Source organism: Youhaiella tibetensis, from assembly GCF_008000755.1.
Classification (GTDB): domain Bacteria; phylum Pseudomonadota; class Alphaproteobacteria; order Rhizobiales; family Devosiaceae; genus Paradevosia; species Paradevosia tibetensis.
Genome location: NZ_CP041690.1, coordinates 3,142,578 through 3,199,002 on the forward strand (window position 1 = coordinate 3,142,578; position 56,425 = coordinate 3,199,002).

The window sequence follows — 56,425 nt, forward strand, 5'->3', positions numbered from 1 at the left end:
TTTCCGAGCTCTTGTCCGGCACGTACTTGCCCAGCCGCGGCTCGATCATGCGGTTGTTGATGAAGGCGATCAGCACCGTCAGGAACAGCACCGAGACGATCGAGAACCAGAGGTTCGAGGCCAGCCCGACATTGGCATTGGGGTCGACCAGCCGCGCCGCGTCATTGGTGAATTCCACCAGCACCGCATCGAGCGGCTTGATGAGCATGTTGACCGTGAAGGCGGCTGCCACCGAGGCGAAGCCAAGCGCCAGGCCGGCCAGCGGGTTGCGCCCCACCGTCAGGAACGCCACGCCGGCCAGCGGCAGCAGCACGAGGTAACCGGCATCGGCCGCGATGCTCGCCATGATACCCGCGAACGCCAGGATATAGGCCAGCGCCCAGCCGGGCGCCACGATCACCAGCTTGCGGATCAGCGCCGAAACCAGCCCGGATTCCTCGGCCACGCCCGCGCCGATCATGGCCCCGATCATCAGCCCCACGGCGGTGAAACTCATGAAATTCGGGATCAGCGACACGTAGAGGAAGCGGATGCCGTCTCCGTCCAGAAGGCTGCGGATGGCGACCGTGTTCTGCTCGATCTCGTTGGTTTCGGGATTGATCACTTCCGATGTCACCGAGACCCCGAAAAGGCTCAGGAGCACCGAGAGCACCATCACGATGCCAATCAGGATCAGGAAGATGATGACCGGGTGCGGCACCATGTTCCCCACTCGCTCGACCGCGTCGAGGAACCTCTGCATGACTGTCTTGGGAGCTGTGTTCGACGCCGACATTGACCCACCGCCTCACTGAGTTGGCTTATCTCGACTGCACCTGGAATTCCCAATTACGGCAACGCGTTAATTCAAGTCAAGAACAGCACTGTGACAACAGTTCATTGAGACGCCAGGCAAAATCGGGGGACATTTGCCCATACCCGGCGATCGATCGCGCGCATATTCTCTATCGATCTATAGTAGCGCCGCGCCACTGCACCGGCCAGCGCCTATGATCATACGACGCCATGCGTCGTACACTGATGAATTCTTGCATTTACTGCGCCGTCGTCGCGGTAGTGCGCGATGTTTTCTGTCTTGTGTTTCCCCGGAGTGTCCCCACTGGCTCCCAGGTTTCTCGCTGAGAGGTGCCCGCAGAAATGACCACCGCGGGCGAGTACTGGACGCTTCCCACCGAAAGCGAGCAGCGGCTTGAGGACTTCCTCCCCCTGACCCTGGCGGAGATGCGCGTCGTCGCTGGACTGCGCTCGGGCGATTTCGAGCGTATCGGGGAAGGCCTGCCGTCCGAAGAGCTCGCGCCCGAACGCGAAGTGCGCGCCGATCTCCTGCGCTTCCTCATCCTGGGAGGCGACGAGGGTCACCGCCTGCACGAAAAGGGTTTGCGCCTGAGCGGCGCGCAGGTAACCGGGGTCCTCGATCTGGAAGGCTGCCGGATCCCGCGCGATATCGGCCTCAAGGATTGCCGCTTCGACGCCACGCCGGTCCTGCGATCGGCCATCATCGACAATCTCTTTCTCGATGGTTCGGTCCTGCCGGGCCTGCGCGCCGATGGGCTTGAGGCGCGTGGCGGCCTCACCCTGCGCGGTGCCACCATCGCCGGCGAGGTGCGCCTGATGCGCCTGCGCCTGGGCGGCAATATCGAGGCCGATGGCAGCACCATCACAGTGCGCGACGGCTTGGCCATCGACGCCGATGGCCTGGAAGCGCGCGGCTCCATTCTGCTTCGCGGCGCCAGCGTGCGTGGCGGCATCAACTTCTCCGGCGTTCGCCTGGGCGCCGACGTCAACCTGGCCGGCGCCAGGATCGAGCGGCCCGGAGAGGTTGCGCTCAATTGCGACGGCATCGACGCGCGCGGCGACCTGGTCTTGCGCGCCGCCACGCTCGAGGGCGAGACCACTGTGCTCGGGGCTCATTTCGGCGGCAACATCGATTGCAGCTCGACAAAGCTCATCCGCCCCGATGGCTTTGCGCTGCGCCTCAACCGCACCCGCATCGAGGGGGCCTTTTTCCTGCGTAAGCAGGCCAACGTGGATGGCAATCTCGATCTCACCGCTGCCACCATCGGCGCCATTCACGACGACAAGTCCTCCTGGCCTGCTCCGGGCCGCCTGCTCCTCAACCGCTGCCAGTATGGCGCCTTCATCGGCGGTCCCGTGGACGCCGCCAGCCGGCTCGATTGGCTGGCGCGCCAGGTGCCAACCCTTTGGGAGGAGGATTTCTGGCCCCAGCCCTACGAACAGCTCGCCAGCGTCCTGCTCGACATGGGGCACGATGAAGACGCGCGCGCCGTGCTCATCGCCAAGGAGAAACTCCAGCGTCGCGCCCGCCGCCGCCGTGCCCGCAACTGGCCGCTGCAGGCAGCCCTCCTCCTTAATGACAGCATCCTTGCCGTCACCGTGCGCTATGGGCGCCAGCCGCTCTACGCCTTCCTCTGGCTGTTCCTGTTCTGGATGATCGGCATCGGGGTTTTCGGCCGGGCCGCTGTCGATGGGTCGCTCAAACCCAACAGCCCCGTGGTGCTGCGCTCGCTCGAGTGGACCATGTGCAACCTGGGCCAGGACCAAACCCGCTACATGCCCTCGGTCGGCGAGGTGCTTCCGGGCCGCGCCCTTCCGGGCCAGAACCAGCTCACCTGCTTCCTGTCCCAGCCCGAGGCATCGAGCTATCCCGAGTTCATCCCCTGGATATATTCGCTCGACACCCTGCTGCCGGTGACCGAGCTCGGGCAGAAGGAATACTGGCGGCCCGACCCTTCCCAGCCCAATGGCGCCCTTCCGCTCAACTACTATTTCTTCCAGTCCGTGGCCGGCTGGGCCCTGAGCCTGCTCGCCGTTGCCGGCTTCTCCGGCCTCGTCAAATCCCGCTGAATAAAAAAGCGGGCCACCTTCTGGCGGCCCGCTGAGCATTCAATTGGCTTTCTCGGAGTGGCAAGCCTTTGTTTGCTCTTAGATATTGTGCGTGATCACCGTGCTGTCGAGCAGGATACGGATGATGTCGTCGTGGTTGGTCAGGTTGCTTCCGGTGTCGTGGATCGTCGCGACATCGGTCCAGGTCCCCGAGACATTCACCTGCAGCGTCACATCTCCGTTGACGCCCGGCGCGCTGCCCGAATGGGACAGCAGTTCGGTCGCCCCGTTGGCGTACTCGAAGCGGACCAGGTCGGCCTTGTTGCCGCTGGCGCCCGAGAGCAGTTCGGAAAGGTCGATGATGTCCCCGTTGCTGCCGGTCTGGAAGTCGGAGATGTAGTCCACCGCCCCGCCGGTCAGGTCGCCGGGCTGGAACTTGAACGTATCCACGCCCCATCCGCCCGTCAGGGTGTCAGAGCCGGCCCCGCCGATCAGCAGGTCGTCACCCGATCCGCCGTCGAGCTTGTCGTTGCCGGCGCCGCCCAGCAGAATGTCATTGCCGTCCTCGCCATAGAGGAAGTCGTTGCCATTGCCGCCAAGCAGGATGTCGTGCCCGGTGCCGCCATGGATGGTGTCGTTGCCGTTGCCGCCATCCAGGAAGTCGTTGCCGTCATCGCCGTCGATATAGTCGTTGCCACCCTGGGCGTAGACTGCATCGTGACCAGTTCCACCGCGGATGTCGTCACCGCCGCTCGAGCCGATGACCACGTCATCGCCGTCGCCTGCCTTGACCGTCTTGTTGATATTGTCACCGATGAGGATCAGGTCGCCATCACCATTGTGATCGTTTGCCCAGCCAACCCCATTATCATTACCTTTGCCGTTGTCGGTCAGGTCATAAATCCGACCCGAGTCTTCGATGGCATTGAAGGCGACATAGGTCGACACCTGGTGGCCGGACGCGTCGGTCGCGGTCACCTTGTACATGTACATCCCGTCGTCATCCCAGTAGCTGCTGAGATAGTCCGCCGGGTTGCCGCTGACGGTGTCGCCGTTGCGATTCAACCAATCGTCGTAGTTGCTGGTGTAGACCTTCTCGAGCGTGTAGGTCAGCGCGCCCGCGCCGCCGCCGAAGAGGCTGGCGAGGTCGAAGTTGATCGCGTTGGGCGACATGTAGTCCTTGACGAAAGCATACCGTCCCGCCGCGCTGGTCGTGTCGTCAACTGTCGGCGGATTGGTCACTACCACCTCGTTGGCACCCACGATGTTCACGGTCAGCGAGTTGCTTGTCTGCGCCTGGCCGTCCGAGACCTTATAGGTGAGCGTCAGCTCGTCACTCTCGCCGTCATTGAGCGCATTGAACTTGGCAAAGCCCGCTGCCGTCAGCGCGAAGACGCCGTTGGTGACCGTGTAGTCCGTGCCGAGCAACAAGGTACGCAAACCCGAAGTCGTGACCGAAGTCGCGACATCCTGGACTGAAAGCGCATCGCCATCCGGATCGCTCGCGCTGGCGAGCAGGTCCTGCGAATAGGACGGACCGTCCTCACCCACCGAGCCGGTAAGGGCCGTGGCCTCCGGAGCGTCGTTGACCGGATCGACCGAGAACGTGAACTCACCCTGCACTGCCGGGCTGCCGTCCTCGTTGCCGTCCTCGACCGTCACGGTGAAGCCGGCCGAGTTGCCTTCCGAACCGTCATGCTCGAAGGTCACGCGGCCGTCGATGACCGCCTGTGCCGTAAAGCTCTCCGAGAGAATGCCGTCCAGCAGCACGCGGCCATGCGTGGCGCTCACGATCTTGAAGGCGACGCCACCGGCGTTGTCGTCAGGATCGCTGAAGCCGAGTTCGGCCAGGGTCAGCGTATGGGTGCCGCCCTCGGCGACTTCGGCGTGCATGGTGCCCGCGAAGACCGGCTTGTCGTTGAGCGGAATGACATTGACCGTCGTGGTGTGGGCCACGCTGTCGTCCATGCCGTCGTTGACGACCACGGTCAGCTCGCGCCCGCCCGAAGTCGGGTTGTCGCTGCCGTTGTTGTAGATGATCCCGTTGAGGACCGTCTGGTAGGTCGCCACCGACGCGTCACCCGAGATCACGAACCCGCCATCGGCGGTCGCGGTAACGATGAGGCCCGCTGCGGCAAGCGCAGTGCTTGCCGCCGTGTTGAACGAGAGGACCTCGGCCGAGCCATCCGGACGCGTGGCGAACGCCACCGTCATGGAGTGCAGGTTGCCGGTGTCGGCATCGCTGATCTTGGCGCCCGAGAAGATCCACTGGTCGAGCTGCTCGACGGCGGTCACCGTGGCATCCTGGCCCGCGGCGTCCCCGTTGAGGTCCACGACCGGCAGATCGTTGGTGCCGTGCAGCTTGATCTGGACGACATGGGTGTCCGTCCCGCCATGCCCGTCATCGACCTGGATGGTGTAGCTCAGCACCGATTCCCAGCCCTTGGGCAGGAAGTTGAAGGCTTCCCCGTTGGAGTCGAACGTCCAGCTGATGTCGCCGGCCGTATGCGTGCCGTCGATCACCGGGTTGGTGCCGACCTTGAAGAACTCGAGGAGCTGCGCTTCCGTGAACAGGTTCTCGATGCCCGAGCCAGAGGCGGTGACGCCCAGGACCGTCGCGGTAACGGCGTCCTTGACGTCCGCGTCGGCGACGCTGAGCGTGCCGTTGGCTTGCTGGCCCGCGTCGGTTTCGGTGAGGAACACGTAGTCGGAGTTCCCCTGCTCCACCGAGATCACCGGCGTGTCGTTGGTGCCGACAAGCGTGATGGTGATGTCGCGGGTGGTCTGCGAGCCGTGGCCGTCATCGACCGTGACCTGGAAGACTTCGGTGCGGGTCTCTCCGGCCTGGAGCGGATTAAGGTCCGCGTCCGAGATGTGGTAGTGCCAGGTAACCAGCCCCACCCCGTCATTGACCGTTTCTTCGCTCACCGAGGCGGTCAGGTAGCCGAGCGCGCCCGACGGGCTCGTGATGCTCAGCGTGTGGCTGTCGCCCTGGTCGTCATAGATGTAGAACGCACCGCCATTGTAGCCGGCATGGCCCGGCTCGGCGTCGAACACAGTCCGGTCGTCGGTCGAGTTCGCGGCCGGGTTGGTCTCGTCGTACTCGGTGATCGTGCCGCCGTCGGGGAAGGCCTCCGAGGTGGTGACCGCATCGTTCTTGCCCACGACGGTGAGCTGGTAGATGCCCGTGGTCGTGTCCCCGTCGCCATCCGTCACGGTGAACGGAATGCTCAGCGTGGCGATCTCGCCTTCGCTCAGGCCGTTGAAGCCCCAGCCCGGAGCCACCGTCAGCGTGCCCGTGGCCGCGTCATAGATGAGATCGGGAACCGCAAGCGTGGTGCCGGTAGGCGTGGTGATCACGGTCGCGTCCTTGTCGAACGCCACCGAGCCGGCGCCGTCTGCGCCGAACGAGTAGCTGCTGCCTTCGGTGAGGACCACCGTGGCATTGCCCTCGTCTTCACCGATCGTGCCGTAGATGACCGGAGCCGAAACCATGTCGGACGGAGCCAGGCCGACATTGGCGAGGTAGGTGCCCGTATTGTCCGGAGTACCCACTTCCTTGAACGAGATGACGCCATGGCCCTGCGCGTCCGGCAGCAGGTCCGCGATGGTCATGGTGGTCATGGTGCCGGTCGGCACGAAAGTGCCCACGAGATGACCGTTCCAGTAGACTTCCAGCTTGGACGAGGCCGTGTCGGGCGAACCGATTTCGAAGGTCAGCGTATAGGGCTTGTCCGTCGCCAGGCCCGCGATCGACTGCGAGATGGTGATGTTGCCTGCGGTCGAGCCGAGGTCGACCATCTGGCCATGGGTGGACGAGCTCATGCCGAGATAGTTGTCCTCGACGCGTTCGAGCTGGACGGTACCGGTGCCGGTGATCTTCCAGCCGGTGGCCTCGGTCGCCCAGTCGCCCCAGCTTTCGGCATGCGGCCAGGAGCCGTTCGAGAAGTCGCCGTTGGTCAGCAGGTTGACCGCCGCGCTCGCCTCGTGGATCACCGGCGCGTCGTCATCCACCGTCACGGTGAACGAGCCACGGCCCGTCTTGTCTCCGTCCGAATCCCCGGCGCGGAAGCTGAACGTCAGCTGCAGGTCGTCTTCCTGGTTGGCCACCGGATGGTCGAGGCTGCCCAGCAGGTCGAACGTGTAGCTGCCATTGGTCGCGGTCGGATCGAGCGTGAGCTTGAAGACCTGGTTGGCCTCCACGCTGGCGTCGGTGCCGTCCTTGTAGGCGGTCAGCACATAGCCGCCGTTCCAGTGACCCTGGCTGTCGAGCATGTAGTCGATGCGATAGTCGAGGCCCACGCCGTCCGACTTGAGGTCGGCAAAGCCCGCGCCGAGCTGGGCGGCATTGACCACGCCGACGCCGAGCGTCTGCGCCGAGCCGCTGGCCCGCACGAACTCGACCGTGCGGCCGATCGGATCGTCAACCGTGCCGATATTACCGCCCGGGGTCAGCGCCTCGGACTTGAGATCGGCATCGGCGCCCCAGTTGATGCCCAGCGACACCGCGCCGGTATTGGTGGCTTCCCCGGCAAGGTCGGAGCCGGCATAGGGAGCAGGCGCACCCGGGTTGCCGTTGAGCCCGTCCTCGTCGACGCTGGCATTGGTGGCGCCGCCAAGCGAGGGGCTGTCGTCGAGGACAACCACGACGAAGCTGCTGTTGACGCCGTCACCGTCGCCATCGATCGCCGTGAAGTTGAAGCCCAGGCTATCGGACGCGCCGTGGCTGTCGATATTGTCGAGCAGGGTGAAGGTGTACGAGCCGCTGCCGGTGTCCGACAGGGTCACCGTGAACACACGGGCCGCGTCGGCCGGGCTGGTCCCCAGGTCTTCCCCGTTCGGGCCGACATAATGGCCGTTCTCGAAGCGGTAGGCGGTCAGCAGCGTGCCGTTCTCGCCCACTTCATAGCGCACATGCGCGCCATTGGAGGTGAGCCACGACGGCGCATTGTTCTGGCCGAACACCACCGCGCGATCGCCGTCGAGTCCGGTATTGCCGCCATCGACCACCGAATTGCCGAGGTCCGAACCCCAGAAGATCCCGAGGGCGCCGGTCTGGGCGGCATCGGCCGAACCGATATCGCCTTCGTCGACCGCCACGGGCTGGTTGATCAGGACCACCGGCGTGTCGTCATCGATCGAAACGTTGAACGAGGACGAGACTGCGTCGCCATCGGCATCGGTCGCGGTGAAGCCGAAGTTGAGAACGGTGTTGTTCTCTTCGCCGCCGCGAGCCTGGTCGATGTTGTCGAGCAGGGTGAAGGTGTACGAGCCGCTGCCCGATTCCGAGAGACCGACCGTGAACACGGCGGCCCCGGCCTTGCCGGCTGCGGTGAGCACTTCGCCATCGGCGCCGATATAGTTGGTGCCGTCGAACCGGTAAGCGGTCAGCATCGTGTTGCCGGCGCTGTACTCGTAGACCACGGCGATGCCGTTCGAGGTCAGGTCGGCCGGAGCCGAAATCGCGGCGGTGTTGAACGTCACCGAGCGGTTGGAGCCGTCATCGGCGCCCCAGGAGATCGCCAGGCTGTGGCTGTCGATGGTACCGGCCAGGAACTCGTCCCCGCCCCCGAAGATCGGGCCGGGATTGCCGGCGCCCGATTCCAGCTGCGGGAAGCCGTCTTCGTCCACCACGCCCGTGTGCTGGCTGCCGATCACCGGCTTGTCGTCGGCAATGGTCACCATGAAGGAGCTCTTGCCGGTGCTGTCGCCGTCGGCATCCGCGCCGCGGAACCCGAAGGTGAGCGTGGCCGAGTCCGAATTGGCCGCGTGGTCGAGCTCGCCCACCAGGTCGAACTTGTAGCTGCCGCTCGTCGAGGTCGGGTCCAGGGTGACCTTGAAGATCACGTCGCCGCCGACTTCACCCTTGTAGGCCGTCAGGATCTGCCCGCCATTGGCGGTGTTGACCACCTGGTAGACCAGCGCCACGCCATTGGAGGTCAGCGTGCCGCCCGAGACCGAAAGGCCGACCAGCGCCGCATCGGTGAAGGTCTGCGCCGAAACCACGCCCGCATTGGTGGAGAAGCCCACGCTGCGCCCGAAGGTGTCGCCCGCCCCGGTCCGGATATCGTCGTCCGCACCCCAGGAAATATTGAGCGCCTGCGTGGTCGACTTGCCGGCATCGCTGAACGGCGTACCGTCCGTCTGCGGCCAGCTCGAGATATCATCCTCGTTCACCGACCCGGTCGTGGCTTCGCCCGCGACCGGCTTGTCGTCATTGACGGTCACCTTGAACGACCCTGCCGGGGCATTGTCGCCATCGGCGTCGGTGCCGCGGAAGTTGAAGTCGAGGTCGAGCTTGTTCGAGTTGGCAGCGTGGTCGAGCTCACCCTTGAGCTCGAACGTATAGCTGCCGTTGGTCGCGGTCGGATCGAGCTCGATGGTGAAGATCACCTCGCCGCCCGCACCCTTGGTGGCGGTGATGGTCTGGCCGCCATCGTCATTATCGGTGACCACGTAGACCAGCTTGACGCCGCCCGAATAGAGGTCGCTTCCCAGGCCCACGTCGCTGGCGCTGGCATAGGTCGCCGCGGCCACGTTGACCCCGTTGGCCACGAAATGCACGCTGCGTCCGAACGTGTCGCCCGCCCCAGTGCGGATATCGTCGTCGGCGCCCCAGGCGATCCCGAGCGACTTGGTGACGATCGGGCTGGCATTGCTGGTGTCGGTGGCCGGATAGGCCGATACGTCGTCTTCGCTGACAGTCGCGTTCTGGGCCGCCCCCTGGAGCGGCGTATCATCGAGCACGCGCACCGAGAACTGGCCGTTGACGGAGTCTCCGTCGGCGTCGGTCGCCGTGAAACCGAAATCCAGGATGGCGGCGTCTTCCCCCGCGCCGTTGTGATCGATCGTATCGACCAGCGTGAAGGTATAGCTGCCGTTCAGCGCGTCCGAGAGCGTGATGTTGAAGACCTCATGGCCATCCGAACCACGCGCCACCAGCTTGGTGCCATTGTCTTCGAGCGAATAGGTAACGACCTGTCCGTTGGAGGTGAACTCGCTGACTGCTCCATCCAGGCTCGCAAGGAACCCAACCGAACGGTTGGCGACGCTGCCCGAATTGTTGTCGTCGGCACCCCAGTCGATATCGAGCGAACGGGTGGTCTTTTCCGTGGTCAGGTTGATCGGGAAGCCGAGGAAGCTGGTGTCATCGTCGCCCACGCCACCGCGATCTTCGTTGCCGTTTCCGGCGACGGCGGACTCTTCTTCTTCCACAGTCCCCATGCCGGGCGTGCCGATGACCGGTGCGTCGTCGTCCACGATCACGCCGAACGTGGTCTGGGCGGTGTCGCCATCATAGTCGCGGGCCACGATGTCGAACTTGAGTTCGATATCGTCTTCAGAATTGGCGACCGGGTGATCCAGCTCGTCGGTCAGCGTGAAATTGTAGCCGCCCTGGCCATCGTCGGAGAGAACCACGGTGAACACCACGCGCAGCCCCACATGGGCGATGAGACGCGTGCCGCTTTCCACCAGGTCATAAGTGACGGTCTCGCCGCGCGAAGTGAGGTTCATCGCCTCGAGCGTGCCGATGGCGGTGTCGGCGAAATAGACCGCACGCCCCATGCCGGCATTGGGAGAGGAGTCGAACAGGTTGACCCCGTCCTGGCGATGAACGCCCAGGATGGTGCTGTCGTTCTGGTCGGTGTCGTCCGAACCCCAGTCAATGCCGAGCGACACCCAGCCAGTCTGGATGTTGGAGCCCGGCGCGTCCGAGCCGGCATAACCGCTCCCAGCAGGCCACTGCCCCGAGGGCGGCAGGCCGTGGTTGCCCAGCACAAGACCATCCTCGTCCACCGTCGGCGTTGCGATAGGGCCCGTGAAGACCGGCTTGTCGTCCGCGACATTGACCGTGAAGTCCTGGGTGACGGTGTCGCCGTCGCCATCGGTCGCCACGATGCCGAAGTTGAGTTCGAGCGTATCCGAGCCCGCCGGGTGGTCGAGGTTCTGGAAGAGGGTGAAGGTGTAGGTCGGGTTGCCTTCGGTGAAGGCGACCATGAACACCGGATTGTCCGGGCTGCCACCTTCCTTGTAAGCGACCAGCACGTCATTGCCCGCGGCGTCCTGCTGGACCTGGTAGACGATGTCCACGCCATCGGACTTGAGGCCCTGCGGCAGGCCCTCGGCTGCAAAGTTGATGTGCTTGGCGGCGCCGTCGTCGGCGTTCCAGTCGATATTGAGCGCGCCCGACTGGCCGTCGGTCAGCTGCGCTTCGCTCACGGTGACGATCTGGGCTTCCCCGACGACTTCGGGAACCGTGTCCTCGATGCCGATCTGGAACTGGCCGCCAGCGGAATCGCCATCGGCGTCCTTGGCCACGAAGTTGAAGTCCAGCGACACCGAACCATTGCCTTCCGGATGGTCGAGGTTGTCGTAGAGGGTGAAGGTATAGGTGCCGTTGCCGGTATCGGAGAGCTGCACGCTGAACACGCGCGCGCTGTTGCTCGGGTTCGGGCCCAGGTCGCCACCGCCGGTCGAGACGAAATGCTGTTCCGGCTCGTGCGTCAGGGGATTCTCGCCCATCGTGACGCGGTAGGCGGTGATCGTGGTGCCGTCTTCGGAGACCACGTAAATCACCTGGAAGCCGTTCGAGGTCAGGCCTTCGGGCGCGGTGGCGGTGGCAAAGGTCACCGCGCGGTCATAGGAACCGCCGGCATTGGCACTGTCGGCACCCCAGTGGATGTTGAGCGACTGGTCGGCCAGCGTCTGCGTCACGAAGGCGTTCGAGAAGCCCGAATTGGTGGTTTCGCTCAGCTGCCCGTTGGTCGATTCCCCGGCAAACGGCACGTCATCATTGACCGTGACCGCGAAATTGGAGGTGGCGCTGTCCCCATCGAAATCGGTCGCGGTGACCGAGATGCCGATGTTGATGGCTTCCCCGTTGCCTTCGCCGCTGTGGTCGAGCGGCTTGAGCAGGGTGAACGTATAGGTGCCGTCGGCATGGACCTCGAGCGTCCAGGCGTCGTCCGCGCCCGTCAGGATACCGGTGGTGCTGGTGGTCTGCTGCCAGGTGGCGCCATCGGCGGCCAGGACCACGGCGGCGTTGGCGGCCGGGCCGTCGGCGCCGAATGCCAGGTGGAGGTCGCCGTTCAGCACATTGCTGTGCGCGCCTTCCTCACCCTCGTAGCCGCCCGGAACCAGGCCCGCCTCTTCGACCGTGCCGGCCGTGGGTTCGGTCGAGATCGGCATGTCGTCGCCGATGGTGAGGGTGAGCGTCGTCTCGGAGGTATTGAACCCGTCCGAAACCACGATGCCCAGGTTCATCGCGACATTGTTCTCGCCGGCGCCGGCCGGGTGGTCGATCGGGCCCGAAAGCGTGATCGTGTAGGCGCCGTTATTGTCCGCCGTGCGCTCGATATGGGCGCGGATGATGAGGGTATCGCCGGCCATGCCGACGAGATCGCCCGTGCCGGGCTCGATCGACCAGACGATCGCCACCCCGTGGGAGGTGAATTCGCCGGCCGGGGCGGTGAAGCCATAGGTGAGCTGATCGACGTCCGAAGCGGCCACGACGCCGGTGATGACGCGCACTTCGCCACCCTCGGGGTTGCCGTTCAGCAGCGCATCTTCGGCGAGCGAGGCGCTATAGGTCGCCCCGAACAGGTTCGGCGGCAGGTTGCCCTGCTCGCTCTGGGTGTCACCGGTGCCGAAGTTGAGGTCGGTATTGCCCAGGAGCGACGAGAAACCGATGCCGTCACCGATCCCCTGCCCGCCGACATTGTCCTGGAAATTGCCGTGCGAACCCTGCGCCGGGCCGGCGTCGGGGCCGGCTGCGGCTTCGATGCCGTTGGTGGTGAAGAGCTGCGCCACGGCCTGCGGCGGAATCTCGACCGCGCCGATGAAGAGGGTCAGCCCCTGCACCGCCCCGTTCGGGATGACGATCACGGTGCCGTCGGGCTGGACGAATTCGAGGTCGGCGCCGTTCTGGCGCGGCTCGGAAATGTCGGCGCCTTCCGGCAGGCGCGCGATATTGCCTTCGGCCAGTTCGACCACCACCGTCTGCGGCTGCGCCGGGGTGCCGGCCTGGGCCACCTGAACGGCTTCCGGCCGGGCGGGAATGGCATTTGCGGGCAGATCGAGATTGTCAGGAACTGCAGCGATTTCTAAAGTCAAACGATCGGCAAAAGCGTCATTAACGGACTGGCGGTCGAATTCATTATTGGTAGCCACAACATCCCCCGGCGGGTTCAAAACTGATTAACTCACTATTAGTCATGAGCTTTCAGCATCGACCGACCGGCAGGGAAAGGCTGAGTATTCCGCACATATATAGCGGGCTATACTTCTGCCGTAGAAACTACGTTAACCTTACCTGTCTCGCATAACGCATTATATATTTGCGGCACTCGGGCGTGCCCGGGCGGCTGTCCGGTCGGCGCATCCGGCCCCTGTCGGAGAATCACCGCTCCGCTGCCCCTCATCACCTCGAACGGGGTCGGCTCGATCTCGCCGAAGTGAGAGCCTTTCCGGGGCTGCCGCCGTCGATCTTTCTCGCTTTCCGGTGGCGGAAAGCCGTAGACTGTCGTGTGCGGCCTTTCGGGGGCATGTTGCCCTCTATGCCGCCCTGCACCGCGCCCCGATTGGGCGGCGGTCCCGCGCCGTGCAACTTTCACGACCAATCGCAGATCGCTGCGGCCAGGCTCCGTGCCTGCCACACGTCTTTCCCGCCCCGACGGAGCATCCCCCTGCTCCAGAACAGGATGGCAGCATGAATGCCGAACAACTCAGGGAATACCTGGTCATCATCCGGTGGTCTCCGCTCGACCTGGCTCAGGTGCTCGGTTGCGAAGAGGGTCTGGTCAACGCCTGGGTCCTGGGCACCGAGGACACTCCCGATGACGTGGGCGGCTGGCTCGATACCATCGCCCATTTCCACAAGGCCGCTGAATCCCAGAGGCCCCGCCGCTTTCAGGGGTACAACCGCCCGAAGGCTTCGGAACGGGCGCTCGAACACGTCCCGGTCGATGCCTATTATCTGCTTCGCCGGCTGGGCCAGGGTCCCGTTCCGCTGACCGACCTCTATGGAATACGCGACGAGGGTCTCGTGGACTTCCTCATCACGCGCGGTCTTGCGGTCCGTGACTCGGATGAATTGCTCATTACCGAGGCCGGACGCGGCATGGGTGAAATCGAAGAGGAAGACTAATTCCGAAACCGCCTTGTTATTTACGCATTTGCCAGCGACTATACTGGCTACGTTTTCACCCTCACCGCTTTCTGTAGGGCTTTTGGCCTCTCGGCGATCCTTGATCTTGCGAACGGAAAAGATCTCGATGGCATTTCGCCGCCGGGAATTCGCTTTTCTCGCCATGCGAGCCAAGCTTTTACAGAGAAAATCACCATGAAAAACGGCACAGTAAAGTTCTTCAATTCAAATCGTGGCTTCGGTTTCATTGCTCCCGATGACGGCAGCAAGGATACGTTCGTCCATATCAGCGCCGTCGAGCACGCCGGTCTTACCGACCTCGCCGAAGGCCAGAAGCTCTCCTACGAGCTCGAAAACGGCCGCGACGGCAAGATTTCGGCCACCAACCTGCAACTGCGCTGAGCCTGAACGGGATCGTCATCCGGCGGTCCCGCCTCCCATCGGAGTCCAAGGCATGTCCAGCCTCTCGCGGCAACGCGCCGAGCGCGAGTTCGCGCTCATCCAGAAGAAAGACCGCTCGGCCCCGGGCCCGGCGGCACCCCGTCCAGACGTCGACACCCGGCTCCAATGGCTCGAGAAGCGTTCCGAGGAGCGGACCCAGCTCACCGCCAGGTCAGCGGCGGTCATCCGGCGAACCCACAAAGTGGTAAAGGCCGGCAAACATGACGGATTTTGATTTCGAAGCCCTTGCAGAGCTCTATCCCGGCCGCGGCGGCCGACGCGACTTCATCGGCTATCGCCGCTTTCCGTCCGCCGCGCTGGCCCTCAGATACGCCATCGAGGACATGCCGCGCGTCCGTCTCGACGGCGCCATGCTCGAGGTCAACGAGGACCGGTACGACAAGGACCAGATGCTCGAGCTCTACCTCAGCGCCGGTTACCCGCTGCCGCGCAATGCCGGTGGGGCCTATTCGGTGACCATCAGCTCGGTCGACGGACGCTTCTACGTCAATGTGGTGGTGGCGGGTCAGTTGAGCGCGCCCATCGGCCCATTCGGCTCGCGCTCCGCCGCCCAGATCATGGCAAAGGCCGAAGACCTGCGGCTTGGCGGCAATCTGCGCGCGCCATAGGCGGAGGGACCCGTCGAGGGCCATGGACATGCCGCCCATTTCCACTAGGCTGGCGTTCTTGGCACCCCGCTCACAGAGGCATCCCATGCCGACCAGCCCCATGCGCGCCGCCCCGGCGCCCGACCGGACCGCAGCATGATCCGCGCGCTGGCCCGCCCTCTTGCCTGGCTCCTGTTGCTGGCGCTTCTCTATGTGACCGTCTCGCCCATTGAATGGCGCCCGATGACGGGCGAGCCGGCCAATATCGAGCGCTTCGCCGCTTTCGCCCTTGTGGGCTTTGTCTTCGTGCTCGGCTACCCCCGCCATTGGTGGCTGGTTCTGGCCATCATGGTCGGCTCGGCCTTCCTGTTCGAATTGGCCCAGCTCATCGCGCCCGGCCGCCACGCTCATCTCAAGGATGCGCTCATCAAGGCCGGTGGCGGCAGCGTCGGCATCGCGGCGGGGGTGGTGGCCAACTTTATCGTCGGGCGCTTCGCCGCCTATATCCTTTGGACGAGGCGGAACCGGCGCACATTGAGTTAGTTTCACTAGGCACGTTTTCTCTGGGAGGAGATCTCATGCTGTCGCGCGATGCTGTGCTCGAGGGCCCGCTGCCTGCCGAAATCCAGGCGCTTTTCCGAATTTGCAACGAACCTGGCTATCGTCCGCTGCCCGATATGCTGCGGCGACTGGAGGCCAAGGGATGGATAGATACCGCCGGGGAAACCCATCTGGTGACCCTGACCGGACGCACCGTCATCGAGCGCTAGGATTTCCACATAGCCCACCCTGTCTACTGTTTCGGCCTCCCCACTTCTCCTATCTTCACGGATGGATGGGGTCGTAGGGGGGCGGCGGCGACTTTCCATGGGAGTCGCCGTATGACCCGAGTTATACTCGGATACCCTTTGGCGCTGTCCCGTGCATGGGACACCAGCACCGTGCGCGAGACCGTCAGCGGCGCCGAACCCCAAGTGAAGATGCCGCTGGCGGTCTGCGCAGCGGTCTAGCTTGCCCGTTGCGTCAGCGTCACCTTGACCTCGATCAGCCGACCCTGCCGCAGCACGCGCAGCACCGCCTCATGCCCGATCGCTTCGGCCGTCATCATGCGCAGCAGCACGCCCGGCCCCGTCACGGGCCGGCCATCGAGCGCAATCAGCACGTCGCCCTGTACCAGCCCCGCCTTGTCGGCCGGGCCGCCCGGCACGATCGAGTGCAGCACCACCGCGCTCGCAGCGCCTGTGCCGGCCGCTTCGGCCACCCGGCGCGGCAGCGATACCGTATCGGCGGCCAGTCCCAGATAGGCGCGGCGCACCCCGCCATGCTGCAGGATTTCGCTGAGCACGTGCAGCACCGTATTGCTCGCCACCGCAAAGCAGATGCCCTGCGCCCCCGCGATGATGGCGGTATTGATCCCCACCACGCTGCCGCCGCTTTCCACCAGCGCCCCGCCCGAATTGCCCGGGTTGAGCGCCGCGTCGGTCTGGATCACGTCCTCGATGGGCCGCCCGCTCGGCGAGCGCAGGCTGCGCCCCAGCGCCGAGATCACCCCCGCCGTCACCGTGGATTCGAACCCCAGCGGGTTGCCGATCGCCACCGCGATCTGCCCGCGCCGCAACGCGCCGCTGTCGCCCAGCCGCGCCACCGCCAGCCCGCTACCATCAGCGCGGATCACCGCGATATCGGTATCGGGGTCGGAGCCCAACACCGGGCCGGTCAGCTTGCTTCCGTCCGATAGCGCGATCTGGGCCGATTTCGCTTCGCCCACCACATGGGCATTGGTCACCACCAGGCCGTCGGGCGAAACCACCACGCCCGAGCCGTGTCCGCGGTTTCCCACGCTGACCATCGCCACGGCAGGGCCGACCGTTTCGGCCACTCCCGCTACGCGGTCCGAATATTCATCGAGCAGTCTTTGGTCCGGGCTGATCATATCGAGCATCTGGCAGTCCATCCTTCCGCTCCCCGATATGGGTGCCTCCTGCCGCGACCACACCTGCCTGGATGGGCAGCTTTCGCTCGGCGCTGGGCGGGGCCACTTTCGAGCCGTCTCGAAAGGAATTGCCATGTCCGCCCTCATCGATCTTTCCAGCCAGTCCGCCGATCTGGTCGCCGCCACCGCCACGCGCGTCCTCGCGCTGCGCGGCCCGGCCAGCCGGCCGCAGAGCGCCATCCTCTGGAGCCCCGGCCTCATCGTCACCGCCCAGGACACTCTCGAGGATCGCACCGATTTCGAAGCCCTCCTGCCCGATGGCAAGCTGGTATCCGCCACCCTTGTCGGGCGCGACGCCACCACCGACATCGCCCTTCTCAAGGCCGAAACCGGCGAGGGCGAGGCCTGGCGCAGTGCCGAAACGCCCCGCCCCGGAGCCCTCGCCTTCCTCGTCGGGCGCGGCGATCATTCGCCCCTCCCCGCCATGGCGCTCGTTTCCGAAGTGGGGCCCGCCTGGCGCAGCATGCGCGGCGGCGACATCGATGCGCGCGTCGCGCTGGCCCTGCGCCATTCCCGGCGCCTTGAAGGCGGAGCGGCCGTCGCCGCCGACGGCGGGTTGATCGGCATGGCCGTCACCGGCCCGCGCGGGCGTACCCTCGTCATTCCTGCCGCCACCATTGCCCGGGTCGTCGCCGTTCTTTCCGACAAGGGCTACATCCCCCACGGCTACCTGGGCGTGAGCCTGCACCCCACTGGCCAGGGTGATGGCGCGGTCATCGTGGGGGTCGAGCCCGAAGGGCCTGCGGAAGCCGCGGGCTTCCTCATCGGGGACATCGTCACCACATGGAATGGCGAGCCCATCGCCTCGGTGCGCGACGTCTCCACGCGCCTGGCGCAGACGGCCATCGGCTCCACTGCGAAGATCGGCATCCAGAGAGGTGGCAATGCACTCGATATCGACGCTCGCATCGGCGAACGCCCGCGCCGCTGACGAGCCCGTGCACGAACGAACGGTCGGCCTTCTGCTCGAAGATGCCGACCTGGCCGCCCGTCTGCGCGAGCGCCTCGAAACCGGCGAAGCCCTCCTCGAGGTCGTCCCCGAGGAGGCAGCCGTCATCGTCACTGACCTGGCCGAAACCACCGCGCCCGGCGCCGCGATCCTACGCGTGGGCGCGGGGGCCGAGGGCCGCGACGCCGTGGCGGGCGCCGATCCCGATCTCATCATCGCTGCCGTGATGCTGCTTGCCGCCGGCTATCACCTTGAGCCGCACAGCGTGCAGCCGCGCCGCCAGGGCGAGCCCCCGCACCTGAGCCCGCGCGAACGCCAGGTCGCCACCCTTCTCGTCGATGGCGCGTCCAACAAGGTCATCGCCCGCACGCTTGTCATATCGGTGCACACGGCCAAGTTCCACGTCACCGCCATTCTCGAAAAGCTCGGCGCCGACAACCGCGCCGACGCGGTCGCCATGCTCCTGCGCGAGGGGCTGGTCGCGATCTGACCCGCTCAGGCGATCGGCGGGATCGGCGGCGTGCGCGGCGTGTCGCTGCGGTTCGAGAGGATCTTCTTGAACAGGAACAGCGGCAGCACCAGCGACGCCAGGACGCCCGCCAGCCACACGATCAGCGATGACAGGATCCAGGTCGTCAGCCCGTCTATGGTCAGCCCGTTGGTCAGCCACGTGGTCACCCACAGCCCTACGAACGTCACCACCAGCGCCACCCCGCCATTGAGCGCGCGCGCATACTGGAAACTCAGCTTGAAGATCAGCGGGCCCAGGATGAACTTGGCGATGGTAAAGATCACCAGCGCTGTCAGGAAGCCGAGCCAGTTGATCTGAAATCCGGGCAGCAACCACGCCGCCACCAGCAATCCGATAGCATTTGCGGCAAGTTCTAGGATAGTCACGACAATAAAACGCAGCATCCTACATACCCTCCACGGCCACTTCACTATTGGCCGCTGCCGCGCACAAAGCAAGCCGCTGAAAATCCACGTCCCGTCAATGGGATGACTTTCCCAATCGCGGCGCCTTGGCTATCCTCCCCGGCGCCGGGCAGGCACCGGACCACGCATGGTCGCGGACGCCGTTCGCCCACGGCGCATCCAGAGGGGGAACCCATGTCCCTGCCCCGTATCCTGCCGATCCTGTTTGCCGCTTTCCTGGCCTTCCTGCCCGCGCTGGCCTTCGCCCAGGAGACGGCCCCGGCTGCCCCTGCTGCCGATCATCCCGTCACCGAAGCCGTGACCAAGGCGGTGGACGATGCCGGCAAGTCCCTCGCCGCCGCGCTTGCAGACGAGATACACGCCGCCGAGGCCACCCTCGCGGGCATCGCGTCGGAGGCCGTCCTCTACCTCGCCATTGCCCTGGCGGTCGGGCTGGTCGTCGGCATGGTGCTCGGCTCGCTGCTCTCCTCGCTCGTCCTGCGCGGCACCATCCGCCGGGCTTTGGCGGCCGGCCGATGACCGTCGAGACGCCTCTCCTGGCCTACCTGCTCGCTGCGGTCTACCTCGCCCTGCAGGTCTTCTTCATTGCCCGGGCCCTGCTCCGCCCCTACCGGCAGCCGGTCTCGCGCCTCGCCTGGGTCATGGTCATGCTGATCGCCCCGGTCGTCGGCATGGCGGCCTATGTGCTCGTGGGCGAAACCAATATCGGGCGTACCCGCTCGGAGCGTAAACGACGGGTCATCGAGGAACTGCCCCGCCCGCCCCGCCACGAGGGCAACCCGCCCGAGCGCTACGTGCCGCTCTTCCGGGCCGGCATGTCCATCAACGGCTATCCCTCCTCAGGTGGCAACCGGGCAGAACTTCTCGCCGATTCCGACGCCACCATCGCCCGCATGGTCGAGGATATCGACGCCGCCACCGCCAACGTCCATGTGCTCTTCTACATCTGGCTGGCCGACGACAATGGCCTCAGGGTCGTCGAGGCCCTCAAGCGCGCCGCGGCCCGGGGCGTCACCTGCCGCGTCATGGCCGACGATTTCGGCTCGCGCGCCATGATCCGTTCCGAACACTGGAAGGCCATGGCCAATGCCGGCGTCATGCTCGCCCGTGCCCTGCCCGTCAGCAACCCGCCGATCTCGGCCCTCTGGGGCCGCATCGACATGCGCAACCACCGCAAGATCGTCGTCATCGACAACGCCATCACCTATTGCGGCAGCCAGAACTGCGCCGACGCCGCCTTCGCGGTCAAACCGAAATTCGCGCCCTGGGTCGATATCATGACGCGCTGGGAAGGGCCGGTGGTGCGCCAGAACCAGCACCTGTTCGCGACCGACTGGATGGGCCACGGCTGCGACGACATCAGCGCCCTGATCGATGCCCCGCTGCCGCCAACGCACGGCCCCGTCGTCGCCCAGGTCATCGGCACCGGCGCCATGGTGCGCCCCTCGGCCATGCCCGAAATCTTCGATTCCGTCATCAACGCGGCGCGCAACGAACTCATCGTCACCACGCCCTACTACGTCCCTGACGAAACCATTCAGGCAGCCCTGTGCGCCTGCGCCTACCGCGGCGTGGAAACCACCTTCATCGTGCCCCAGCGCAACGACAGCTGGATCGTCTCGGCGGCCAGCCATTCCTATTACGAGGAACTGCTCGATGCCGGGGTCAGGATTTACGAATACGTGGGCGGCCTGCTCCACTCCAAGACCATGACGGTGGACGGCGACATCAGCCTCATCGGCTCGGCCAATATCGATCGGCGCAGTTTCGAGCTGAACTTCGAGAACAACATCCTGCTCTACGATCCCGACCTGACGGCCGAGATCCGCGCCCGCCAGCAGGTCTACCTGGCGGCGTCCGTGCCGGTCACCGCGCCCGACGTTGCCCGCTGGCCCCGTCGCCGGCGCCTCTGGAACAACACTATCGCCATGCTCGGCCCCGTGCTCTAGGCGGGGCTCTTAGCCCCGCACCAGCACGTTGTCTGCCTTGAGCCAGAACGGGGGCAGGTAGAGGGGGGTCGAGGAGAGCGGCAGGATGTTCGCCTTGACGTCCACCCCCAGTTCGTCGCGCATGAAGGCGCGGCGCTTCTCGATGCGCTCGGCCACCGCCGGATACTTGGTCTTGAGCTCGGCGCGCAGCACCGCGTCGGCCAGCGTCACCGGGTCCTCGCAGTTGAGCGCCCATCCCGCCTTCATCGGCGTCGGGATCACGTCGATCTGGAACGGCATGCCCGAGCGCAGCTTCTCGCGCGAGCCCGGCCGCACCGGCGAATGCATCCATTCCTCGTGGCCCGTCAGGTGCCCGGGATTGAGCGCCGACTTGAGCCCGCCCTCGGCCAGCTTGCCCACGACCGCGGCATGGAGATCGCCGCCCGCCACCCCGATATCGGCCGTCTCGTACCAGGTCACCAGCGCCTCGAAATAGGCCTTGGCCGGCACGAGGAAGTCCTCGTTCGCCTCGTCGAACAGCCCGGCGCGCGAGGAGAGAGCTCCCCACATGCCGATGGCCGTGGTCACCCCGTCGCCGCGCCGCGGCTTGCGCGCCGTCGGGCTGCGCAGCCCGATGATGCCCTCGCCCGCGCTGGCCGAAGCGAACATGGTATGCACGTTGAGCGGATCGCCCGCGTAGCCCATGCGGCTCACCGCGTCGAACTCGCTGTCGCCCTCGCGCACGCCCCTGACGATATCCCAGAGCATGGTCGAGCACCGCGCCGCCGCCCATTCGAAGGCCGCGATCTGGTCGACATCGATCACCGCGCGCAGGCCCATCTCCGGGTGCATCAGCACGCGCGTCGCGTCCACGACCTTGCCCTCCGCGCCCACGATGCGCTCGAACATCCTCGAATAGACCGCAGGCACGTAAAAGCCGCTGGCCGCGTCCTCGTCTTCTTCAGCTTCGAGGTACTTCCAGCCGACCAGCCCCACGCTGTCGCCGGCCTTGATCCCGGCATCGCGCAGCCGGTCGGCGAGGCGCGGCTCCTGCGTGCGGTCCTGCGCCATCAGGCTGAGCGACTGCGCGCGCAGCACCGTCAGGTCCGGCAGAACGGCCAGCGCCGCATAGCTCTCCGATTCGTTGCCGGTGATCAGCACGCGCTTGCCGCCCGGTCCCAGCAGCAGGAATGCCTCCTCGAACCGCGGCTCGAACCCGGTGAGGAAGACGATGTTCCCGAAATGCTCGCGATCGGCATAGACCGCCAGCCAGTCCATGCCCGCCCCGTCATAGGCCGCCCGCGCCCGCGCCTCATAGACCGAAGCAGGCACCTGCGGCTGGTCCCCCAGCGCACCGAAATCGGGAAGGGCAACTTGCTTGAGCGAGATGGTCATGAGGCGGTCCTGGGACAGGAAAAAGCGATGCCACTGTCGACCACGGAACAGGCTGTCTGTCCAGCCTCGGCAGGCCCCAATCGCGCCTAGGCCACCCGCGTTCCCTCACGGAAGACCTTGCGCACCACCGGCACCCCGTCGGCCATCCGCACCTGCACCAGGTCGCCCCGCTTGCCGACCGCGATCTCGCCGCGATCCTCAAGCCCCAACGCCGCCGCCGGATTGCGCGATACCAGCGCCAGCGCCTCCGGCAAGGCGATGCTCTCGCCCAGCTTGAACGCGGCATGCATCAGGCTCACCGGCACATAGTCGGACGACAGGATATCGAGGAGTCCCGCCTCGGCCAGCGCCCCCGCCGAGATGTTGCCCGAATGCGAGCCACCACGTACGATATTGGGCGCGCCCATCAACACCGCCAGCCCGGCCTCGTGCGAGGCCCGCGCCGCGTCCATCGTCGTGGGGAACTCTGCCACCTTGACGCCGAACCGCATGGATTCCTCCACGTGCTCGACCGTGGCGTCGTCATGGCTCGCCATGGTCACGCCGTGCTCCTGGCAGAACTGGGCGATCGCCACCCGGTTGCCCGGCGCATTCGCCTCCGATTCCTTGACGCGCCGGGCGCAGAACGCCTCGAACTCGGCCAGCGTCTTCTTGGATTTGCCCATGTGATAGACCCGGTAGGCCTCGATCGAGGCGAACTGGCGCTGCCCTGGCGCGTGGTCCATCATCGAGATCAGCCGCACATTGGGGTCGTGCTTGAACGCTTCGAATTCCCCGGCGCATTCGGGCGCCGAAACCTCGCAGCGCAGGTGGATCAGGTGATCCGCCCGCAACCGGTCCTCGGCCTTGGCCGAGGCGATGGCGTCGCCCAGCAGCCGCATGTCGGAGACCGTGATGGTCTCGCTGTAGACCCCCACGCGCAGCGCGTCGAACACCGTCGTGATCCCTGCCGCCGCGATCTGCGCGTCATGGGCCTGCAACGCGGCGGTTGCATTCCAGCGCACGCCCGGGCGCGGCGCGAAATGCGGCTCGATATGGTCGGTATGCAGTTCCACCAGGCCCGGCACCAGGTAGTCTCCGCCCAGGTCCTCGCCCACCGCGCCATTGGCGCCAATATCGGCGATCACCCCGTCCCGCACGAGGACCGAGCCCTCGCGCACTTCGTCTCCCAGCACGATCCGTGCATTTGTCAGCACAACTTCGGTCATCAGGCCCACTCAGTGCTTCGCTCCGATAAGCCGTGAGCGCAAAGCGTTGGAAATATTGTCGAAAACAAAGACCACAATAAGGATGAGCACAACCATATAGGCCACTTTGTCCCAATCCGCATTGGTCTTCATGGCTTCGAGCAGCTTGAGGCCGATACCGCCCGCGCCCACCGCGCCGATGACCGTCGCCGAGCGGATATTGCTCTCCCAGAAATAAAGCGACTGCGAGATGAAGACCGGCAGCACCTGCGGCACCACCCCGTAGCGCTGCACCGTGAGCATGTGCGCCCCCACCGACTTGACGCCCTCGCGTTCCTTGTCGTCGATATTCTCGAGCGCCTCCGCATAGACCTTTCCGAGCGCGCCGGTGTCTGTGAAGAAGATCGCCGCGATGCCCGGGATCGGCCCCGGCCCGAAGCTGCGCGTGAAGAACAGCGCCCAGATCAGCATGTCGATCGAGCGCAGGAGGTCGAATATGCGCTTCATCATCCAGTTGGCCGCCGCATTGGGCGTGATGTTGCGCGCCGCGATGAAGGCCAGGGGCGCTGCCACCAGCGTTCCCAGCAGCGTGCCGACGAACGCCATGACGATCGTCTGGCCGAGCTTGGAAAGAATGTCGGCGTGCTGCCAGACGCTGTTGCCGAGGAAGTCGTCCCACGCCAGCTCGAGGTTGGACATGTTCGGGTCGATCCGCTCACCGGCCACGATCGTCCAGACCACCTGCGGCAGGCCCATGCCCCAGAAGGCGGATTTGGTGTCGAACCAGAAATTCGCCCAGCCCAGGAACCGCCTCTGGATATAGACCTGCGTCCCCCGGATCTCAGCCGAGCCGGCGAAGCCGAAATCCACCAGCACCTTGTCGGTCTTGAACGTCATGGCGCCCGGCGCGTCCTGCGGCATCGTCGCCCCGTCAGGCCCGAGGGTCACCTCGTGTGGCGTGCCGCCCAGATAGACCGTCACCACTTCCGGCGTCACCACGATCCGGTCGGCGTCGCTGCCGAAGGTCGCCGTCACGCTCCCGTCGGGGTTGGTGAAGAGCCAGTCGATGGGCTCGTCGGTCCGGTATTGCGCCCGGCTGTTCCAGGCGATCTCGACCGGTTCGCCCGGCGCAAGCTTGAGCCGCGGCTGGGCGCGCCAGGAATACCAGTCCTGGAGATAGGCGCCCGCCCGGTCCCAGCGCCCTTCCGAGATCACCGAACCCACGTTGAAGAAGACGAAGCAGAAGGCGAGGTAGACCACCGTCACCGCCACCCCGATGGCGATGCCGTGCCGCTGCCAGAAGCTCTTCTCGAAGACCGCCGGATAATTCGCCTTGAGCGTTTCGCGCTCGATATCGGTCAGGGCCAGTTGTGCCATGGCGCGTCTCCTATGCCCCGAAATCGAAGGCTTGCTTGCCCACAAGCCTGCGCCGCAGCCAGGCCGAGAACTGATCCACCGCGATGATCGTCACCAGCAGCAGCAGCACGATCGCGTAGGTCTTGGCCGCATGGTCGCGCCCGATGGAGAGCCGGAACGCCTCCCCGATGCCGCCGCCGCCGACCGCGCCGATAATGGTGGAGGCGCGCACGTTGATCTCGGCGCGCAGCAATGTGTAGGAGACGAAATTGGGCAGCACCTGCGGCACGATGCCGAACCGCACGCGCTCCACCCAGTTGCCCCCCACGGCCCGCAGCCCTTCGTCCGCCTTCATGTCGGCGTTCTCGACCACTTCGTAGAACAGCTTGCCCAGCGCCCCGATGGTGTGGAGCGAAACCGCCACGATGGCCGCGATCGGCCCGATGGAAAGGATCGCCGTCAGCAGCCCCGCCACCACGATCTCGGGAAAGGCGCGCAGCACTTCGAGCACGCGCCGCACCACGAACCGCGCGATGCCCGCGCCCATCAGGTTGGTGGCCGCGAAGAAGCAGAGCAGGAACCCGAACGTCGCCCCGATGATGGTCGAGACCAGGGCGATGTTGATGGTCACCATCAGCTGGTAGAGATAGTTGGGAACGTAGAACCAGTCAGTGACCCAGATGCGGTCGGACGTGTAGTCGAACTTCTGCGAGCCGTCCGCATAGGGGCTCGCGACATCGAACATGGCGCGGAAGATCTCGAGCGGATCACGCGGCACGAACGACCTGAGGAAATCGAAGAAATACGGCAGTCTGTCGAAGAACTTGCCCGAATTGGCCGCGTTCGCGAAATTGAGCGAGGCGGCAAGGATGGCGAGGAACACCACCAGCGCGATCAGCGTATAGATCCGGCGCGTTCGCACCTGGCGGCGGTAGTGGTCATAGACCGTTTGCGTCCCTTCGCTCAGCGAATGGGTCGCGTGGTCGGCAGCATTGGCCACGGCGCTCTCCTTTTAGAAAAACGGCGGTGCCCGCCGGGCAACGGACCGAAAAAGTGGACGCCACTTTTCGGACTCCGTTGCCTAACGAAACGGAGCGCCATCCCCGGGGGGAACCTGGCGCTCCGAGCACCGCCGTCGATAGTTGGAGGTAAGCGGATTAGCCGCCGATCACCGACTTACGCGCGTCGATGATGGTCTGGTAGAAGCTCGGGTCCACTTCGGTGAAGCCCTTGTTTTCGCCCTGGGTGAAGCCCTGGAAGCAGGCGAGGTCCTTGCTCGGCAGGTCCTGGAAGAAGGCCTTGATCTTGCCCTTCCACTCTTCGGGCAGCTTGTTGGAGACCATCAGCGGGCCGTTCGGGATGAGCGGGGAGCGCCAGAGTTCGACGATATCGTCGGTGTCCAGGATGCCCTTGGCGACCATCGAGTGCAGGTTGCCCGAGGAATAGCCCTCGGCCCAGTCACCTACGCCCGAGCCGAACGTGGTGCCGGCGTCGAACTTGTGGTCAAGAACGGCCAGCACCAGGTTCTCGTGGCCGCCGCCGAAGCCGGTCTCCGAGAAGAATTCCTTGATCGGCGCGCCGATGTCCTTGGGCAGCGCGACGTTCGGGACGAGGTAGCCCGAGGTCGAATCCGGGTCGGCGAAGCCGAGCTTCTTGCCCTTGAGGTCGGCCACGGTCTTGAAGCCGGAATCCTTGCGGGCGACCATGAGCGAATAATAGCCGGTCGAACCGTCGGCGCCGACCGTGGTCAGGATCGGATCGACCGCGTTCGGGTCCTTGAGGTAGATGGCCGAATAGGACGAGGCGCCCATCACGGCGATGTCGATGGTCCCGCCGAGCAGGCCCTGGATCACGCCGTTATAGTCCGGCGAGGGGAAGAGCTGCACTTCGGCGACGCCGGTGGCGGCCTTGAGCTCGTCGGCGACGCACTGGGCGTTGCGCATCTGGTCGGCTTCGTTCTCCGAGCCATCCAGGCCGATGCGCAGGACGGTGACGTCCTGGGCGAAGGCGGAGGTGGCGAGCATGGCGAGCGCAGTGGCTGCCAGGAGGGTTTTGCGGAACGCAGTCATGGTTGTCTCCTGTTCGTCGTTTCGCCGAACGCCGCCCTGCGGTTGTCCCGCCTGAGGGTCGTCTCGTCCGGGATTCCTGAAAGTGTTAGTTGGGCAGGCTGACGCCGGCTTCGCCGAGCTGGTTGGCCGCCACGATGTCGGCCGCGTTCTTGCGCTTGCGCTTGGGCTTGTTCGCCGGCTCGATGCTGGTGGAGGTCATCGCCTCCGAGAACGCTTCGTCGAGCCCGTCGGCCCCGTAGATCTGGCGCGCCACATCGGTCGTGAGCTGGTCGGGCGTCCCGTCGAACACCACGCACCCGCCCTGCATGCCGATGATGCGCTCGCAGTAGTTGCGCGCCGTATCGAGCGTGTGGAGGTTCGTGATGACCGTGATCCCGTCATTGCGGTTGATGTCGCGCAGCGAGTCCATCACCACCTGGGCATTGCGCGGATCGAGCGACGCGATGGGCTCGTCCGCGAGGATCATCTTGGGCTCCTGCATCAGGGCCCGTGCAATCGCCACGCGCTGCTGCTGGCCGCCCGAAAGCGTGCCGGCGCGCTGCATGGCGGTCTGCGCGATATCGAGGCGCTCGAGCGCCTTGAGCGCCATCATCTGTTCTTCCTGCGAGAAGATCTTGAGGACCGACTGCACGGTCGAGCGGCGATTGAGCCGCCCCAGCATCACGTTGGTCACCACGTCGAGCCGCGGCACCAGGTTGAACTGCTGGAAGATCATGGCGCAGTCGCGCTGCCAGTCGCGCAGCGCCTGCCCCCTCAATTCGGAAACCTTGAGGCCATCGAAGGAAATCGTGCCTTCGCTGACATCGATCAGCCGGTTGATCATGCGCAGCAGCGTGGACTTGCCCGCGCCCGACCGCCCGATCACCCCGACCATCTGCCCGGCCGGAATGTCGATATCGACCTTCTCGACGGCGACCTTGCTGCCGAACCGGCGCGTGACGTTTTCAATCCTGAGCATGGCCTGCTCCCCGCTTGATTGCAGGAAGCCCTAAGACCCCATCAAGAAGCTGGCGTGAACGGCCCGCGACACTTCCGTGACAATCCAACGCTGAGGATTTCCGGGCCTCTCGGCCTCTATGACAAAAAACAAAGCCCCGGCAACGCCGAGGCATAAGTCACTCTATCCTCGCCCTCTATCTCCCCTAGGGAAGCATAGGGCGCGATCGAGCCAGCAGGTCTCCCTCCCCCCTTGTGGGGGGGGAACAAGGGTGGGGGCTGCCTCACCCCCCATACTTCACCAGAAACTCCTCGCCCGTCAGCGAACGGAAATCCTCGAGCGCCGCGCGCAGTTCGGCATGGCTCCAGTCCCACCAGGCCAGCTTCTGCATCCGCTCGCCCACCTTTTGCGAAAACCGCTCCTTGATGAGCTTGGCCGGCACGCCGCCGACGACGGTGTAGGGCGCCACGTCCTTGGTCACCACCGCGCCCGAGCCGATCACCGCCCCGTCGCCCACCGTGACCCCCGGCAGGATCGTCGTCCCGTGCCCGATCCAGGTATCGTGCCCGATCGTCACCACCCGCGCCTTGCGCCTGGCGAAGAACTCCGCCTCGTGCTCGGCATCCTCGAAATAGTCCCCGGCGCGATAGGTGAAGTGATGCAGCGTCGCCCGCTCGATCGGATGGTTGGTGGCGTTGATCCGCACATGGCTGGCAATGTTGGAGAACTTGCCGATCCGCGCCGAATACACCTCGCAATCGCGCACCAGGTACGAGTAGTCGTCGATCACGCTCTCATAGACATGACTGCGCTCCCCCACCTCCGTATAGCGCCCAAGCTCGGACGCCCGCACCTCTGCGGTCGGATGGACGGAAGGACGTTCGGAGAGGTTTTTCATTGAGATCCTCGTGGGAAACTTGATGTTTGGCGCACCCCCACCCTCGATCCCGCCCCACAAGGGGGAGGGAGGCGATGGGGCGCGATCGAGCCAGCAGGTCTCCCTCCCCCTTGTGGGGAGGGAACAAGGGTGGGGGAAGCTCAAGCCGCCTTCCTGGCCGCAAACCCCGTCACATCCACGATCCGGTCCGCCACCACGTTGCGTACATCCTCGTCATGGAAAATTCCGAGCATCGCCGTCCCTGCCCGCTTCTTCTCGGCGATCATCTCGACCACGATCGCCCGGTTCGCGGCATCGAGCGAAGCCGTCGGCTCGTCCAGCAGCAGCACCGAATGGTCGGTGATGAACCCGCGCGCAATATTGACCCGCTGCTGCTCGCCGCCCGAGAACGTCGCCGGCGGCAGACCCCACAGTCGCTCCGGCAGGTTGAGCCGCGCCAGCAGCTCCTGCGCCTTTACCTGCGCCGCCTCGTGCTCGACGCCACGCACCACCAGCGGCTCGGCCACCACGTCCAGCGCCGATACGCGCGGTACTGTGCGCAGGAACTGGCTGACATAGCCGATGGTGTCGCGCCGCAGCGCCAGCACCATGCGCGGGGTAGCCGCGGCCAGGTCCACCGGCGCGCCCTCGTGCATCAGCAGGATTTCGCCGCTATCCACCGCATAATTGCCGTAGACCATCTTGAGGATCGAGCTCTTGCCCGCCCCCGATGGCCCGCCGAGCACCACGCATTCGCCGGCATTCACCTCGAAATCGACGCCATCCACCACCGGCAGCACCACGCCACCGCGCAGGTGCATGGTGAAGGTCTTGGCGACGCTTTTGACTTGAAGAAGAGCAGTCATCCTCACACCTGCAAAATCGAAGAAACGAGCAACTGCGTGTAAGGCTCGCGCGGATCGTCCAGCACCCTGTCCGTCAGCCCTGCCTCGATCACGTGCCCGTCCTTCATCACCATCATCCGGTGCGAAAGCAGCCGCGCCACCGCCAGGTCGTGCGTCACAACGATCGCCGCCAGCCCCAGCTCGCTCACCAGCGACCTGAGCAGATCCAGCAGCCGCGCCTGCACCGAGACATCCAGCCCACCTGTCGGCTCGTCCATGAACACCAGCCGCGGATTGGTGACCAAATTCCGCGCGATCTGCAACCGCTGCCGCATGCCGCCCGAAAACGCACGCGGCTGGTCGTCGATCCGATCCTCCGCGATCTCCACGCGCCCGAGCCAGTCGATGGCCGTATCGCGGATGCGTCCGTAATGCCGGTCGCCCACCGCCATCAGCCGCTCGCCGACATTGGCGCCGGCCGAAACCGTCATACGCAGGCCATCGGCCGGGTTCTGGTGCACGAAACCCCAGTCCGTCCGCATCAGGAACCGGCGCTCGGCTTCCGAAAGCTCATAGAGGTTCCGCCACACGCCATCGCGCATCCTGTATTCGGCCAGGCCGGAACTCGGCTCGAGATTGGTCGACAGGCAATTGAGCAGCGTCGTCTTGCCCGAACCACTTTCCCCGACAATGGCCAGCACTTCGCCCGGATAGAGCTCGAAGCTGACATCGGCGCAGCCCAGCCGCGAGCCGTAATATTTGGAAAGCCCCGTCACCCGGAGCAGCGGTTCGTCGCTCATTGCGCAGCCTCAAGGTCATGGCCCGCGAGGGCCCCGCGATGGCCGTGCTCGCGCCGGTCCTCGCAATGGTCGGTGTCCGAGCACACGAACATGTGCCCGCCCCTGTCATCGAGCACCACCTCGTCGAGATAGACGCCCGTTGCCCCGCACAGCGCGCAAGGCTCGGAGAATTTCTGCACCTCGAACGGATGGTCCTCGAAGTCGAGGCTGACCACGTTCGTATAGGGCGGCACCGCATAGATCCGCTTCTCGCGCCCTGCCCCGAACAGCTGAAGCGCCCCGGTCATGTGCATCTTGGGATTGTCGAACTTGGGGGTCGGGGACGGGTCCATCACGTAGCGCCCCTCAACCTTGACCGGATAGGCATAGGTCGTGGCGATCTCGCCATGCTTGGCGATGTCCTCGTAGAGCTTCACATACATCAGCCCATATTCCTCGAGCGCATGCATTTTCCGCGTCTCGGTCTCGCGCGGCTCGAGGAAGCGCAGCGGCTCGGGGATCGGCACCTGGTAGACGAGGATCTGGCCCTCGCTCAGCGGCACCTCCGGAATGCGGTGGCGCGTCTGGATGATCGTGGCGTCCCTCGTATGGGTGGTGGTGGCCACCTCGGCGGTCTTGGCGAAGAACGCCCGGATCGAGACCGCATTGGTCGTGTCGTCCGCGCCCTGGTCGATGACCTTGAGCACGTCGTCCGGCCCGATCACCGCCGCCGTCACCTGCACGCCGCCCGTGCCCCAGCCATAGGGCATGGGCATTTCGCGGCTGGCGAACGGCACCTGGTAGCCGGGAATGGCGATCGCCTTGAGGATCGCCCGGCGGATCATGCGCTTGGTCTGTTCGTCCAGATAGGCAAAGTTGTAGTTCGCAATCGCGCCGCTCATTCGGCTGCCTCCTGCATCTCGTCCCGCGCCACGCGCGCATCGTGCTCGGCCCGCAGCCGCCGGATCAGGTCCAGCTCGGCCTGGAAGTCCACGTAGTGCGGAAGCTTGAGGTGCTCCACGAACCCGGTGGCCTGCACGTTGTCGGAATGGGAAATGACGAATTCCTCGTCCTGCGCCGGCGCCACGATGTCCTCGTCGAGCTCGCGCGCCCGCAGCGCCCGGTCGCAGAGCGACATGGCCATGGCCTTGCGCTCGGCCTGCCCGAACACCAGCCCGTAGCCCCGGGTAAACTGCGGCGGCACATTGGCCGAGCCCTTGAACTGGTTGACCATCTGGCACTCGGTGACGCGGATGCGCCCGAGCTTGAGCGGAAAATCCAGTTCCGCCACTTCCAGCTCCACCTCGACCTCGCCGATGCGGATTTCGCCGACGAACGGGTGGGTGCGGCCATAGCCGCGCTGCGTCGAGTAGCCGAGCGCCAGCAGGAACCCTTCGTCGCCGCGCGCCAGCGCCTGCAGGCGCAGGTCGCGGTCGAGCGGGAATTGCAGCGGCTCGCGCGTCAGGTCGCCGATCTCGCCATCCTCGGCCCCTTCATTGCCGAACCCGGTATCGGGCTCGACCAGCCCTTCGTGGGCGAGGAGGTCGGTAACGCGCGGCATGGCCGTATCGCCCGCATCCTGCATATCGGGCTCGGCCACCTCCGCGCCCGCGGCGAGCTCCGGGTCGAGCAGGCGGTGCGTATAATCGAAGGTCGGCCCCAGCACCTGCCCGCCGGGCAGGTCCTTGAACGTCGCCGAAACGCGGCGTTCGACCAGCATGGCGCTGGTATCGATGGGGTTGGAATAGCCGAAGCGTGGCAGCGTCGTGCGATAGGCGCGCACGAGGAAGATCGCCTCGATCAGATCGCCCCGCGCCTGCATGATGGCCAGAGCGGCCAGTTCGCGGTCATAGAGCGAGCCCTCGCCCATGGCGCGATCGACGGCCAGCCCCAGTTGCTCGACGATCTGGTCGATCCGCAACGCCGGCACCGAGCGGTCGCCACGGCGACGGTCGGCAAGCAGCTTGTGGGCATTGGCAATGGCGGCTTCGCCACCCTTTACGGCAACGTACATCTACGCCTCCACAATCCGCGTCGTCCGCGGCAGCCCGACCACCTGGCCGGCGCCCGCGAACAACACATCCACGCCGCACGGGAACAGCTCCCGATTGAGCGCCCACTGCGCGATGAAATCCTCGGTGATGCCCGCAATCGCAAGCGTCTCGGTATCCTTGATGCCGGGCCCGGTGATCGTTCGCCCCGCGCCCTCAAAGCTCTCCACCGCCAGCACCACCGTCGTCGACCGATCCGGATACTCATCGGTTCCAATGGCAAACGCGTCGAGCCTCGGCAGCGTCCCCCACCCGCTCACCAGCGCAAAATCCGCCTCGCGCGGATCGCCGACGATCGGCGCCCCGGTGTGGAACTTGAGCCAGGCCACCACGGCCTCCGACCCCGCCAGCGTCTCATCCAGCCAGACCGGGCAGTCGTGATCGGCCACCGTCAGCGCGACCGCCGCCACTTCCGGCGACAGCGGCGCCGGCGGCATCGCCTCCACATCGATCGGCCGCCTGAGCCCCGGACGCGAAAGCGCGTCCATCACGGAGCGGAACACCGACTGGGAATCCTTGACCAGGTCCGCGAACCCGCCATCGAGAACGAGATTGTCCATCAATCCTCTCCGCGCACCATGGTGAAGAAGTTGACGCGCGTCGCCGCCGTCTCGGCCCGGCGCTGCGCATCGGCCTCCGATGCCGCCTGCTCCAGCAACGCGACCGCTTCCATCACGCGCTGCCGCGCCTCGGTCTGCCACAGCGCATCGAGCGTGGCCGCAACCACCGCCTTCTCGCCATCGCGCCCGAGCGCATAGGAATGCCCGATCTCGCCACCCGGGAGCCGCACCGTCGCCCGTGTCACCGTCGCTTCACCGAGATTGAAGGGCGATCCGCCCCCGCCCGTCCGCCCGCGCACCATGACAAGGCCGGTTTCCGGCCCGCGCACGCGCTGCGTCTGCGGCTTGTCGGCCCATTCATCCCAGATTTCCGCCAGCGCCCGCGTCGGCGCAGCGGCCAGGGCCGCCATCACCCGCTGCCGCTCGGCGTCCCGTTCGCTCTTCAAACTCGTCTCGGCCACTCGGCCCTCCACTTGTCTATTTCACTAGACAACTATATGATGCAAAGCCCCTGATAGGCTGGTTTTGTGAAGCAAGAATGACAGGCGAAAAGAGTCTAGACAAGAGTGGTGGAGTGGCACTCTGGCGGCGCGTGGCCGATGACATCCGGCTCGACATCAACGGCGGCAGGTTCATCGATGGCGGCAAGCTCCCCACCGAAGGCGAGCTGGCAACCCGCTTCGACGTCAACCGTCACACCGTCCGCCGCGCTCTCGCGGTGCTTGAGGAAGAAGGCATCGTCCGCGCCGAACAGGGCCGCGGCCGCTTCGTCCGCGCCGCCCGGCGGCTCAGCTACCCCATCGGCCGCCGCACCCGCTTCTCCGCCGGTCTCGCCGGCCAGGCCAGCGACGTCCACGGCGAACTCCTCGAATCCCGCATCGAGACCCCGCCCCTTCCCGTGAGCAAGGCCCTCGGCCTCACACCCGCAACCCGCGTATTGCGTATGGAAAGCCTCTCCTTCGCCGACGGCCGCCCCCTCACCCGCGCCACCACCTGGACCGGCCCCTCCACCCGCTTCCCGGCCTTGGCCGACGACTTCCGCGAACTGGGCTCGATGACCGCCGCGCTCCGCCGCGCCGGCATCACCGACTACACCCGCCAGGAAACCCGCATCTCGGCCCGCTACGCCGAGTCCTCCGAAAGCCACCAGATGGGCCTCGCCCCCGGCGCCGTGCTCCTCGTAGGCACCTACGTCAACCGCGACCAGGACAGCGTGGCCTTCCAATACACCATGACGAGGTTTGCTGCGGATCGCGTGGAACTGGTGGTGAGCGCGGAGTAGCCGCTCACCAACAACTGGATCGAAACACCTCCCCCCTTGCGGGGGAGGCCGGGAGGGGGTGAGCCCCATTCACAAAGCTCTCCCCTCCCTCCCCCTTGTGGGGAGGGATAGAGGGTGGGGGTAAGCCAGAAACTCCGCGCCCTCCTCACCCCCACCCCTGTCCCCTCCCCACAACGAAGAGGGAAACCCGCCTGCACGATCACGCCTCACAACAAAAAAGGCCCCGAAGCGAAACGCTTCGGAGCCCCGAAATTCCATTCAAATTTTACCGTTTCAGCCGGCGGCGGTATAGGCCGTCTTCACCTGCGTGAAGAACTCCTTGGCGTAGGTGCCCTGTTCCTTGGGGCCGTAGCTCGAGCCCTTGCGGCCGCCGAACGGCACGTGGAAATCGACGCCCGCCGTCGGCACGTTGACCATCACCATGCCCGCTTCCGAGTTGCGCTTGAAGTGCGTCGCGTACTTGAGCGAGGTCGTCACGATACCGGCTGAAAGCCCGAATTCCGTGTCGTTCGCAGTCGCGAGCGCTTCCTCGTAATCCTTGACGCGGATCACCGCCGCCACCGGCCCGAAGATCTCCTCGCGAGAAATCCGCATCTGGTTGGTGGCTTCCGTGAACAGCGTCGGCTGCAGGTAGAAGCCTTCGGTGTCGCACTTGACCAGTTCGCCACCCACGGCAAGCTTGGCGCCTTCCTTCTTGCCGATCTCGATATAGTCGGTGTCCTGCTTGAGCTGGCTGGCGTCCACCACCGGCCCGATATCGGTGCCGGCCTTGAGCGCATCGTCCACCTTGAGGCTACGCACGCGTTCGCTCAGCGCGGCCACGAACGCGTCGTGGATGCCTTCCGTCACGATCACGCGCGAGGAGGCCGTGCAGCGCTGGCCAGTCGAGAAGAAGGCGCTCTGCGCCACGCTTTCGACGGCAACCTTCATGTCGGCGTCGTCGAGCACTATGGTCGGGTTCTTGCCGCCCATTTCGAGCTGGAACTTGCGCATTAGCTTGACCGAAGCTTCGGCCACGCGCTTGCCCGTGCCGACCGAGCCCGTGAAGGTCACGGCATCCACATCCGGGCTGTCGAGCATCGTCTGGCCCACCACCGAGCCGCGGCCCATGACCAGGTTCAGCACGCCCTTGGGCAGGCCCGCGCGCTGGAGAATTTCCACGATCGCCCAGGTCGAGCCAGGCACCAGGTCGGCCGGCTTGATGACCACGGTGTTGCCGTGGCAGAGCGCCGGGGCGATCTTCCAGGTCGGGATGGCGATCGGGAAGTTCCACGGCGTGATGATGCCGACCACGCCAACCGCTTCGCGGGTGATTTCCACGCCCACGCCCGGACGCACCGAGGGGATGATCTCGCCATTGAGCCGCAGCGCCTCGCCGGCGAAGAACTCGAAGATCTGCGCGGCGCGGGTCACCTCGCCGATGCCCTCGGGCAGCGTCTTGCCTTCCTCGCGGCTGAGCAGGCGCCCGAGTTCTTCCTTGCGCGCCAGGATTTCATGGGCGGTCTTGGAAAGGATCGCGTGGCGCTCCAGCAGGCCCGAGCGCGACCATTTCGGGAATGCCGCCTTGGCGGCCGCGATGGCCTGCTTGGTGTCCTCCACCGTCGCCTGCGCGTAAACGCCAACCACATCGGCGGTGTTGGAGGGATTGATGTTCTTGCTCTCGCCCTCGCCGACCCATTCGCCGTCGATCAGGTTCTTGAAGATTTCGGCCATCATGTCTCTCCTAAAGTTACAGCAGTTCCGCCTTGGCCAGGTCGCGCAGCAGGTGGCTGGAGCCATAAGTCCAGGGCGGGCATTCGGTGGAAAGCCGGACGCGATTGCTCAGCGTGCCCAGGCTCGGGGTGGAAATGGATACCACGTCGTTGAGCTTGTGGGTAAACCCCTTGCCGACCCCGTCGCGATCCTTGACCGGCGCGAACATCGTGCCGAGGTAGAGCACCAGCCCGTCCGGATACTGATGATGCCGCCCCACGGTCGCCGCCACCAGCGATTCCGGCGTGCGCGAGATCTGGCTCATGTTCGAGTGACCGTCGAGCACGAACCCGTCCTCGCCCTCGACCTTGAGGGTCAGTTCGGCGCTCTTGATCGTCTCGAGGGTGAACTCGCCATCGAACAGCCGGATGAACGGCCCCAGGGAAGCGGAGGCATTGTTGTCCTTGGCCTTGCCCAGCAGCAGGGCGGAGCGGCCTTCGACGTCGCGCAGGTTGACGTCGTTGCCCAGCGTCGCGCCCACGATGGTCCCGGCGCTCGAAACCACCACGGCCACTTCCGGCTCGGGGTTGTTCCAGCTCGAGACCGGATGCAGACCCACATCGGCGCCGTACCCGACCGAGGACATCGGCTGGCACTTGGTGAAGATTTCGGCGTCCGGCCCGATGCCGACTTCGAGATACTGGCTCCACACGCCCTTGGCGATCAGCGATTCCTTGACCTTCATCGCCGCCGGCGAGCCCGGCACGAGATCGGAAAGGTTGGTCCCCACCAGCGTCAGGATATCCTGGCGCAGCGCGTCGGCGCGCGACTTGTCGCCCCGCGCCTGTTCCTCGATGACACGCTCGAGCAGCGACACCACGAAAGTCACGCCCGAGGCCTTTACCGCCTGCAGGTCGATGGGCGAGAGCAGCGACGGCTGGGTAGCGTCTGTCTTCTCTGCCCAGCTGTTTTCGAGAACCTGCGCCAGCGGACCGATGGCCGTGCCCGGCGCGGATTTGACGTAACCCGCCGGATCAGCCCCCTCGCACACATCGCGCGAAGTCGGCGCCGTTTTGGCGGTGATGTCGTAGACGACCCCGTCGCGCACGGTCACGACGCGCGGAAACTGGAAACCCGGCACACGGGCGCGGCCGAGCAGGACGCCCGACGCTGGGACGATGGCTTCAGTCATGGCTTGGATGCCCCTCGCAAACTCAAGGCCTAAAGAACGCGCCCCTGACTAACGCGCTGGCTCGCATAAATCCAGCACTGGCTGCGTTACGTACATCGGACTTTGGGCTTAGGCGGCCCGGCGCGAAAAATCTTCAGTCCCGCCCCAAGGACTTGCCGATCCCCGTCGTCTCAATGGTGACGGGGCGTTCAACTCCCGTTCAGGTACGCCGCATTAACACCGCAATGACCGGCAAATTCTGTTGGTATTTCAAAATGGAGAGACCCATGCGTCCGATTACTGCCCTTGTTCCCTTTGCTCTCGCAACGGCTCTCACCGCTCCGGCTTTCGCCCAGGAAGCACCGCGCCCCGGCACCATCTCGATCGAGGGTCGCGCCGAAGTTACCGCCGCCCCCGATACCGCCTTCGTGACCTCCGGCGTCACCACCCAGGGCGAGACCGCCCGCGAGGCGCTCGATGCCAATACCAAGGCGATGGCCGACCTCATCGCCGCCCTCAAGGCCTCCAACATCGAAGCCAAGGACATCCAGACCTCTGGCTTCTCGGTGAACCCCAACTACGTCTATTCGGACGAGCGCGATGCGAACGGCTATTCCAAGCCGCCCAAGATCGCCGGCTACCAGGTTTCCAACGCCGTTACCGTTCGCGTGCGCGACCTGCCCTCGCTCGGCCAGGTTCTCGACAAGGCCGTGACCGTTGGCGCCAACACCATCAACGGCGTCAGCTTCAGCGTCGCCGACCCCTCCAAGCTCTATGACGAAGCCCGCAAGGCCGCTTTCGTCGACGCCAAGGAGAAGGCCGACCTCTATGCCGGCGTCGCCGGGGTGAGCCTGGAGCGTATCCTCTCGATCAGCGAGAACCAGAACTTCAGCCAGCCGCCCCAGCCCTACATGATGAAGTCGGCCATGGCCGATGCCTCCGGGGCCGTGCCCGTGCAGGCCGGCGAGATGAGCTTCTCGGTCAACGTCTCGGTGCAGTGGGAACTGGCCGAAGGCAAGTAACCGCAAAAGACGAAGGGGAGCCACGGCTCCCCTTCTCGGCCTTCCCGAAGGCGCAAGCCGCTTCTTACATCAACGCCTTCCAGATCATCTGCGCGCCGACCAGCGTCAGGAATACCGCAAAGACGTATTTGAGCGTCTTCTGGTCGAGCCGATGGGCGATGGCCACCCCGACCGGGGCGCAGAACGCCGCCATCGCGCCCACGATCACCAGGGCGACGAGATTGATGTAGCCCACGCTGAGCGGCGGCAGGCCCGTCGCTGTCCAACCCGAAATGATGAACCCGATGGTGCCGCCCACGGCGATCGCCACCCCGATGGCAGCGCCCGTGCCCACGGCCTTGTGCATGGTTTCGCCGAACGCCGCCAGCGTCGGCACGCTCAGCGATCCGCCGCCCGTGCCCATCAGCGCCGAGACATAGCCCACCACGAACGCCGAGATGCGGTGCGTGAGCGCCGAGCCGCTCAGATGCCCCATCAGCCGGGTCTGGAACGGCAGCACGATATTGGCGGCGATGAAGAGCGACATGACGCCGAAGACCAGCCGCAGCGTATTGCCCGAGAACATCCCCGCCATCAGCCCGCCGATAAGCGTGCCCACGAAGATGAACGGCACCCAGAGCTTTAGCGCGCGCGTGTCCACCGCCCCGCGCTTGTAGTGCGAGCGGGCGCTCATGATGCCGGTCGGGATGATGATCGCCAGCGAGGTCGCCACCGCCACGTGCTGCACCACGTCGCTGTCATAGCCCATCAGGCTCAGGGCCCAGCCCAGCGCCGGCACGATGATGGCGCCCCCGCCGATCCCCAGCAATCCGGCAAACACGCCCGAAAAAGCGCCGGTCACCAACAGGCCGACGACGAACGGCCAGTACCCGGCCAGTTCTCCAATAGTCACGCTCAGTCTCCGATGATGTGCACGACCACCTGCCGCTGGTGCGGCGCCGATCGATGTTCGAAAAGATAGATGCCCTGCCAGGTCCCCAGCACCGGCACGCCGTCGCTGACCGGGATGCCGATCGAGGTCTGCGTCAGCGCCGCCTTGATGTGCGCCGGCATGTCGTCCGGCCCTTCCAGCGTGTGGGTGACCCAGGGCATGTTCTCGGGCACGAGGCGGCTGAAGAACCCCTTAAGGTCCGTCTGAACGTCCGGGTCGGCGTTCTCCTGGATCAGCAGCGAGCACGAGGTGTGGCGGCAATAGACCGTGGCCAGTCCCCGCTCGATCCCCGTGCCCACCACGAAATGGCGGAACGGCCGGGTGATTTCGTAGAGCCCCTGCCCGCTGGTCGCGATCTCGATAACGGTCTGAGTCTGCTGCATTGCCTGCCCTGCCCGCCAAAGCGCCTAGCACCTTTGGCGCGTAGGTGCCATGCCCGATGCCCAACTCGTGCCCGAATTGCCACGTCCGTTGCGCTCCATGCTCGGGGCGGGAACTGATCGCAAAGGCCCGCGTTTGCTGCTCTGAACGGGGCAAGCTCTCATAAAAACATGAGGATCGATTCGTTCAGGTCCGGTTCATGGCCGCCCCGAAATACTCACGGGCTGAATAAACAGTCCTAAGAAAAGGATGACATCAATGCGCCTTCGACACTGGCTCCTGACCGGCACCAGCCTCGGGCTTCTCGCCCTGGCTCCGGCCGGCATCGCCCGCGCCCAGGACGCTGCGCTCCAGGCCGCCTACGAGAACTACATCTCGGCTGCCTCCTCGGACGACGCCGACGCCAAGGCCGCCGCCGAGGCCGAGTTCCAGGCCGCCTGCTCGGCAGCCGGCATCGGCAGCATTCAGGAATGCATCAGCTCCATCCAGAACGGAGGCGCGCCCGCCGCTGCCCCGGCCGAAGAACCCGCACCCGCCCCTGAGGCCGCACCAGCCGAGCCTGCGCCCGCCGAGGAACCTGCACCGGCGCCCGAGCCCGAGGCCGCCCCGGCCGAAGAACCCGCGCCCGCCGCAGAGCCTGCCCCTGAGCAGCCTGCCGCCGAAGCTCCCGCCCCTGCGCCCGAAGCCGCCCCTGAGCCGGCTCCCGAGCAACCGGCTGCCGAGCCCGCTCCGGCCCCTGCCGAAGAGCTCGCTCCTGAACCCGCGCCGGCCGCCGAGCAGCCCGCGGCGCCCGAACCCGCGCCTGCTGAGCCCGCAGCCGAGCAACCGGCTGAACAGCAGCCTGCGCCCGCAGCGGAGCAGCCTGCCGAACAGCAGCCCGCACCCGCCGAGCAGCAGCCTGCCGCACCGGCCGCCGACATCTCCGGCGATCTCAATGCCGCGGTCGGCGACTATCAGAACGGCGTCGCCGCGCTGATCGAAGCCCAGACCAGTGGCGCCGACGTCACCGCCGCGCAGGGCCAGATCGCCGACGCCAAGGCGCGCATCGACGCGCTTTGCGTCCAGGGTGGCTTCGCCTCGACCGACGAATGCCTCGCCAATTTCGGCCTCAACCTGCCCAAGGTTCCGGCCAATCTCATGCCTGCCGAGCAGGCTCCCGCCGAACAGCCCGCCGCCGAGCAGCCTGCGACCGAACAGCCGGCCGCTGAGCAGCCCGCGGCCGAGCAGCCGACGCCTCCGCCGCCCGAGCAGGTGCAGAAGGAAATCGAGGCAAGCCCCGTTCTCACCGACCAGCCGACCGAGGACGTCACCAACCTGCCGGCCGACGTCAAGCCGGAAGAGGTGGCTCCGCTCCTCGACAGCGCCAAGGACGAGGTGACCAACATCGAGACCGGTGTCGGCCCGACCAAGGTCGCCGCTCCCGTCGAGGAAGCCGCGCCCCCGCCGGCAGACGACGCTGCCGCACAGGCCAAGCTCAACGTCGCTCCCGAGGAGATCAAGGCGACTGCCGCCGAGGAAGGCCAGCAGATCGACGCTCCGCCGCCGGTCGTCGTTCCGCAGAACGTGACGGTCATCAACAACACCACGACCAACGTCGTGAACAACGTCACGAACAACAACACGATCGTCAACAACAACACCAACGGCAACAACCAGCCCGGACGTCCGCAGCCTGGCGGCCGCCCGCAGCAGCCTCAGCAGCCCGCCGACCTCGGACAGATCATCTTCCAGATCGGCACCCAGCTCGTGATCACCAATCCGCAGCAGGAGCGCGACCGCTTCATCCAGCCGGACGACCAGACCTATTACGAGCAGCTCAGTGGAGGGCGCGTCCGCGAAACCGTGGAACGCCCGGACGGCTCCAAGGTCGTGACCATCCGCAACCGCTACGGCGAAGTGCTCCAGCGTTCGCGCATCACCCCCGACGGGCGTGAATACGTCCTGGCCTACTACGACCCGCGCGCCGACCGTGAGGACGAGGACCTGTTCTACCGCGACCCGGGCGCCGACCTGCCCCCGCTGCGCCTGAACATCCCAGTCAACCAGTACGTCATCGACGCCCGCAACTCGAACGAGCAGCAGATCGCGACCTTCTTCGAGCAGCCGCCCGTCGAGCAGGTCCGGCGCCTCTACACCATCGACGAGGTCAAGCGCTCGGCCCGTATCCGCGATAGCGTGCGCCGCCTCGAAGTGGGCAACCTCACCTTCGATACCGGTGCGGCCACCATCTCGCGTGATCAGGTTGCCTCGCTCGGCGACGTGGCTGCCGCCATGCAGGCCCTGCTCAAGCGCAACCCGGCCGAGACCTTCCTGATCGAAGGCCACACGGACGCGGTGGGTTCGGATCTCTCCAACCTCAAGCTCTCGGACCTGCGCGCCAATACGGTCGCCCGCATCCTCTCGGACTTCTACGATATCCCGCCCGAGAACCTGGCGACGCAGGGCTATGGCGAGCGCTACCTGAAAGTCAAGACCCAGGCGGCCGAGCGTGAGAACCGCCGCGTCACCATCCGGCGCATCACCCCGCTCATCACCCCGATCGCCAGCCGCTAAGGCCCGACGACTGCTCAAAAAGAAGAAGGCCGGACACCTGTCCGGCCTTTTTGCTTGCTCTCAGAGCCCCGTCTTGCGATCCCGGATTTCCTTGAGAATATCGTGGATGGAAAACACTACCGTCCACAGCTCGACGGTAATACGCCACACCAGCACCCCGACGGCGCCGCCGATCAGCGCCCCGACCAACCCTACCAGGCCGCCGCCGAAATTGTTCTGCGCAATCCCTGCAAAGAGCGCGCCCAGCGCCCCGAGCACGGAAAACAGCGCGATCAGCACAAGACCGATGTAGTAGATGATCTTGGTGACCTGCGGAAAAATGAACTCGTCGAATTTCAGAAGTTTCTCAAGCATCGCTAACCCTCATTGCTGAATGCGACGCGAGCCTAACACCACGATCTGTCTGCCAAAACCCGCTAGCGCGCGCTTTTCCTGCGCTGGGCGAGCGTGCCCATCGGCGTCGCATCGAACCGCTCGAGCCAGCGGATCGCCACCGCCCGCAGCGGCACCGGGTTGAGAAAGTGCAGCCGCTCGCGCCCGCTCTTCTCGCTGAGCACCAGGTTGGCCGTCTCCAGTTGCTTGAGATGCTTGGTCACTGCCTGCCGGCTGATCGTCAGCCCATCGCACAATTGCGACAGCGTCTGCCCGTTCCTGGCCTGGAGCCGCGTCAGGATCAGGCGTCGGCACGGGTCCGCCAGGGCCGTGAAAATGGCCTCCCGGTCGCTCTCACTCATCGCCGGTGCCGAACGCCGCTTTCACGAAGTCGCCGATCTCCGCGATCGCATCATTGGCCTCGGGCACGTCGGGCACGGCATGGTGGAACACATGCCAGAGTTCGGGCCAGACCTTGAGCGTCACCTTGCAGCCCGCCGCCTGCGCCCGCTCGGCGAAGAGCGTGCTGTCGTCCACCATCACTTCCCCGCCACCGGCGTGGATCAGCATCGGCGGCAGCCCGGCAAGGTCGGCGAACATCGGGGAGGCCATCGGGTCGCGCGGATCGCGGCGCCCCGCATACCACTCCCCCGCCCGCCGCAACCGCTCCGGATTGATGATCGGATCGTTGTCGCGCAGGCGCTCGTAGGACCGGGAGGAAACCGTCAGGTCCGTCCACGGCGCCAGCAGCACGGCAGCCCGGGGCATCTCCGCGCCTGCCTCGCGCAGGGCCAGCAGCATCGAAAGCGCCAGCCCACCGCCCGCCGAGTCTCCGCCCACCACGATGTCGGATGGCTTGAAGCCCTCGCTGAGCAGCCAGCCGAAGGCCAGCAGTGCATCCTTGACCGCTGCCGGAAACGGATGCTCGGGCGCCAGCCGATAGTCGGGCAGCAGCAGCTTCATACCGGTGGCCCGCGCCAGGTAGGCGGCCAGCTTGCGATGCGTCTTGGGCGAGCCGGCGTTGTAGCCCCCGCCATGCAGGAACAGGAATACCCGGCGCGGATTGGCGTCGGGCATCTCCACCCATTCGGCCGGAACTCCGCCCGCTATCGCCGGCCTGAATTGCGCGCCCTCGGGCAATTCCAGCTTGGCCGCGTCCGCTTCCCAGTTGCGCCTGGCCGTTGCCAGCGGCACGTCCTCGCCATTGCGCTCGGCAAACAGCCGCGCGATTTCCATATGCGCTTCCGGACTCGCCATGCTGACCCTCTCCCGCCCCGCATCACTGTGCGTGGCGCCAACCGGGAACGCAACACGACAAACTGGCCGCCTTGTGGCGCCTTGCCGCAATCCACTGTCTTGAACGCCATCGCGAATCTGAGGAATTTCCGCGCCTGCTTTTTGCCGGAGACATCATGAAGCGCCTCGAGCTTCTCATCGAAAAGATCATCCTCGCCTCGCGTTGGCTGCTGGTGATCTTCTACCTGGGCCTTACCGTGGCTCTGGCCGTCTACGCGGTCTCGTTCGGCGGCAAGCTCTGGGAGTTCCTGATGAAGGTCAATTCCCTGGAGGACACCGATACCATCCTCAAGATGCTGGGCCTGATCGACGCCGGACTCGTGGCCAGCCTGGTGGTGATGGTGATCATCTCGGGCTACGAGAATTTCGTCTCCCAGTTCGATGACCAGCAGGACGTCCACTGGCTCGGCCAGATCGATGCCGGCTCCCTCAAGATCAAGGTTGCCTCCACCATCGTGGCGATTTCCTCGATCCACTTGCTCCAGATTTTCCTCAATCTGCCGCAGTACTCGACCGAACAATTGCTCTGGTACACCATCATCCATCTGGCCTTTGTGGTGTCCGCCCTATTCTTGGCCATTATTGACCGCATTTCCGCCAAGAAGGGCGACAAGGAAAAAGCGCCATCCCTTTGATTTTCATTTAGAAACACCCTCGATCACAAAAAAGGGAACTATTAAAACAAGCCGGCGTTTCTTTCCGCATAGCAGATGCAACACACGGAGAGACATCATGGCTAATCCGGACCGTGACCCGCTTTATAGCGACAACGCTAACGCCAACCGGACGACCTACACCCGGGAAGGCAACGGTACCGGCTGGTTCATCGGCATCATCGTGGTGCTGGCCCTTCTGGCAATCGGCTACCTGGTATTCTCGTCCAATTCCGGCCCGTCCCAGGTCGGTACGACGCCCAGCACCAGCCCGGCGGTGACGGCTCCGGCCGATAATCCGACGACCCCGGCTGCGCCGAGCACCGATACCAACACCACCCCGATGGCACCGAGCACGGATACGACGACCACTACCCCGGCCGCGCCGACCACCGACACCAATACCACCCCGATGACTCAGACTCCGGCGACGACGCCGAGCACTGACACCACCACCACCACTACGACCACCCCGGCCGCGCCTGCCGACACGACTGCCCCTGCCGATACCACTACGCCTGCGGCTCCGGCGGCCCAATAATAAGAACAACTCCTCCCCAGCTTCAGTCCCTCCCTCTGAAGCAGTTGCAAGCCCCGGTCGCACGCCGGGGCTTGTTTTTGTCAGAGCGGTCTGACCGGTTGGCGCAGCACCGTCTTGAGCTTTTCGGGCGCCGTCTTGCGCGGGTCGGAGAGATAGATCTCGTGGTGGTGCCCGTTGAACACGAGCCCACGCGCCGGCATCACCTCCTCGTGGAGACGCCTGAGCGTTGGGGCTTCCTCGTCATAGCGCCCGATGTGGAGGATCTGGAGCGAAGGGCCTTCCACGTATGGCTCGAGCCGCAGGCTCGCCGGTGGCTCGCCGAGCTTGCGCCGCGCCTTTTCCACCGCGCTCTCATAGAGGTCGCGCGTGGCGAAATCGGGTACCATGATCATCAGCGTCCAGCGCCAGCGCGCCTTGTCGCCCGTTGCGAAGCTCGTCATGTCGTCGGCCCACCACAGGCCCTCGAGCGGCGGCACGACATAGTCCCGGCCCGTCGCCTCCCGCACCGCGAACTTGAGCCCATAGCTGACCGCATAGAGCCACTCCACCGCACGCACGTACTCGGGCGCCTCGTTGGGATTGCCCTGCCCATCGACCTTGATGAAGGTCATCTTCGGCACGTCCACCATCGCGAAGTCCTTCGCGCTCGGCTGATAGAACGTCTTGAGGCTTTTTCGGAAGTCGATCTTCTCGCCCAAACTTCCCTCCCTGCCTGGCCCGCGCCCTCGTGGGGACGGTTACCATATTGTGCCGTCTTGATGCCTCCGGCGCGACACGCCATTTCTGGCGCTAACCGAAAGGAAAACGTCATGCAACTCGGCCTTTACTCCTTCGCGGAGAACACGCCCGATCCGCTGAACCGGGACCGCCTGCAGTCGCCCGCCGATCGCCTCAAGGACCTCCTCGAGGAGATCGAGCTGGCCGATCAGCTCGGCCTCGACTTCTACGGCCTGGGCGAGCACCACCGTCCCGATTTCGTGGCCTCCTCGCCCGTCACCATCCTCGCCGCGGCCGCCGCGCGCACCAAATCCATCCGCCTCTCGACGGCCGTCACCGTATTGAGCTCGGACGACCCGATCCGCGTATACCAGCAGTTTTCCACGCTCGACCTGCTCTCGAACGGCCGGGCCGAGATCATGGCCGGGCGCGGCTCGTTCATCGAGAGCTTCCCCCTCTTCGGCTACGATCTCAACGACTACGATGCCCTGTTCGAGGAAAAGCTCGCCGAGCTTCTCGAGATCCGCAAGGGCGGCAAGGTCACGTGGCCAGGTTCGGATCACACCAAGCCGATCCCGGGCATCGAGATCTATCCCAAGCCGGTACAGAACCCCATTCCGCTCTGGATCGCAGTGGGCGGTACCCCCAATTCGGTGGCTCGCGCCGCCTATTACGGCGTGCCCCTGATGATCGCCATCATCGGCGGCCAGCCGCGCCAGTTCGCCCCGCTCGTCCAGTTCTATCGCGAGACCGCCGAGAAGACCGGCAAGGACCCTGCAAGCCTGCCCGTCGGTATTTCCTCGCACGGCTTCATCGCCGAGAACTCGCAGGATGCCATCGACATCGCCTTCCCCTCCCACCACGCCGCCATGTCCAGGATCGGGCGTGAGCGCGGTTGGGCGCCCGGCACCAAGGACCAGTTCGTCGCCGGCGCGCGGCCCGAAGGCGCCTATTTCATGGGGAGCCCGCAGGAGGTCATCGACAAGATCCTCATGCAGCACGAATGGTTCAGGCACGATCGCTTCGGCCTGCAACTGAGCGTGGGCACGGTGCCCCATGACAAGGTGATGAAAGCGATCGAGCTCTTCGGCACCGTGGTCAAGCCGGCCATCGACAAGGCCCTTGGCCCCTCGCGCTAAGCCGGTTCGGCGTCGTTTTCCCCGCGGCGCCGCATCGTCCCGCTGATCGGGATCGCCAGGGCGAGCGTGTTGACTACCTCGCCATGCTTGCGCACCACCGAGTGCAGGCGGTCGAGCTGCGCCTGCGGCTCGTCCGTCTCCACTTCTATTTCGTAGCTGATGGCGACGATTTCGGGGGGATAGGATTGGCTCAGGGCGCGCACGTCGACCGTGACTTCCTGGTACCCCATATCCGGCAGATAACGCTCCACGCTTGCCAGCAGGCAAGCGGCGACCGAGGCGAGAAGCAGGTCCACGGCGCCGAAGCTCCGCAGGGTTCCGCCCGGATCAGTGCTGAAACTCAGCGCTGCGTCTTTGCACTTGGCCAGCGAACCTTGCTTGCCGGTTCTTCTGGCACTCAGACTGTACTTAACCATAGGGTTGGCCCAATCTCCCCCCGGTGATTGGACGTCTCCTATATCAATACTCGTGGCTTCAAGGAAACTAAATTGAGTATTGCTTTTTCAAGGAGCGGAAGGGTGTTTACTTCCCTGCCGAACGCTTGAGCGACTTGATCTGGAGCGGCGGAAGCCCTGACTTTTCGGCGATGCTGCGGTCCTGTTCCATGATCACTTCACGTGCCGGTTCATCCCCATCGAGCCCACCCAGCACGTCCGCCGGCACACGCCGATTTGAACGCTGGCTGCCGTCCTCGTAGATGACGTCGAACAATACGAATTCGGTCCGAGCAGTCGGTTTCTTGGCCATCATGGCCTCCTGTTCTGATTATTTCGGGTGCCGGAACGGCGGCCCGTTTAGCTGAAGAGCTTGTCGCCCTGCTCGTCCACGAGCTGACGGCCCTTGGCCAGCGACAGGCTCGTCGCGTCTTCCCGCGACGAAAACTTGTCGGCGCGCACGAACTTGTAGGTCTTGAGCTCGCCGCCGATTTCTTTCTCGATGGTGCCGGCCAGCTGGTGCTCGCTACCCGAGGACATGGCGATCGCCTTGATCACGAACCCCTTGTAGTCCTCCTGGGCCAGCGCCTTGTCGCCCTGGGGCGCCTCGGACTTGCTTCCACCGAACAGGGACTTCAAAAACGACATCGGGTTCTCCTCCATAAGACAAAGGCGGCCATGGCCGCCTTTGTAGATACTTTCAGGGTTCGGCCTAGTTATCCAGGAAGCTGCGCAGCTTGCGCGACCGGCTCGGGTGCTTGAGCTTGCGCAGCGCCTTGGCTTCGATCTGGCGGATACGTTCGCGCGTCACCGAGAACTGCTGGCCCACTTCCTCCAGGGTATGGTCCGTGTTCATGCCGATGCCGAAGCGCATGCGCAGCACGCGTTCCTCGCGCGGGGTCAGCGAAGCCAGCACGCGGGTCGTCGTCTCGCGCAGGTTCGACTGGATCGCCGCATCGATCGGCTGGATGGCGTTCACGTCCGGGATGAAATCGCCCAGGTTCGAATCTTCCTCATCGCCGATCGGCGTCTCGAGCGAGATCGGCTCCTTGGCGATCTTGAGGACCTTGCGGACCTTGTCGAGCGGCATCTGCAGCTTCTCGCTCAGCTCCTCGGGCGTCGGCTCGCGGCCGATCTCGTGGAGCATCTGGCGGCTCGTGCGCACGATCTTGTTGATCGTCTCGATCATGTGCACCGGAATACGGATGGTGCGCGCCTGATCGGCGATCGAGCGGGTGATCGCCTGCCGGATCCACCAGGTCGCATAGGTCGAGAACTTGTAGCCGCGCCGGTACTCGAACTTGTCGACCGCCTTCATCAGGCCGATATTGCCTTCCTGGATCAGGTCCAGGAACTGCAGGCCGCGGTTCGTGTACTTCTTGGCGATCGAGATCACCAGGCGAAGGTTGGCTTCCACCATTTCCTTCTTGGCGATAGCGGCCTCGCGCTCGCCCTTCTGCACCTTGTGGACGATGCGGCGATATTCGGTGATGTCCAGGCCCGTCTCGGTCGCAAGCGTGGAGATCTCGCCGCGGATTTCGTTGACGGTATCGAGCTCGCGCCGGATGAACTCGGCCCAGCCCTTGCCATCGCGGCCGCCCACGGCTTCCGTCCAGGTCGGGTCGACTTCCGAGCCGTAATAGGCCTGCAGGAACTCGTCGCGCTTGATGCCGTAGCTTTCGGCCAGGCGCAGCAGGCGACCTTCCAGGCGCACCAGGCGCTTGTTGATGTCGTAGAGCTGCTCGACGAGGCTCTCAATGCGGCTGGCATTGAGCGAGAGCGACTTGACGTCCGCGATCACCTCGCCGCGCAGCGTATCCACCTTCTTGACGTCGGCGGCGCTGGAGGTCTTGAGCGCGGCGCGGTCCTCGGCGTGCTGGTCCTGGAGCAGGCGCATCTTGCCATAGGCTTCGGCGATACGGTCGAACGTCTCCACCACCTGCGGCTTGAGCTCGGCTTCCATGGCCGAGAGCGACAGCGAATTCTCGAAGTCGTCGTCTTCCTCTTCCACCGGATCCTGGGGCGCCTGCGGCTCCTCGGGGACGTAGTCGTCATCGTCGTCGCCGGAGCTGGCGCGCTTCTTGGGCGCCTCCTTGGCAGGCTTGGCCTCGGCAGCCGGAGCCTTCTCGACCTCGGCCTGCACCACCGGGGCCGCCTGCTTGGCGTCGGGGCCGGCATAGGTGGCTTCCAGGTCGATGATGTCGCGCAGCAGGATTTCGCCCTGGGCGAGCTGGTCGCGCCAGATGATGATGGCCTGGAAGGTCAGCGGGCTTTCGCACAGGCCCGCGATCATGGTCTCACGGCCGGCCTCAATGCGCTTGGCGATGGCGATTTCGCCCTCGCGGCTGAGCAGCTCCACCGAGCCCATCTCGCGCAGGTACATGCGCACCGGATCGTCGGTGCGGTCGCTGCCTTCGCGGGTGTTGGACTTGCTGGCGACCGCCGTCCCCGTGCGTTCGGCGACTTCGGTGCTCTCTTCGTCGGAATCGGGCTCGGCCTCTTCGACCTCATCCTCGTCGACGACGTTGATGCCCATGTCCGAGAACATGGCCATGATGTCTTCGATCTGTTCGGACGTGACTTCCTCGGATGGCAGAACCGAGTTCACTTCCTCATAGGTGACATAGCCGCGTTTCTTGGCGACCTTGATCAGCTTCTTGACCGCGGCATCGGAAAGGTCGAGTGGCGAGGTATCCGGAGTCTCGGGGGCGGACCCGGCTTCCGGCTTCTCGGTTTCTTTCTTGTTCGCGCTTGCTGCCTTAGTGGCCATCTGATGCTCCCTGGCCCCGTTAGTTCGTCGGGTGCCGGCAATGCTCATAAGTGGGGATAGCTCAAGGAAAGATAAAGGAGTGGTAAACCAGCAGTTAACGGAGCCGGTTCCGCGTTCGCATTCGGAAGTGATTCGCTCATAAGCGAAACCGTGCGACGCGCCGCTCCCAGGGCCTATTCCCTAGAAACTGCGTGTTGCACGTCCCGATAGCGAACCAAATCCTTCGATCAATGCCTCTGTGCCATCGACAGTGGTTATCTGGTTCTGGATGTCCCGCAGCCTCTCAAAGGTTTCTTCGCTCGGGTCTTCGCCCAGCGCCAACTCGGCTGCTTTCAATTCCCTATTTAGCTGAACTTTCTTGTTATGCAAGGCTAGCGCGTGCGCAAGGCCGGTTTCCGCGTCGGTTTGTGCGATTTCTTCGCCGATTTGCCACACGCCCTGCCGGGCCAGCAGCCGCCGCATGCGCTCGAGCGGCTCGCCGAACCCGCGCACGCCCAGCGCCGCGATCAATGCTTCGCGATCGATCTCGTGATCGTGCGACACCAGGTCGAGGATGGTGGTCAGCAGGCCCCGCGCATTGGGCGTTTCGAAGTCGAGCGCCGCCAGCATTTCGAGCCGGGCCTCGGCCAGTTGCGGGTGGTTGACGAGGCTGAGGATGATGGTGGCCTCGCGCGGCGTCGCATCGGCCGTCAGCCCTGGCTTGAGCAGCCGCGAATTGCGCAGCGTATCGGAGACCACCAGCCGCGGCGTACCGCGGGCCGAGGTGCCCCTGTTGCCGCCCTGCCGGAAATTGCCCTTTCCGCCGCCTTGCCGCCCCTCGAACCGGGCGGCACGCGCCGGCGCGAAAAACGCCTGCAGCTTCTCGTCGAACGCCTGCATGTAGTGGCGCTTGACCGAGGCGTCGGCGATCGAATTGGCGCGCTCGCGCAGCCGTGCCTCGAGCGCCGCGCGCGCCTCTGGCGTCTCGGGCAGCACCCCGCGCGTCTCGATGTTCCAGACCGTGTCCGACAGCGTTACCGCCCGCTCGATCACGTCGGCAAAAGCGTCCCGCCCGTGTTTCTTGATCAGGTCGTCCGGATCGAGCCCTTCGGGAAGCGTGGCGATCTTGACCGTCTGTCCGGGTTTGAGCAGCGGCAGCACGATGCCTGCCGCCCGTTCGGCGGCGCGCTGGCCGGCGCTGTCGCCGTCAAAGCACAGTACCGGGCAGTCGCTCATGCGCCAGAGCAGCGCGGCGTGCTCTTCGGTCATCGCGGTACCCAGCGGCGCCACGGCCCCCTCGAACCCGGCCATCACCGCAGAGATGACGTCGAGATAGCCCTCGACCACGATCACGGTCTTGCCGTCATGGGCCGCCTGCCGCGCCGATTGGCCGTTATAGAGCGTTTGCCGCTTGTGGAAGAGTTCGGTCTCGGGCGAGTTGAGATACTTGGCCGGCACGTCCGGCGACATGGCGCGCCCGCCGAAGGCGATCACCCGCCCGCGGAAATCGGTGATCGGGAACATCACGCGGTTGCGGAAGCGGTCATAGGGCAGCGGGTTGTCCTCGCGCACCACCACCAGCCCGGTATCCACCATCTCCTGGGCCGTCACCCCGTTGAGCGCCAGGTGCTCCTTGAGCCCGTTGCTGCTGTCCGGGGCGAAACCGAGCCGGAACCGCGCCTGCGCCTGCGCCGAAACCCCGCGCTCGAAAAGATAGCCGCGCGCCCGCGCCCCGATATTGTGGACCAGCGCCGCCTCGAAATACTTGGTCGCCAGTTCCATCACGTCATAGAGCGAGCGCCGCGCCGCTTCGCGCTGCTCGCTGCGCTCGTCGCGCGCCGGCATCGGCACGCCCGCCATCCCGGCCAGGCGCTCTACCGCCTCCGGAAAGCTCATGCCGGTCTTTTCGGTCAGGAACCGGAAATGGTCGCCATGGGCGCCACACCCGAAGCAGTGATAGCTGCCGCGCCGGTCGTCGGCATGGAAACTCGGGCTTTTCTCGCCATGGAACGGGCAGCACGCCCAGAAGTCGCCGCGACCCGGCTGGCTCTTGCGCTTGTCCCACAGAACGTGCTCGCCCACCACCTGCGAAATCGGCAGGCGCTGACGGATTTCATCCAGGAAGCTGTCGGAGAAGCGCATGAGGGATAAGTAAGCGTCCGCTCCCGCCTTGTCACCCGCGACAAACGCGGTTTTTGGCCTCAGGGACCGAAGTTATCCCCGCTGTCCTTCAGTACGCCAGGATTGCTGGCGGGCAGAAGGCGGGAGGGAGCCCTCCCGCCAGTGAGCGCTCACACCCGGCGCAACTGCCAGGCCAGGTAGAGCTGGAAGAGCCCATAGAGCAGCACCAGCAGCCCGACCAGCCGCACCACGATCGTGGCGCTCGTCAGCGGCATGACCATGATCAGCACGCCGAACGCGATATAGGCGATGCCGCTCAGGATCGACGGCCAATAGGCTCCTTCCCGCATGAGCTTGCGGCTGATGAAGGCGACATAGACTTCGAGCGCCCCCACGACCACGGCCAGGATCCCCACGATCCAGACGATGGCCGAAACCCCGATGGATGCCGAGGTCATGGGGAACGACACCACCAGGATGCCGGCGATCACCGCCAGCAGCTGCCGGCTGACCGATGCCCAGAAGCTCTGCGTCCGCTTGCCGCCGAAGAGCAGGCCCCAAAGTCCGAGGCCGCCATCGATGATCATGAGCGCGCCACCGATCATCACCAGGGTCGCCAGCGCCAGCAATGGCGCGAAGAGGGCCAGCAGCCCCGCCACCACCATGACCGCGCCGCGAATGGCAATCGCCCAGAAGCCAGAAGACTGGCCGTCGACTATATCCGTCATTGTACCCTCCGACCTATTATAACGTTGCAGTATATGCCGGATTTCTGCTTTGACCATCGCAGAACTTCGCTACATTTGCCTTGGCAGCGCCCCCCAGACGACGCCGTGCGGACTAAGGAAGAGCGATGACACCTCACACCGACGCCCACCATCAGTCGGCCGCGCACCCGTCCCCCACGCGCCACCGCTGGCTGAACGTTCTCTGGCGCATATTCCTGCAGCTGTTCGACATGGATACCGCGCTGCGCTGCGCCGGCGCCTCGTTCTTCACCTTCCTCTCGCTGTTCCCGGCCCTGGCCATCCTTGTCTTCTCCTTCGGGCTGCTGGTAACCGAGCAGTTCATCCAGGATGCCATCGAGCGGCTGCGCGGCCTGGTTCCGAGCGAAGTCCTCAACCTGGTGCAGGGCCAGTTGCTCAACCTCGTGAACGAGCCCACCCAGAATCTCAGCGTCGGCCTTGCCATTTCCGCCGCCGTTGCCCTCTGGAGCGGATCGCGCGGCATCAACGCCTTGATCTATGCCGTCTCGCGCACCCATCCGGGCAAGGATCGCCGCTCGCTCATCGGCAGCATCATCATCTCGTTTCTCGTTACCCTGGTGGCCGGCTTCTGCCTTGTCGTCAGCCTGACGCTCATCGCCGCCCTGCCGGCTTTTTTCAAGCTACCCTTCCTCGTCATCGACCCGGGCCTGGTGTTGTTGATCCGCTGGCCGATCCTGCTGTTTCTGGCCGCGCTCGGCTTTGCCGCCTTCTATCGCTTCGCCCCGGACCGGCGACCGCGCAAGGCCCGCTGGATCTGGCCCGGCGCCATCATCGCTGCCCTCGCCTGGATCGTGGTGAGCGCTCTCTTCTCCTTCTACGTCGAGAACTTCGGTCATTACGACGTGACCTTCGGCACCCTGACGGCTGCCGTCATCCTCATGCTCTGGCTCTACAATTCCGTCCTGATCCTGGTGGCGGGGGCCATCATCAACGCCCAGCTCGAATACGCTTTCGCCCATCCCCTGCCGGCACCCCATTGATTGCCTTGGCGGAATAGATATAAAGACATCTTTATATCGTTATAGAAAGCCGCCACCTCATAGTCGGACATGCCCTCATGCCCTTGCCCCTGATAGCGCTTTTCCTCACGGCCTTTGGAATCGGCACCGCCGAATTCGTCATCGCCGGGCTCCTGCCCGAGGTCTCGACCGATCTGGGCGTTTCCATACCCACGGCCGGCTTTCTCATCACCGCCTATGCCATCGGCGTCGCGGTGGGCGGGCCGATCGTCACGCTGCTCACGGCGCGCTTCTCGCGCAAGGCCACTATCCTCGCCCTGGTGGCGGCCTTTACCATCGGCCAGGCCCTCTGCGCCCTCGCTCCCACCTATCCTCTGCTGATGGCCGCGCGCCTGCTGGTATCGGTCGGCCACGGCGCCTTCTTCGGCGTGGCCGCGATCGTCGCCACGCGCCTGGTCCCGCCGGAAAAGGCAGGCAGCGCCGTGGCCATGCTGCTTGCCGGCATCACCGTCGCCAACATCCTGGGCGTCCCCGGCGGCACCGCCATCGGCAACATGTTCGGCTGGCGCGCCACCTTCTGGGCCGTCGGCCTGCTCGGCCTTGCTTCGCTCCTCGCCACCGCGATCCTGCTGCCCGCCGACCAGCCCGAAGCCGCGCACGAACGCACCAGCATCGCGGCCCAGTTCAAGGTACTCGGCCGGCCGGTGATCTTCCTCTCCTTTGCGGTGATCATCGTCGCCATGATCGGCCAGTTCGCGGTCTTCACCTACATCGCGCCCTACCTCATCACCGTCACGCAGGTGCCGCAGGACCTCGTGCCGTGGCTGCTCCTGCTCTTCGGGCTGGGCTCGACCGCCGGTGTCTTCGCGGGCGGCCGGCTGGCCGACTGGAAGCTGATGCCCTCGCTGCTCGGCATGCTTGTTGCACTCGCCATCGTCTATGCCGCCATGGCGCTTTCCAGCTACAACGCCATCGCGATGGGCATCTGCATCCTGCTCTGGTCGGGCCTGAGCTTCGGCTTCGGCGCGCCGGTGCAGACGCGCATTCTCAAGGCGGCCGCGGACGCGCCTAACCTCGCCTCCCCGCTTATTCCCACCGCCTTCAACCTCGGCATCGCGCTTGGCGCCTCCATCGGGGCGGCCGCGCTTGAACAGGGCTGGGGCTATGTCAGCCTGCCCTGGATCGGCTGCGTCGTCTCGGTCGCAGCCGCCGTCATTGCGCTCATGTCCTGGAATGCCGGCCAGCCCAGGGGCGCGCCGGCGACCACTTAAGGCCGCGAGAGAACTCAGCCGTTGCTGAGCGCCGCCTTCACCTTGCCGCTCGCCTTGCCGAAATCGATCCGGCCGGGATAATCGATCTTGAGCTGGCCGATGACCTTGCCCATGTCCTTGGGACCTTCGGCGCCCACCATCTTGATGGCCGCGGCAATGGCCGCATCGACTTCCTCGTCCGTCAGCCCCTTGGGCAGGAACTCGTTGAGGATGTCGATCTCTTCCTTTTCGATGGTGGCCAGGTCCGTCCGGCCGGCCTGCGCATAGATCGCGAAGCTTTCCTCGCGCTGTTTCACCATCTTCTGGAGAATCACCAGGATCTCCTCGTTCGTCGCCGGCCCGCGATTCTCCTGCCGAATGGCGATGTCCTTGTCCTTGATGGCCGAATTGATCAACCGGAGCGTGGCCGTCCGCCGGGTATCGCGCGCCTTGAGGGCTTCCTTGAGGCTTTCGCTGATCTGTTCACGCATGGCTGTTCTCCTCTTGCCGGGGCCTGATGAGGGACCATATAGCGCAATAGCGACGCATTGCCACTTGCGCGGCGATGCCTCGGCTTCTATGAGGAAGCCTCAATCGACATCTGCGCAGAACCTTGGAGACCCACCGTGACCGGCTGGCAGCAATCCCCCGCGACCGCACTCTTGATCCTGGCGGATGGGACGCGCCTTGAGGGCCGTGGCATCGGCGCGATCGGCCACGCCGCCGGCGAGGTCTGTTTCAACACCGCCATGACGGGCTACCAGGAAATCCTCACCGATCCTTCCTATGCCGGCCAGATCATCACCTTCACTTTCCCCCACATCGGCAACGTGGGCGCAAACGACGAAGACATCGAGACCGTCAACATGGCCGCCCTCTCGGGCGTCCGTGGCGTCGTGCTCAAGGCCGACATCACCAACCCCTCGAACTACCGCGCCGTCCAAAAGCTCGACGCCTGGCTCAAGGCTCGCAACATCATCGGCATCGCCGGCATCGACACCCGGGCCCTGACCGCCCGCATCCGTGAGAACGGCATGCCGAACGGCGTCATAGCCCATTCGCCCGACGGCTACTTCCACGAGCCCTCGATCACGGCCGAGCTCAATGCCTTCCCGGGCCTTGAAGGCCTCGACCTTGCCAAGGAAGTCACCACCGCCCAGACCTACCACTGGGACCAGACCCGCTGGGAATGGAACAAGGGTTACGGCAAGCTCGAGAACCCCGAATTCCACATCGTCGCCATCGACTACGGCGCCAAGCGCAACATCCTGCGCTCGCTGGCCGATCAGGGCGCCAGGGTCACCGTAGTGCCCGCCACGGCCACGGCCGCCGATGTGCTCGCCCACAATCCCGATGGTGTCTTCCTCTCGAACGGCCCCGGCGATCCGGCCGCGACCGGCAAGTATGCCGTCCCGACCATCCAGAAGCTGATGGAAACCGGCAAGCCGATCTTCGGCATCTGCCTGGGCCACCAGTTGCTTGGGCTGGCGCTCG

52 protein-coding genes (2 of these 52 only partly in view) are annotated in these 56,425 nt (G+C 65.2%); 20 read left to right on the top strand and 32 right to left on the bottom strand.

The window, feature by feature from the left end; translation table 11 throughout:
- Positions 1–775, bottom strand: the start of a protein-coding gene (locus tag FNA67_RS15375) for an AbgT family transporter (protein WP_147656748.1). 776 nt of this gene lie to the left of the window's left edge; 775 of the gene's 1,551 nt are visible here — the first part of the coding sequence; it begins with the start codon at positions 773–775; its stop codon lies beyond the left edge, outside the window.
- Between the two features lie 362 nt (positions 776–1,137).
- On the opposite strand from FNA67_RS15375, the gene FNA67_RS15380 reads away from it, so the two are divergent.
- Positions 1,138–2,865 (top strand): hypothetical protein, encoded by a 1,728-nt coding sequence (locus FNA67_RS15380; RefSeq protein WP_147656750.1) that lies wholly within the window; start codon positions 1,138–1,140, stop codon positions 2,863–2,865.
- A 78-nt stretch (positions 2,866–2,943) separates the two neighbouring features.
- Here FNA67_RS15380 and FNA67_RS15385 read toward each other — a convergent pair whose 3' ends face one another.
- Positions 2,944–12,957 (bottom strand): T1SS-143 repeat domain-containing protein, encoded by a 10,014-nt coding sequence (locus FNA67_RS15385; RefSeq protein ID WP_147656752.1) that lies wholly within the window; start codon positions 12,955–12,957, stop codon positions 2,944–2,946.
- 595 nt (positions 12,958–13,552) lie between these two features.
- Between FNA67_RS15385 and FNA67_RS15390 the strand changes: the two genes are divergently transcribed.
- The 6 genes from FNA67_RS15390 to FNA67_RS15415 all read left to right on the top strand — a co-directional run bounded on the left by FNA67_RS15390 (position 13,553) and on the right by FNA67_RS15415 (position 15,809).
- Positions 13,553–13,990, top strand: coding sequence for a hypothetical protein (locus tag FNA67_RS15390; protein WP_049705993.1), 438 nt, complete (start codon positions 13,553–13,555; stop codon positions 13,988–13,990).
- Positions 13,991–14,185: 195 nt separating this feature from the next.
- Complete coding sequence (locus FNA67_RS15395; protein WP_049705994.1) at positions 14,186–14,392, top strand: cold-shock protein; 207 nt, start codon at positions 14,186–14,188, stop codon at positions 14,390–14,392.
- Between the two features lie 52 nt (positions 14,393–14,444).
- Positions 14,445–14,666 (top strand): hypothetical protein, encoded by a 222-nt coding sequence (locus FNA67_RS15400; RefSeq protein ID WP_049705995.1) that lies wholly within the window; start codon positions 14,445–14,447, stop codon positions 14,664–14,666.
- On the top strand, positions 14,653–15,060 hold the full coding sequence (locus FNA67_RS22040; RefSeq protein ID WP_174851682.1) for a hypothetical protein: 408 nt from the start codon (positions 14,653–14,655) through the stop codon (positions 15,058–15,060). The genes FNA67_RS15400 and FNA67_RS22040 overlap by 14 nt, the downstream gene beginning before the upstream one ends.
- 135 nt (positions 15,061–15,195) lie before the next feature.
- Positions 15,196–15,582 carry a VanZ family protein gene (locus tag FNA67_RS15410; RefSeq protein ID WP_371874347.1) on the top strand — a complete coding sequence of 129 codons (387 nt, stop codon included), beginning with the start codon at positions 15,196–15,198 and terminating at the stop codon, positions 15,580–15,582.
- A 35-nt stretch (positions 15,583–15,617) separates the two neighbouring features.
- Positions 15,618–15,809 carry a hypothetical protein gene (locus tag FNA67_RS15415; protein ID WP_147656754.1) on the top strand — a complete coding sequence of 64 codons (192 nt, stop codon included), beginning with the start codon at positions 15,618–15,620 and terminating at the stop codon, positions 15,807–15,809.
- 236 nt (positions 15,810–16,045) lie between these two features.
- Here the strand turns inward: FNA67_RS15415 and FNA67_RS15420 are convergent, their stop codons facing one another.
- Entirely contained in the window at positions 16,046–16,981 is a 936-nt protein-coding gene (locus FNA67_RS15420; protein ID WP_147656756.1) for a S1C family serine protease, read from the bottom strand.
- A gap of 124 nt (positions 16,982–17,105) precedes the next feature.
- Between FNA67_RS15420 and FNA67_RS15425 the strand changes: the two genes are divergently transcribed.
- A complete protein-coding gene (locus tag FNA67_RS15425; protein WP_170267330.1) occupies positions 17,106–17,963 on the top strand; it encodes a S1C family serine protease in 858 nt (285 codons plus the stop codon).
- Positions 17,917–18,471: a helix-turn-helix transcriptional regulator gene (locus tag FNA67_RS15430; protein ID WP_147656760.1), complete on the top strand. Its 555-nt coding sequence runs from the start codon at positions 17,917–17,919 to the stop codon at positions 18,469–18,471. The genes FNA67_RS15425 and FNA67_RS15430 overlap by 47 nt, the downstream gene beginning before the upstream one ends.
- A 5-nt stretch (positions 18,472–18,476) precedes the next feature.
- Here FNA67_RS15430 and FNA67_RS15435 read toward each other — a convergent pair whose 3' ends face one another.
- Positions 18,477–18,896 carry a phage holin family protein gene (locus FNA67_RS15435; RefSeq protein WP_049705998.1) on the bottom strand — a complete coding sequence of 140 codons (420 nt, stop codon included), beginning with the start codon at positions 18,894–18,896 and terminating at the stop codon, positions 18,477–18,479.
- Positions 18,897–19,091: 195 nt separating this feature from the next.
- Here FNA67_RS15435 and FNA67_RS15440 point away from each other — a divergent pair, with 195 nt between their 5' ends.
- Both FNA67_RS15440 and cls read left to right on the top strand, forming a co-directional pair.
- Positions 19,092–19,436: a hypothetical protein gene (locus FNA67_RS15440; RefSeq protein ID WP_147656762.1), complete on the top strand. Its 345-nt coding sequence runs from the start codon at positions 19,092–19,094 to the stop codon at positions 19,434–19,436.
- Positions 19,433–20,866: a cardiolipin synthase gene (gene cls, locus FNA67_RS15445; RefSeq protein ID WP_147656764.1), complete on the top strand. Its 1,434-nt coding sequence runs from the start codon at positions 19,433–19,435 to the stop codon at positions 20,864–20,866. The genes FNA67_RS15440 and cls overlap by 4 nt, the downstream gene beginning before the upstream one ends.
- A gap of 9 nt (positions 20,867–20,875) precedes the next feature.
- On the opposite strand, the gene FNA67_RS15450 is transcribed toward cls, so the two are convergent.
- The 13 genes from FNA67_RS15450 to phnG all read right to left on the bottom strand — a co-directional run bounded on the left by FNA67_RS15450 (position 20,876) and on the right by phnG (position 33,362).
- Entirely contained in the window at positions 20,876–22,240 is a 1,365-nt protein-coding gene (locus FNA67_RS15450; protein ID WP_147656766.1) for a M24 family metallopeptidase, read from the bottom strand.
- An 86-nt stretch (positions 22,241–22,326) separates the two neighbouring features.
- Positions 22,327–23,451 carry an alpha-D-ribose 1-methylphosphonate 5-triphosphate diphosphatase gene (locus tag FNA67_RS15455; RefSeq protein WP_147658214.1) on the bottom strand — a complete coding sequence of 375 codons (1,125 nt, stop codon included), beginning with the start codon at positions 23,449–23,451 and terminating at the stop codon, positions 22,327–22,329.
- 6 nt (positions 23,452–23,457) lie between these two features.
- Positions 23,458–24,804, bottom strand: coding sequence for a phosphonate ABC transporter, permease protein PhnE (phnE, locus tag FNA67_RS15460; RefSeq protein WP_147656768.1), 1,347 nt, complete (start codon positions 24,802–24,804; stop codon positions 23,458–23,460).
- 10 nt (positions 24,805–24,814) lie between these two features.
- Entirely contained in the window at positions 24,815–25,750 is a 936-nt protein-coding gene (phnE, locus tag FNA67_RS15465; protein WP_371874372.1) for a phosphonate ABC transporter, permease protein PhnE, read from the bottom strand.
- Between the two features lie 190 nt (positions 25,751–25,940).
- The gene (gene phnD / locus FNA67_RS15470) at positions 25,941–26,852 is read right to left on the bottom strand and encodes a phosphonate ABC transporter substrate-binding protein (RefSeq protein WP_049706004.1); all 912 of its coding nucleotides are present in this window, start codon (positions 26,850–26,852) and stop codon (positions 25,941–25,943) included.
- Positions 26,853–26,937: 85 nt separating this feature from the next.
- On the bottom strand, positions 26,938–27,810 hold the full coding sequence (gene phnC, locus FNA67_RS15475; RefSeq protein WP_147656770.1) for a phosphonate ABC transporter ATP-binding protein: 873 nt from the start codon (positions 27,808–27,810) through the stop codon (positions 26,938–26,940).
- Between the two features lie 262 nt (positions 27,811–28,072).
- Positions 28,073–28,687 carry a DapH/DapD/GlmU-related protein gene (locus tag FNA67_RS15480; RefSeq protein WP_147656772.1) on the bottom strand — a complete coding sequence of 205 codons (615 nt, stop codon included), beginning with the start codon at positions 28,685–28,687 and terminating at the stop codon, positions 28,073–28,075.
- A gap of 140 nt (positions 28,688–28,827) precedes the next feature.
- Positions 28,828–29,532 (bottom strand): phosphonate C-P lyase system protein PhnL, encoded by a 705-nt coding sequence (gene phnL, locus FNA67_RS15485; protein ID WP_147656774.1) that lies wholly within the window; start codon positions 29,530–29,532, stop codon positions 28,828–28,830.
- Between the two features lie 2 nt (positions 29,533–29,534).
- Positions 29,535–30,311 carry a phosphonate C-P lyase system protein PhnK gene (phnK, locus tag FNA67_RS15490; RefSeq protein ID WP_147656776.1) on the bottom strand — a complete coding sequence of 259 codons (777 nt, stop codon included), beginning with the start codon at positions 30,309–30,311 and terminating at the stop codon, positions 29,535–29,537.
- The gene (locus FNA67_RS15495; RefSeq protein WP_147656778.1) at positions 30,308–31,192 is read right to left on the bottom strand and encodes an alpha-D-ribose 1-methylphosphonate 5-phosphate C-P-lyase PhnJ; all 885 of its coding nucleotides are present in this window, start codon (positions 31,190–31,192) and stop codon (positions 30,308–30,310) included. The genes phnK and FNA67_RS15495 overlap by 4 nt, the downstream gene beginning before the upstream one ends.
- Positions 31,189–32,304 (bottom strand): carbon-phosphorus lyase complex subunit, encoded by a 1,116-nt coding sequence (locus tag FNA67_RS15500; protein ID WP_049706010.1) that lies wholly within the window; start codon positions 32,302–32,304, stop codon positions 31,189–31,191. The genes FNA67_RS15495 and FNA67_RS15500 overlap by 4 nt, the downstream gene beginning before the upstream one ends.
- Positions 32,305–32,901 carry a phosphonate C-P lyase system protein PhnH gene (gene phnH / locus FNA67_RS15505; protein WP_147656780.1) on the bottom strand — a complete coding sequence of 199 codons (597 nt, stop codon included), beginning with the start codon at positions 32,899–32,901 and terminating at the stop codon, positions 32,305–32,307. It lies immediately after the preceding gene.
- Positions 32,901–33,362, bottom strand: a complete 462-nt coding sequence (gene phnG / locus FNA67_RS15510; RefSeq protein ID WP_280176964.1) for a phosphonate C-P lyase system protein PhnG — start codon at positions 33,360–33,362, stop codon at positions 32,901–32,903. Before phnG ends, phnH begins: the two co-directional genes overlap by 1 nt.
- Before the next feature lie 113 nt (positions 33,363–33,475).
- On the opposite strand from phnG, the gene phnF reads away from it, so the two are divergent.
- The gene (gene phnF / locus FNA67_RS15515) at positions 33,476–34,183 is read left to right on the top strand and encodes a phosphonate metabolism transcriptional regulator PhnF (RefSeq protein ID WP_244616363.1); all 708 of its coding nucleotides are present in this window, start codon (positions 33,476–33,478) and stop codon (positions 34,181–34,183) included.
- A 273-nt stretch (positions 34,184–34,456) separates the two neighbouring features.
- On the opposite strand, the gene FNA67_RS15520 is transcribed toward phnF, so the two are convergent.
- On the bottom strand, positions 34,457–35,896 hold the full coding sequence (locus tag FNA67_RS15520; protein WP_147656784.1) for an aldehyde dehydrogenase family protein: 1,440 nt from the start codon (positions 35,894–35,896) through the stop codon (positions 34,457–34,459).
- Between the two features lie 16 nt (positions 35,897–35,912).
- Positions 35,913–37,067, bottom strand: a complete 1,155-nt coding sequence (locus FNA67_RS15525) for a fumarylacetoacetate hydrolase family protein (RefSeq protein ID WP_147656786.1) — start codon at positions 37,065–37,067, stop codon at positions 35,913–35,915.
- Between the two features lie 266 nt (positions 37,068–37,333).
- Between FNA67_RS15525 and FNA67_RS15530 the strand changes: the two genes are divergently transcribed.
- Positions 37,334–38,068 carry an SIMPL domain-containing protein gene (locus FNA67_RS15530; protein WP_244616364.1) on the top strand — a complete coding sequence of 245 codons (735 nt, stop codon included), beginning with the start codon at positions 37,334–37,336 and terminating at the stop codon, positions 38,066–38,068.
- A gap of 64 nt (positions 38,069–38,132) precedes the next feature.
- Here FNA67_RS15530 and FNA67_RS15535 read toward each other — a convergent pair whose 3' ends face one another.
- Together FNA67_RS15535 and FNA67_RS15540 are read right to left on the bottom strand one after the other, a co-directional pair.
- Positions 38,133–38,960, bottom strand: coding sequence for a sulfite exporter TauE/SafE family protein (locus FNA67_RS15535; protein ID WP_053167955.1), 828 nt, complete (start codon positions 38,958–38,960; stop codon positions 38,133–38,135).
- Between the two features lie 2 nt (positions 38,961–38,962).
- Positions 38,963–39,382, bottom strand: coding sequence for a secondary thiamine-phosphate synthase enzyme YjbQ (locus FNA67_RS15540; RefSeq protein WP_147656792.1), 420 nt, complete (start codon positions 39,380–39,382; stop codon positions 38,963–38,965).
- Between the two features lie 256 nt (positions 39,383–39,638).
- Here FNA67_RS15540 and FNA67_RS15545 point away from each other — a divergent pair, with 256 nt between their 5' ends.
- A complete protein-coding gene (locus tag FNA67_RS15545) occupies positions 39,639–41,933 on the top strand; it encodes an OmpA family protein (RefSeq protein ID WP_147656794.1) in 2,295 nt (764 codons plus the stop codon).
- Positions 41,934–41,993: 60 nt separating this feature from the next.
- Here FNA67_RS15545 and FNA67_RS15550 read toward each other — a convergent pair whose 3' ends face one another.
- From FNA67_RS15550 to FNA67_RS15560, 3 genes are all read right to left on the bottom strand, one after another.
- Complete coding sequence (locus FNA67_RS15550; RefSeq protein WP_049706017.1) at positions 41,994–42,287, bottom strand: DUF4282 domain-containing protein; 294 nt, start codon at positions 42,285–42,287, stop codon at positions 41,994–41,996.
- Between the two features lie 62 nt (positions 42,288–42,349).
- Entirely contained in the window at positions 42,350–42,667 is a 318-nt protein-coding gene (locus FNA67_RS15555; RefSeq protein ID WP_049706018.1) for an ArsR/SmtB family transcription factor, read from the bottom strand.
- Positions 42,660–43,562: an alpha/beta hydrolase gene (locus tag FNA67_RS15560; RefSeq protein ID WP_147656796.1), complete on the bottom strand. Its 903-nt coding sequence runs from the start codon at positions 43,560–43,562 to the stop codon at positions 42,660–42,662. The genes FNA67_RS15555 and FNA67_RS15560 overlap by 8 nt, the downstream gene beginning before the upstream one ends.
- 155 nt (positions 43,563–43,717) lie before the next feature.
- On the opposite strand from FNA67_RS15560, the gene FNA67_RS15565 reads away from it, so the two are divergent.
- Both FNA67_RS15565 and FNA67_RS15570 read left to right on the top strand, forming a co-directional pair.
- Positions 43,718–44,236, top strand: coding sequence for a TIGR00645 family protein (locus FNA67_RS15565; RefSeq protein ID WP_147656798.1), 519 nt, complete (start codon positions 43,718–43,720; stop codon positions 44,234–44,236).
- Positions 44,237–44,333: 97 nt separating this feature from the next.
- On the top strand, positions 44,334–44,795 hold the full coding sequence (locus FNA67_RS15570; protein WP_147656800.1) for a hypothetical protein: 462 nt from the start codon (positions 44,334–44,336) through the stop codon (positions 44,793–44,795).
- A gap of 80 nt (positions 44,796–44,875) precedes the next feature.
- Here the strand turns inward: FNA67_RS15570 and FNA67_RS15575 are convergent, their stop codons facing one another.
- A complete protein-coding gene (locus tag FNA67_RS15575) occupies positions 44,876–45,493 on the bottom strand; it encodes a GyrI-like domain-containing protein (RefSeq protein WP_244616365.1) in 618 nt (205 codons plus the stop codon).
- 111 nt (positions 45,494–45,604) lie between these two features.
- Between FNA67_RS15575 and FNA67_RS15580 the strand changes: the two genes are divergently transcribed.
- Entirely contained in the window at positions 45,605–46,651 is a 1,047-nt protein-coding gene (locus FNA67_RS15580; RefSeq protein WP_147656802.1) for an LLM class flavin-dependent oxidoreductase, read from the top strand.
- Here the strand turns inward: FNA67_RS15580 and FNA67_RS15585 are convergent.
- The 6 genes from FNA67_RS15585 to FNA67_RS15610 all read right to left on the bottom strand — a co-directional run bounded on the left by FNA67_RS15585 (position 46,648) and on the right by FNA67_RS15610 (position 52,683).
- Positions 46,648–47,067 (bottom strand): OsmC family protein, encoded by a 420-nt coding sequence (locus FNA67_RS15585; RefSeq protein ID WP_147656804.1) that lies wholly within the window; start codon positions 47,065–47,067, stop codon positions 46,648–46,650. The two genes, FNA67_RS15580 and FNA67_RS15585, sit on opposite strands and share 4 nt — an antisense overlap.
- A gap of 106 nt (positions 47,068–47,173) precedes the next feature.
- On the bottom strand, positions 47,174–47,398 hold the full coding sequence (locus tag FNA67_RS15590; RefSeq protein WP_049706023.1) for a hypothetical protein: 225 nt from the start codon (positions 47,396–47,398) through the stop codon (positions 47,174–47,176).
- A 47-nt stretch (positions 47,399–47,445) separates the two neighbouring features.
- Positions 47,446–47,733, bottom strand: coding sequence for an HlyU family transcriptional regulator (locus tag FNA67_RS15595; RefSeq protein ID WP_049706024.1), 288 nt, complete (start codon positions 47,731–47,733; stop codon positions 47,446–47,448).
- A 64-nt stretch (positions 47,734–47,797) separates the two neighbouring features.
- Positions 47,798–49,855 (bottom strand): RNA polymerase sigma factor RpoD, encoded by a 2,058-nt coding sequence (rpoD, locus tag FNA67_RS15600; RefSeq protein ID WP_049706025.1) that lies wholly within the window; start codon positions 49,853–49,855, stop codon positions 47,798–47,800.
- A gap of 180 nt (positions 49,856–50,035) precedes the next feature.
- Positions 50,036–51,976 carry a DNA primase gene (gene dnaG / locus FNA67_RS15605; protein WP_049706026.1) on the bottom strand — a complete coding sequence of 647 codons (1,941 nt, stop codon included), beginning with the start codon at positions 51,974–51,976 and terminating at the stop codon, positions 50,036–50,038.
- Between the two features lie 149 nt (positions 51,977–52,125).
- Entirely contained in the window at positions 52,126–52,683 is a 558-nt protein-coding gene (locus FNA67_RS15610; RefSeq protein WP_049706027.1) for a DUF308 domain-containing protein, read from the bottom strand.
- A 125-nt stretch (positions 52,684–52,808) separates the two neighbouring features.
- Between FNA67_RS15610 and FNA67_RS15615 the strand changes: the two genes are divergently transcribed.
- Together FNA67_RS15615 and FNA67_RS15620 are read left to right on the top strand one after the other, a co-directional pair.
- Positions 52,809–53,702: a YihY/virulence factor BrkB family protein gene (locus tag FNA67_RS15615; protein WP_147656806.1), complete on the top strand. Its 894-nt coding sequence runs from the start codon at positions 52,809–52,811 to the stop codon at positions 53,700–53,702.
- 77 nt (positions 53,703–53,779) lie between these two features.
- Positions 53,780–54,952, top strand: coding sequence for an MFS transporter (locus FNA67_RS15620; RefSeq protein WP_049706029.1), 1,173 nt, complete (start codon positions 53,780–53,782; stop codon positions 54,950–54,952).
- A gap of 14 nt (positions 54,953–54,966) precedes the next feature.
- On the opposite strand, the gene FNA67_RS15625 is transcribed toward FNA67_RS15620, so the two are convergent.
- Complete coding sequence (locus FNA67_RS15625; protein WP_049706030.1) at positions 54,967–55,422, bottom strand: GatB/YqeY domain-containing protein; 456 nt, start codon at positions 55,420–55,422, stop codon at positions 54,967–54,969.
- Between the two features lie 135 nt (positions 55,423–55,557).
- On the opposite strand from FNA67_RS15625, the gene carA reads away from it, so the two are divergent.
- Positions 55,558–56,425, top strand: the 5' portion of a protein-coding gene (carA, locus tag FNA67_RS15630) for a glutamine-hydrolyzing carbamoyl-phosphate synthase small subunit (protein ID WP_049706031.1). 338 nt of this gene lie beyond the right edge of the window; 868 of the gene's 1,206 nt are visible here — the first part of the coding sequence; the start codon lies at positions 55,558–55,560; its stop codon lies off the right edge, out of view.

What these genes read in the sequence shown, in the direction of transcription:
- FNA67_RS15495 (WP_147656778.1), bottom strand. Translation starts at nt 31,192, where the DNA reads ATGAGCGGCGCGATTGCGAACTACAACTTTGCCTATCTGGACGAACAG.
- FNA67_RS15520 (WP_147656784.1), bottom strand. Translation starts at nt 35,896, where the DNA reads ATGGCCGAAATCTTCAAGAACCTGATCGACGGCGAATGGGTCGGCGAG.
- FNA67_RS15610 (WP_049706027.1), bottom strand. Translation starts at nt 52,683, where the DNA reads ATGACGGATATAGTCGACGGCCAGTCTTCTGGCTTCTGGGCGATTGCC.
- FNA67_RS15585 (WP_147656804.1), bottom strand. Translation starts at nt 47,067, where the DNA reads ATGGTTAAGTACAGTCTGAGTGCCAGAAGAACCGGCAAGCAAGGTTCG.
- FNA67_RS15400 (WP_049705995.1), top strand. Translation starts at nt 14,445, where the DNA reads ATGTCCAGCCTCTCGCGGCAACGCGCCGAGCGCGAGTTCGCGCTCATC.
- FNA67_RS15380 (WP_147656750.1), top strand. Translation starts at nt 1,138, where the DNA reads ATGACCACCGCGGGCGAGTACTGGACGCTTCCCACCGAAAGCGAGCAG.
- FNA67_RS15395 (WP_049705994.1), top strand. Translation starts at nt 14,186, where the DNA reads ATGAAAAACGGCACAGTAAAGTTCTTCAATTCAAATCGTGGCTTCGGT.
- FNA67_RS15420 (WP_147656756.1), bottom strand. Translation starts at nt 16,981, where the DNA reads ATGCTCGATATGATCAGCCCGGACCAAAGACTGCTCGATGAATATTCG.
- FNA67_RS15440 (WP_147656762.1), top strand. Translation starts at nt 19,092, where the DNA reads ATGTCCCTGCCCCGTATCCTGCCGATCCTGTTTGCCGCTTTCCTGGCC.
- FNA67_RS15555 (WP_049706018.1), bottom strand. Translation starts at nt 42,667, where the DNA reads ATGAGTGAGAGCGACCGGGAGGCCATTTTCACGGCCCTGGCGGACCCG.
- FNA67_RS15500 (WP_049706010.1), bottom strand. Translation starts at nt 32,304, where the DNA reads ATGTACGTTGCCGTAAAGGGTGGCGAAGCCGCCATTGCCAATGCCCAC.
- FNA67_RS15540 (WP_147656792.1), bottom strand. Translation starts at nt 39,382, where the DNA reads ATGCAGCAGACTCAGACCGTTATCGAGATCGCGACCAGCGGGCAGGGG.
- FNA67_RS15545 (WP_147656794.1), top strand. Translation starts at nt 39,639, where the DNA reads ATGCGCCTTCGACACTGGCTCCTGACCGGCACCAGCCTCGGGCTTCTC.
- phnE (WP_147656768.1), bottom strand. Translation starts at nt 24,804, where the DNA reads ATGGCACAACTGGCCCTGACCGATATCGAGCGCGAAACGCTCAAGGCG.
- FNA67_RS15595 (WP_049706024.1), bottom strand. Translation starts at nt 47,733, where the DNA reads ATGTCGTTTTTGAAGTCCCTGTTCGGTGGAAGCAAGTCCGAGGCGCCC.
- phnL (WP_147656774.1), bottom strand. Translation starts at nt 29,532, where the DNA reads ATGACTGCTCTTCTTCAAGTCAAAAGCGTCGCCAAGACCTTCACCATG.
- FNA67_RS15570 (WP_147656800.1), top strand. Translation starts at nt 44,334, where the DNA reads ATGGCTAATCCGGACCGTGACCCGCTTTATAGCGACAACGCTAACGCC.
- phnH (WP_147656780.1), bottom strand. Translation starts at nt 32,901, where the DNA reads ATGGACAATCTCGTTCTCGATGGCGGGTTCGCGGACCTGGTCAAGGAT.
- FNA67_RS15560 (WP_147656796.1), bottom strand. Translation starts at nt 43,562, where the DNA reads ATGGCGAGTCCGGAAGCGCATATGGAAATCGCGCGGCTGTTTGCCGAG.
- rpoD (WP_049706025.1), bottom strand. Translation starts at nt 49,855, where the DNA reads ATGGCCACTAAGGCAGCAAGCGCGAACAAGAAAGAAACCGAGAAGCCG.
- FNA67_RS15415 (WP_147656754.1), top strand. Translation starts at nt 15,618, where the DNA reads ATGCTGTCGCGCGATGCTGTGCTCGAGGGCCCGCTGCCTGCCGAAATC.
- phnC (WP_147656770.1), bottom strand. Translation starts at nt 27,810, where the DNA reads ATGCTCAGGATTGAAAACGTCACGCGCCGGTTCGGCAGCAAGGTCGCC.
- FNA67_RS15590 (WP_049706023.1), bottom strand. Translation starts at nt 47,398, where the DNA reads ATGGCCAAGAAACCGACTGCTCGGACCGAATTCGTATTGTTCGACGTC.
- FNA67_RS22040 (WP_174851682.1), top strand. Translation starts at nt 14,653, where the DNA reads ATGACGGATTTTGATTTCGAAGCCCTTGCAGAGCTCTATCCCGGCCGC.
- FNA67_RS15530 (WP_244616364.1), top strand. Translation starts at nt 37,334, where the DNA reads ATGCGTCCGATTACTGCCCTTGTTCCCTTTGCTCTCGCAACGGCTCTC.
- FNA67_RS15425 (WP_170267330.1), top strand. Translation starts at nt 17,106, where the DNA reads ATGTCCGCCCTCATCGATCTTTCCAGCCAGTCCGCCGATCTGGTCGCC.
- cls (WP_147656764.1), top strand. Translation starts at nt 19,433, where the DNA reads ATGACCGTCGAGACGCCTCTCCTGGCCTACCTGCTCGCTGCGGTCTAC.
- FNA67_RS15615 (WP_147656806.1), top strand. Translation starts at nt 52,809, where the DNA reads ATGACACCTCACACCGACGCCCACCATCAGTCGGCCGCGCACCCGTCC.
- FNA67_RS15550 (WP_049706017.1), bottom strand. Translation starts at nt 42,287, where the DNA reads ATGCTTGAGAAACTTCTGAAATTCGACGAGTTCATTTTTCCGCAGGTC.
- FNA67_RS15480 (WP_147656772.1), bottom strand. Translation starts at nt 28,687, where the DNA reads ATGAAAAACCTCTCCGAACGTCCTTCCGTCCATCCGACCGCAGAGGTG.
- FNA67_RS15430 (WP_147656760.1), top strand. Translation starts at nt 17,917, where the DNA reads ATGCACTCGATATCGACGCTCGCATCGGCGAACGCCCGCGCCGCTGAC.
- FNA67_RS15410 (WP_371874347.1), top strand. Translation starts at nt 15,196, where the DNA reads ATGATCCGCGCGCTGGCCCGCCCTCTTGCCTGGCTCCTGTTGCTGGCG.
- FNA67_RS15625 (WP_049706030.1), bottom strand. Translation starts at nt 55,422, where the DNA reads ATGCGTGAACAGATCAGCGAAAGCCTCAAGGAAGCCCTCAAGGCGCGC.
- phnD (WP_049706004.1), bottom strand. Translation starts at nt 26,852, where the DNA reads ATGACTGCGTTCCGCAAAACCCTCCTGGCAGCCACTGCGCTCGCCATG.
- FNA67_RS15565 (WP_147656798.1), top strand. Translation starts at nt 43,718, where the DNA reads ATGAAGCGCCTCGAGCTTCTCATCGAAAAGATCATCCTCGCCTCGCGT.
- FNA67_RS15580 (WP_147656802.1), top strand. Translation starts at nt 45,605, where the DNA reads ATGCAACTCGGCCTTTACTCCTTCGCGGAGAACACGCCCGATCCGCTG.
- dnaG (WP_049706026.1), bottom strand. Translation starts at nt 51,976, where the DNA reads ATGCGCTTCTCCGACAGCTTCCTGGATGAAATCCGTCAGCGCCTGCCG.
- FNA67_RS15525 (WP_147656786.1), bottom strand. Translation starts at nt 37,067, where the DNA reads ATGACTGAAGCCATCGTCCCAGCGTCGGGCGTCCTGCTCGGCCGCGCC.
- FNA67_RS15390 (WP_049705993.1), top strand. Translation starts at nt 13,553, where the DNA reads ATGAATGCCGAACAACTCAGGGAATACCTGGTCATCATCCGGTGGTCT.
- FNA67_RS15450 (WP_147656766.1), bottom strand. Translation starts at nt 22,240, where the DNA reads ATGACCATCTCGCTCAAGCAAGTTGCCCTTCCCGATTTCGGTGCGCTG.
- FNA67_RS15620 (WP_049706029.1), top strand. Translation starts at nt 53,780, where the DNA reads ATGCCCTTGCCCCTGATAGCGCTTTTCCTCACGGCCTTTGGAATCGGC.
- phnK (WP_147656776.1), bottom strand. Translation starts at nt 30,311, where the DNA reads ATGAGCGACGAACCGCTGCTCCGGGTGACGGGGCTTTCCAAATATTAC.
- FNA67_RS15435 (WP_049705998.1), bottom strand. Translation starts at nt 18,896, where the DNA reads ATGCTGCGTTTTATTGTCGTGACTATCCTAGAACTTGCCGCAAATGCT.